The 55,022-nt window shown below is 62.4% G+C and carries 58 protein-coding genes, 2 tRNA genes and 4 pseudogenes (1 of these 64 running past the window's edge); 16 read left to right on the forward strand and 48 right to left on the reverse strand.

Going from position 1 to position 55,022, the window contains the following annotated elements; translation table 11 throughout:
* Positions 1-80 precede the first annotated feature (80 nt).
* Positions 81-437: a hypothetical protein gene (locus tag FYM52_RS18835; protein WP_154162994.1), complete on the forward strand. Its 357-nt coding sequence runs from the start codon at positions 81-83 to the stop codon at positions 435-437.
* 305 nt (positions 438-742) lie between these two features.
* On the opposite strand, the gene FYM52_RS02605 is transcribed toward FYM52_RS18835, so the two are convergent.
* Positions 743-970, reverse strand: a complete 228-nt coding sequence (locus FYM52_RS02605; protein ID WP_043386332.1) for a hypothetical protein — start codon at positions 968-970, stop codon at positions 743-745.
* Positions 970-1,128: a hypothetical protein gene (locus FYM52_RS02610; protein WP_154162995.1), complete on the reverse strand. Its 159-nt coding sequence runs from the start codon at positions 1,126-1,128 to the stop codon at positions 970-972. Before FYM52_RS02610 ends, FYM52_RS02605 begins: the two co-directional genes overlap by 1 nt.
* A gap of 74 nt (positions 1,129-1,202) precedes the next feature.
* Between FYM52_RS02610 and FYM52_RS19160 the strand changes: the two are divergent.
* The 3 genes and pseudogenes from FYM52_RS19160 to FYM52_RS18640 form a co-directional block, all read left to right on the forward strand.
* Positions 1,203-1,286 (forward strand): annotated as a pseudogene (locus FYM52_RS19160) (hypothetical protein); the annotation flags it as partial.
* A gap of 50 nt (positions 1,287-1,336) precedes the next feature.
* Positions 1,337-2,101 carry a hypothetical protein gene (locus tag FYM52_RS18635; protein ID WP_238826085.1) on the forward strand — a complete coding sequence of 255 codons (765 nt, stop codon included), beginning with the start codon at positions 1,337-1,339 and terminating at the stop codon, positions 2,099-2,101.
* Positions 2,098-2,349: a tyrosine-type recombinase/integrase gene (locus tag FYM52_RS18640; RefSeq protein WP_162524633.1), complete on the forward strand. Its 252-nt coding sequence runs from the start codon at positions 2,098-2,100 to the stop codon at positions 2,347-2,349. Before FYM52_RS18635 ends, FYM52_RS18640 begins: the two co-directional genes overlap by 4 nt.
* Positions 2,350-2,419: 70 nt before the next feature.
* On the opposite strand, the gene FYM52_RS02625 is transcribed toward FYM52_RS18640, so the two are convergent.
* The 5 genes from FYM52_RS02625 to tolB all read right to left on the reverse strand — a co-directional run bounded on the left by FYM52_RS02625 (position 2,420) and on the right by tolB (position 6,081).
* Positions 2,420-2,495, reverse strand: a tRNA-Lys gene (locus FYM52_RS02625).
* Between the two features lie 62 nt (positions 2,496-2,557).
* Positions 2,558-3,406: a ThiF family adenylyltransferase gene (locus FYM52_RS02630; protein WP_043386337.1), complete on the reverse strand. Its 849-nt coding sequence runs from the start codon at positions 3,404-3,406 to the stop codon at positions 2,558-2,560.
* Positions 3,406-4,131, reverse strand: coding sequence for a tol-pal system protein YbgF (gene ybgF / locus FYM52_RS02635; protein WP_225890615.1), 726 nt, complete (start codon positions 4,129-4,131; stop codon positions 3,406-3,408). The genes FYM52_RS02630 and ybgF overlap by 1 nt, the downstream gene beginning before the upstream one ends.
* 30 nt (positions 4,132-4,161) lie before the next feature.
* A complete protein-coding gene (gene pal / locus FYM52_RS02640) occupies positions 4,162-4,686 on the reverse strand; it encodes a peptidoglycan-associated lipoprotein Pal (RefSeq protein WP_043386342.1) in 525 nt (174 codons plus the stop codon).
* Between the two features lie 72 nt (positions 4,687-4,758).
* On the reverse strand, positions 4,759-6,081 hold the full coding sequence (tolB, locus tag FYM52_RS02645; RefSeq protein WP_042420025.1) for a Tol-Pal system beta propeller repeat protein TolB: 1,323 nt from the start codon (positions 6,079-6,081) through the stop codon (positions 4,759-4,761).
* 138 nt (positions 6,082-6,219) lie between these two features.
* Between tolB and msbA the strand changes: the two genes are divergently transcribed.
* Entirely contained in the window at positions 6,220-7,992 is a 1,773-nt protein-coding gene (msbA, locus tag FYM52_RS02650; protein ID WP_154162998.1) for a lipid A export permease/ATP-binding protein MsbA, read from the forward strand.
* A gap of 187 nt (positions 7,993-8,179) precedes the next feature.
* Here msbA and FYM52_RS02655 read toward each other — a convergent pair whose 3' ends face one another.
* From FYM52_RS02655 to mltG, 6 genes are all read right to left on the reverse strand, one after another.
* A complete protein-coding gene (locus FYM52_RS02655; protein ID WP_154162999.1) occupies positions 8,180-8,854 on the reverse strand; it encodes an ankyrin repeat domain-containing protein in 675 nt (224 codons plus the stop codon).
* Entirely contained in the window at positions 8,851-9,660 is an 810-nt protein-coding gene (locus FYM52_RS02660) for a TatD family hydrolase (protein ID WP_154163000.1), read from the reverse strand. The genes FYM52_RS02655 and FYM52_RS02660 overlap by 4 nt, the downstream gene beginning before the upstream one ends.
* Positions 9,661-9,735: 75 nt before the next feature.
* Positions 9,736-10,095: a PilZ domain-containing protein gene (locus tag FYM52_RS02665; protein WP_043386360.1), complete on the reverse strand. Its 360-nt coding sequence runs from the start codon at positions 10,093-10,095 to the stop codon at positions 9,736-9,738.
* Positions 10,096-10,114: 19 nt separating this feature from the next.
* On the reverse strand, positions 10,115-11,122 hold the full coding sequence (locus FYM52_RS02670; protein ID WP_239224484.1) for a DNA polymerase III subunit delta': 1,008 nt from the start codon (positions 11,120-11,122) through the stop codon (positions 10,115-10,117).
* Complete coding sequence (tmk, locus tag FYM52_RS02675) at positions 11,119-11,787, reverse strand: dTMP kinase (RefSeq protein ID WP_045266927.1); 669 nt, start codon at positions 11,785-11,787, stop codon at positions 11,119-11,121. The genes FYM52_RS02670 and tmk overlap by 4 nt, the downstream gene beginning before the upstream one ends.
* A 74-nt stretch (positions 11,788-11,861) precedes the next feature.
* Positions 11,862-12,818, reverse strand: coding sequence for an endolytic transglycosylase MltG (gene mltG / locus FYM52_RS02680; RefSeq protein WP_370513790.1), 957 nt, complete (start codon positions 12,816-12,818; stop codon positions 11,862-11,864).
* An 84-nt stretch (positions 12,819-12,902) separates the two neighbouring features.
* Here mltG and FYM52_RS02685 point away from each other — a divergent pair, with 84 nt between their 5' ends.
* The 5 genes from FYM52_RS02685 to FYM52_RS02705 all read left to right on the forward strand — a co-directional run bounded on the left by FYM52_RS02685 (position 12,903) and on the right by FYM52_RS02705 (position 17,337).
* Positions 12,903-13,811, forward strand: a complete 909-nt coding sequence (locus FYM52_RS02685; RefSeq protein WP_154163002.1) for a folate-binding protein YgfZ — start codon at positions 12,903-12,905, stop codon at positions 13,809-13,811.
* 174 nt (positions 13,812-13,985) lie between these two features.
* Positions 13,986-14,062 (forward strand) — tRNA-Pro (locus FYM52_RS02690).
* A 101-nt stretch (positions 14,063-14,163) separates the two neighbouring features.
* Positions 14,164-14,514, forward strand: coding sequence for a single-stranded DNA-binding protein (locus FYM52_RS02695; RefSeq protein ID WP_042420047.1), 351 nt, complete (start codon positions 14,164-14,166; stop codon positions 14,512-14,514).
* A 116-nt stretch (positions 14,515-14,630) separates the two neighbouring features.
* The gene (locus FYM52_RS02700) at positions 14,631-15,422 is read left to right on the forward strand and encodes a MetQ/NlpA family ABC transporter substrate-binding protein (protein ID WP_154163003.1); all 792 of its coding nucleotides are present in this window, start codon (positions 14,631-14,633) and stop codon (positions 15,420-15,422) included.
* Positions 15,423-15,945: 523 nt separating this feature from the next.
* Positions 15,946-17,337, forward strand: coding sequence for an APC family permease (locus FYM52_RS02705; protein ID WP_238826086.1), 1,392 nt, complete (start codon positions 15,946-15,948; stop codon positions 17,335-17,337).
* 185 nt (positions 17,338-17,522) lie between these two features.
* Here the strand turns inward: FYM52_RS02705 and FYM52_RS02710 are convergent, their stop codons facing one another.
* The 13 genes from FYM52_RS02710 to FYM52_RS02770 form a co-directional block, all read right to left on the reverse strand.
* Positions 17,523-17,861, reverse strand: coding sequence for a hypothetical protein (locus FYM52_RS02710; RefSeq protein ID WP_045266931.1), 339 nt, complete (start codon positions 17,859-17,861; stop codon positions 17,523-17,525).
* 312 nt (positions 17,862-18,173) lie between these two features.
* Positions 18,174-18,695: a cupin domain-containing protein gene (locus FYM52_RS02715; RefSeq protein WP_154163004.1), complete on the reverse strand. Its 522-nt coding sequence runs from the start codon at positions 18,693-18,695 to the stop codon at positions 18,174-18,176.
* A 298-nt stretch (positions 18,696-18,993) separates the two neighbouring features.
* Positions 18,994-19,659 (reverse strand): methionine ABC transporter permease, encoded by a 666-nt coding sequence (locus tag FYM52_RS02720; RefSeq protein ID WP_042419617.1) that lies wholly within the window; start codon positions 19,657-19,659, stop codon positions 18,994-18,996.
* A gap of 11 nt (positions 19,660-19,670) precedes the next feature.
* Entirely contained in the window at positions 19,671-20,717 is a 1,047-nt protein-coding gene (locus FYM52_RS02725) for a methionine ABC transporter ATP-binding protein (RefSeq protein ID WP_154163005.1), read from the reverse strand.
* A gap of 325 nt (positions 20,718-21,042) precedes the next feature.
* The gene (locus FYM52_RS02730; RefSeq protein WP_154163006.1) at positions 21,043-21,627 is read right to left on the reverse strand and encodes a hypothetical protein; all 585 of its coding nucleotides are present in this window, start codon (positions 21,625-21,627) and stop codon (positions 21,043-21,045) included.
* 84 nt (positions 21,628-21,711) lie between these two features.
* Entirely contained in the window at positions 21,712-22,704 is a 993-nt protein-coding gene (locus FYM52_RS02735) for an ion transporter (protein WP_154163007.1), read from the reverse strand.
* A 216-nt stretch (positions 22,705-22,920) separates the two neighbouring features.
* Positions 22,921-25,995: a diguanylate cyclase gene (locus FYM52_RS02740; protein ID WP_238826087.1), complete on the reverse strand. Its 3,075-nt coding sequence runs from the start codon at positions 25,993-25,995 to the stop codon at positions 22,921-22,923.
* A 486-nt stretch (positions 25,996-26,481) separates the two neighbouring features.
* Complete coding sequence (locus FYM52_RS02745) at positions 26,482-26,682, reverse strand: hypothetical protein (protein WP_154163008.1); 201 nt, start codon at positions 26,680-26,682, stop codon at positions 26,482-26,484.
* 111 nt (positions 26,683-26,793) lie between these two features.
* Positions 26,794-29,388 (reverse strand): AAA family ATPase, encoded by a 2,595-nt coding sequence (locus FYM52_RS02750; RefSeq protein WP_154163009.1) that lies wholly within the window; start codon positions 29,386-29,388, stop codon positions 26,794-26,796.
* A gap of 64 nt (positions 29,389-29,452) precedes the next feature.
* Entirely contained in the window at positions 29,453-30,655 is a 1,203-nt protein-coding gene (locus FYM52_RS02755; protein WP_154163010.1) for a GIY-YIG nuclease family protein, read from the reverse strand.
* On the reverse strand, positions 30,648-32,702 hold the full coding sequence (locus FYM52_RS02760) for a DEAD/DEAH box helicase (RefSeq protein WP_154163011.1): 2,055 nt from the start codon (positions 32,700-32,702) through the stop codon (positions 30,648-30,650). The genes FYM52_RS02755 and FYM52_RS02760 overlap by 8 nt, the downstream gene beginning before the upstream one ends.
* Positions 32,699-35,485 (reverse strand): DNA methyltransferase, encoded by a 2,787-nt coding sequence (locus FYM52_RS02765; protein WP_154163012.1) that lies wholly within the window; start codon positions 35,483-35,485, stop codon positions 32,699-32,701. The genes FYM52_RS02760 and FYM52_RS02765 overlap by 4 nt, the downstream gene beginning before the upstream one ends.
* Before the next feature lie 58 nt (positions 35,486-35,543).
* A complete protein-coding gene (locus tag FYM52_RS02770; protein ID WP_010378957.1) occupies positions 35,544-35,744 on the reverse strand; it encodes an AlpA family transcriptional regulator in 201 nt (66 codons plus the stop codon).
* Between the two features lie 329 nt (positions 35,745-36,073).
* Here FYM52_RS02770 and FYM52_RS02775 point away from each other — a divergent pair, with 329 nt between their 5' ends.
* Both FYM52_RS02775 and FYM52_RS02780 read left to right on the forward strand, forming a co-directional pair.
* A complete protein-coding gene (locus FYM52_RS02775; protein WP_154163013.1) occupies positions 36,074-36,442 on the forward strand; it encodes an XRE family transcriptional regulator in 369 nt (122 codons plus the stop codon).
* Positions 36,439-36,798 carry a transcriptional regulator gene (locus FYM52_RS02780; RefSeq protein ID WP_154163014.1) on the forward strand — a complete coding sequence of 120 codons (360 nt, stop codon included), beginning with the start codon at positions 36,439-36,441 and terminating at the stop codon, positions 36,796-36,798. Before FYM52_RS02775 ends, FYM52_RS02780 begins: the two co-directional genes overlap by 4 nt.
* A 245-nt stretch (positions 36,799-37,043) precedes the next feature.
* Here FYM52_RS02780 and FYM52_RS02785 read toward each other — a convergent pair whose 3' ends face one another.
* From FYM52_RS02785 to FYM52_RS02845, 13 genes and pseudogenes are all read right to left on the reverse strand, one after another.
* The gene (locus FYM52_RS02785) at positions 37,044-37,274 is read right to left on the reverse strand and encodes a type I toxin-antitoxin system ptaRNA1 family toxin (RefSeq protein WP_154163015.1); all 231 of its coding nucleotides are present in this window, start codon (positions 37,272-37,274) and stop codon (positions 37,044-37,046) included.
* Between the two features lie 62 nt (positions 37,275-37,336).
* On the reverse strand, positions 37,337-37,609 hold the full coding sequence (locus FYM52_RS02790) for a hypothetical protein (protein ID WP_196744659.1): 273 nt from the start codon (positions 37,607-37,609) through the stop codon (positions 37,337-37,339).
* Between the two features lie 2 nt (positions 37,610-37,611).
* Positions 37,612-39,228: a P-type conjugative transfer protein TrbL gene (gene trbL / locus FYM52_RS02795; protein ID WP_154163016.1), complete on the reverse strand. Its 1,617-nt coding sequence runs from the start codon at positions 39,226-39,228 to the stop codon at positions 37,612-37,614.
* Positions 39,225-39,494 carry an entry exclusion lipoprotein TrbK gene (trbK, locus tag FYM52_RS02800; RefSeq protein WP_154163017.1) on the reverse strand — a complete coding sequence of 90 codons (270 nt, stop codon included), beginning with the start codon at positions 39,492-39,494 and terminating at the stop codon, positions 39,225-39,227. Before trbK ends, trbL begins: the two co-directional genes overlap by 4 nt.
* Positions 39,495-39,509: 15 nt before the next feature.
* Positions 39,510-40,295 carry a P-type conjugative transfer protein TrbJ gene (trbJ, locus tag FYM52_RS02805; protein ID WP_154163018.1) on the reverse strand — a complete coding sequence of 262 codons (786 nt, stop codon included), beginning with the start codon at positions 40,293-40,295 and terminating at the stop codon, positions 39,510-39,512.
* 169 nt (positions 40,296-40,464) lie between these two features.
* Positions 40,465-40,884: a type II toxin-antitoxin system VapC family toxin gene (locus tag FYM52_RS02810; protein WP_154163019.1), complete on the reverse strand. Its 420-nt coding sequence runs from the start codon at positions 40,882-40,884 to the stop codon at positions 40,465-40,467.
* On the reverse strand, positions 40,885-41,139 hold the full coding sequence (locus tag FYM52_RS02815) for a plasmid stabilization protein (RefSeq protein ID WP_033945649.1): 255 nt from the start codon (positions 41,137-41,139) through the stop codon (positions 40,885-40,887). It abuts the gene before it with no gap.
* Between the two features lie 67 nt (positions 41,140-41,206).
* Positions 41,207-41,725, reverse strand: a complete 519-nt coding sequence (locus FYM52_RS02820; RefSeq protein WP_370513791.1) for an LPD7 domain-containing protein — start codon at positions 41,723-41,725, stop codon at positions 41,207-41,209.
* 195 nt (positions 41,726-41,920) lie between these two features.
* The gene (locus FYM52_RS02825) at positions 41,921-42,322 is read right to left on the reverse strand and encodes a hypothetical protein (protein WP_202981131.1); all 402 of its coding nucleotides are present in this window, start codon (positions 42,320-42,322) and stop codon (positions 41,921-41,923) included.
* Positions 42,323-42,575: 253 nt separating this feature from the next.
* Complete coding sequence (gene fabV / locus FYM52_RS02830) at positions 42,576-43,769, reverse strand: enoyl-ACP reductase FabV (protein ID WP_154163020.1); 1,194 nt, start codon at positions 43,767-43,769, stop codon at positions 42,576-42,578.
* An 86-nt stretch (positions 43,770-43,855) separates the two neighbouring features.
* Positions 43,856-44,185: a BolA family transcriptional regulator gene (locus FYM52_RS02835; RefSeq protein ID WP_154163021.1), complete on the reverse strand. Its 330-nt coding sequence runs from the start codon at positions 44,183-44,185 to the stop codon at positions 43,856-43,858.
* A 122-nt stretch (positions 44,186-44,307) separates the two neighbouring features.
* Positions 44,308-44,631 carry an alpha-ketoglutarate-dependent dioxygenase AlkB gene (locus FYM52_RS02840; RefSeq protein WP_238826088.1) on the reverse strand — a complete coding sequence of 108 codons (324 nt, stop codon included), beginning with the start codon at positions 44,629-44,631 and terminating at the stop codon, positions 44,308-44,310.
* Positions 44,632-44,796: 165 nt separating this feature from the next.
* A pseudogene (locus FYM52_RS02845) lies at positions 44,797-45,015 on the reverse strand (IS91 family transposase); the annotation flags it as partial.
* On the opposite strand from FYM52_RS02845, the pseudogene FYM52_RS02850 reads away from it, so the two are divergent.
* Positions 45,006-46,024: pseudogene (locus tag FYM52_RS02850) on the forward strand (IS3 family transposase); the annotation flags it as partial. The pseudogenes FYM52_RS02845 and FYM52_RS02850 overlap by 10 nt on opposite strands.
* Before the next feature lie 30 nt (positions 46,025-46,054).
* On the opposite strand, the pseudogene traI reads toward FYM52_RS02850, so the two are convergent.
* The 3 genes and pseudogenes from traI to FYM52_RS02865 form a co-directional block, all read right to left on the reverse strand.
* A pseudogene (gene traI / locus FYM52_RS02855) lies at positions 46,055-46,525 on the reverse strand (TraI/MobA(P) family conjugative relaxase); the annotation flags it as partial.
* 34 nt (positions 46,526-46,559) lie between these two features.
* Positions 46,560-46,931 (reverse strand): conjugal transfer transcriptional regulator TraJ, encoded by a 372-nt coding sequence (gene traJ / locus FYM52_RS02860; RefSeq protein ID WP_127170737.1) that lies wholly within the window; start codon positions 46,929-46,931, stop codon positions 46,560-46,562.
* Between the two features lie 322 nt (positions 46,932-47,253).
* Positions 47,254-47,532, reverse strand: a complete 279-nt coding sequence (locus tag FYM52_RS02865; protein WP_011805735.1) for a TraK family protein — start codon at positions 47,530-47,532, stop codon at positions 47,254-47,256.
* 364 nt (positions 47,533-47,896) lie between these two features.
* Here FYM52_RS02865 and FYM52_RS18840 point away from each other — a divergent pair, with 364 nt between their 5' ends.
* Entirely contained in the window at positions 47,897-48,208 is a 312-nt protein-coding gene (locus FYM52_RS18840) for a hypothetical protein (RefSeq protein WP_154163022.1), read from the forward strand.
* A 51-nt stretch (positions 48,209-48,259) separates the two neighbouring features.
* Here the strand turns inward: FYM52_RS18840 and repC are convergent, their stop codons facing one another.
* Genes repC through FYM52_RS02885 form a run of 3 tightly spaced genes read right to left on the reverse strand, consistent with a single transcriptional unit; the run spans position 48,260 to position 50,234 of the window.
* Complete coding sequence (repC, locus tag FYM52_RS02875; protein WP_154163023.1) at positions 48,260-49,129, reverse strand: replication protein C, IncQ-type; 870 nt, start codon at positions 49,127-49,129, stop codon at positions 48,260-48,262.
* Positions 49,119-49,997, reverse strand: a complete 879-nt coding sequence (locus FYM52_RS02880) for a helicase RepA family protein (protein WP_162524634.1) — start codon at positions 49,995-49,997, stop codon at positions 49,119-49,121. Before FYM52_RS02880 ends, repC begins: the two co-directional genes overlap by 11 nt.
* 3 nt (positions 49,998-50,000) lie before the next feature.
* A complete protein-coding gene (locus FYM52_RS02885; RefSeq protein ID WP_015039729.1) occupies positions 50,001-50,234 on the reverse strand; it encodes a Plasmid-related protein in 234 nt (77 codons plus the stop codon).
* Positions 50,235-50,315: 81 nt separating this feature from the next.
* Here FYM52_RS02885 and FYM52_RS02890 point away from each other — a divergent pair, with 81 nt between their 5' ends.
* Entirely contained in the window at positions 50,316-51,335 is a 1,020-nt protein-coding gene (locus FYM52_RS02890; protein ID WP_179954924.1) for a LuxR family transcriptional regulator, read from the forward strand.
* 103 nt (positions 51,336-51,438) lie between these two features.
* A complete protein-coding gene (locus FYM52_RS02895; protein WP_026437060.1) occupies positions 51,439-51,684 on the forward strand; it encodes an AlpA family transcriptional regulator in 246 nt (81 codons plus the stop codon).
* Between the two features lie 89 nt (positions 51,685-51,773).
* Here FYM52_RS02895 and FYM52_RS02900 read toward each other — a convergent pair whose 3' ends face one another.
* From FYM52_RS02900 to FYM52_RS02910, 3 genes are all read right to left on the reverse strand, one after another.
* Positions 51,774-52,976 carry a site-specific integrase gene (locus FYM52_RS02900; protein WP_101516787.1) on the reverse strand — a complete coding sequence of 401 codons (1,203 nt, stop codon included), beginning with the start codon at positions 52,974-52,976 and terminating at the stop codon, positions 51,774-51,776.
* Positions 52,977-53,283: 307 nt separating this feature from the next.
* Positions 53,284-54,900: a glutamine-hydrolyzing GMP synthase gene (guaA, locus tag FYM52_RS02905; protein WP_154163025.1), complete on the reverse strand. Its 1,617-nt coding sequence runs from the start codon at positions 54,898-54,900 to the stop codon at positions 53,284-53,286.
* Between the two features lie 36 nt (positions 54,901-54,936).
* Positions 54,937-55,022 carry the 3' end of a type II toxin-antitoxin system VapC family toxin gene (locus FYM52_RS02910; protein WP_154163026.1) on the reverse strand. The gene runs 349 nt beyond the window's last position, so 86 of the gene's 435 nt are visible here — the last part of the coding sequence; its start codon lies beyond the right edge, outside the window; its stop codon occupies positions 54,937-54,939.

Genomic DNA, 55,022 nt, shown 5'->3' on the forward strand with positions numbered 1-55,022 from the left:
CCGTATGTAAGGTGAATTTGTTTTTTCAGTGCCCTGTATTGTTCGTACTTGGGATGACGAGGCCCGTCAATCGAACAAACATGCTCACCGCCAAGCATCGGCAATCCCCCAATCACACCACCACGAGTGGTGAAGTGATTGTACCGAGCAATCACTTCTCCTGTATCCAAGTCACTTATGGTGCTCACGCTTCTGCTTATCGGTATTGCAGTCCCACCAACCAGTTCCCGCGCCGAAGACGTCTCGACACCACGCTTCGTGTCCACAACCTTTGGAAAGATTTGCAACCCAGTCTCCTCAGCGCACAACCTCTCAAACTGCCGCATCCCCACTATGTGATCCACAAATGGCACAACCATGAGCAGCATGAACACGGCGACAGTGAGCACCCGTTGCCCTACATGCGTGGCGATGCCGATCCACTTGGGCAAGTGTGACGCCAGAAACCAACTCAGCCATACCCAAAATAGCCCAACCGCTAGGAAAGAAATTCCAATCATTTCTTCGAGTCCCTCGCTTGCTGTGACTTTAATGATGAGCGACGTTGTTGCATAAATCAGCCTGAGGCCAGACGTTCCACCAAACGTGGATATGCCATAGCCACCGTGTGCGGGCAGCCCAGTTCAGTAAACCATTTGATGCCGTGCATCTTGGTCTCCACCAGGTTGCGCCAATCGTATCTGTATCTGTACGCGTGACATCCGTACCAGTCACGCGTGACGCATCCGTGTCGGGTACGGAATCACCCGTGACATCGTTGCTGGGCGCGGCTTTGGCGGCCTTTTCTCGCGCGCGCTGACGCTTTCTTGCGCTCGGCGGCAGTGGTGTCGGTATCGCTGCGCATCTGCAGGCCATCCCACTTCACCGGCTGCAGTGTGGCCTGGTCTACCAAGCCAACCTCAGCCAGGCGGGGCGCCACTTCCTCCAGGGAACGAACGTCCAGGCCCAGCTTGACCGCCACCTTGCGCATCAACAGACCGGGGGCATCCCCCCTCTGTCCAGCAGCCCCTCACCCTTCAGGCACAGCAGCGCCACAAAGTGCCAGCGGTCTTCAAAGGCCAGCAACTTCAGCTTGTCGTCATCGACCATGCGTGTGTACACGCGGAACCATGGCAGTTGCTTGCTCATCGGGCACCCCCTGTTGATTCGGGGCCCGCAAATGGGCCTATGAGCTTCATCAGCGCTTCCGTACGCTTGGCGTCATGGTTCACTTTCTCCAGCACCATCTGAGTGAGCGGACAGTCTACGAACTCGCAAAAACCGGGCGCCTGAACTGCTACAGGTTTGGCGCCGCAGTTCGCTTTGAGCAATCCGATGTTGAGGAGTACAAAAAATCATGCCGATCCGTTTCGACACCCGCAACCAGCGTTGGCGCTTTGAGTTCGACCAGGTTATTGCGGGCCAGCGGCAGCGGGCTAGCCGCCTTCTTCCAAAAGGCTACACCAAAGCCGAAGCGCAAAAGTTCGACCTCGAGGAAACCAAACGACTCCACGCCGTTGCAGCTGGCGTCAACAAACCAGAGCCATTGATCGAAGATGCAGTGCTCCTGTACTTGAAGCACCACGCCCCAGCACTCAAGAGCTTTGACAACATCGTGCGCGAGCTAAAGGCTTGCTACGAAGCCTACGCAGGCAAGCCCTTCACCGCCCTGCCGGCGATTGCACTGAGCTACAAGCCGGTGGACGACAACAAGAAGCCCATGGCTGCGGCCACGGTGCGCAACCGCCTCTCTTACCTGCGGGCAGCCTGCCGCTACGCATGGAAGCACCACGGCCTGGGCGACAGCAACCCCGCAGAGCGTGTGAGCATGCCCAAGGTGCGTAATGAGCGGCACGTCTACCTTGGGCGCCCGGAATTCCTGGCCATCTGCCGCAGAATCAAACCGGGCAAAGCTCGGGCTGCGATCAGGATTGCGTTCTACAGCGGCATGCGTGCAGCAGAAGTGGGACATGCCAAGGTACACGCTGGAAGCGATGTGTTCGAACTGGACGGACAGCACACCAAGAACGGTTGCCGCGCGTGGTGCCAATTCATCACAGAATTGCTCACATTGTGCGCAACCCATCGTTGTGGCCAGTGCAGCCAACCAAGTGGACCGTGAGCAAGGCTTTCAAGGCTGGCGCCAGGGCTGCTGGGTATGGGCATGCTCGGCTGCACGATCTGCGTCACAGCACGGCCAGCGAGATGATCAATGCAGGAGTTGACCTCTACACCGTGGGCGGAGTGCTGGGGCACAAGTCGGCAATCAGCACCAAACGCTACAGCCACCTTGCCACCCAGACGCTGCAAAGCGCAGTCGCGTTGGTTGGCAAAAAAACCCGCACAACGCCCAAACGAAAAGCCCCATAAATGCGGCTTCCACTACAAATATATGAGCAAAGAAAAAGCCCCGTGTATTGCTACACGGGGCTGTGTTCTTTGGTGGGTCCTGCGAGATTCGAACTCGCGACCAACGGATTAAAAGTCCGCTGCTCTACCGACTGAGCTAAAGACCCGACCTGTAGCTTTGCAAAACAAGCTGCTTAGCTAGCGAAGACCTAGATTGTAGCATCGGTTTTCAGACGCTCTGGGAAATTGCACCATTTTTTGAAGAACGCGCGATCTCGTCGAGCACCCAGCCTGCCGCGCACTGCCCGAAGGTGGCCGTCACCGCCACCACCGAGCCATAGCCACTGCAGTTGAGGCTGCTGTCCGCTGCACCCGAAAGCTGGCAGGAGGCATCCGGAGGTGCCACCGATTCGCGGCTGAACACCGTCATCACGCCCATCTTCTTGCCTTCCTTCGGGGCGTTGAACTCCTTGCGCAGGCGGTAACGCATTTGCGCCAGCAAGGGATCGTGCGTGGTCTGGGACAGGTCATCCACCTCGACCTTGTGCGCCAGGCGCTTACCGCCTGCCGCGCCCACGCTGATGAAGCACCGCTTGGCACGGCGCGCCCACTGGGCCATCGCCACTTTGGCCTTGACCTGGTCACAGGCATCAATGACCGCATCGACCCCAGCCGGCAGGATGGCAGGCCAGTTTGCCGGCTCTACGAATTCCTCGATCCCATGCACCACGCACGCCGGGTTGATTTGCGCGATCCGGTCGCACATGGCATCCACCTTGGCCTGCCCCACCGTGCCGGTGAGGGCATGAATCTGGCGATTGATGTTGGACTCCGCCACGTTGTCCAGGTCAATCAGCGTCAAGGTGCCCACACCACTGCGCGCCAATGCCTCGGCCGCCCAGGAGCCCACACCGCCCACACCGATCACGGCGACATGGGACTGCCGGATGCGGGCCGCGCCCTGCACGCCATACAGGCGCTCCAGCCCGGCAAAGCGACGCTGCAGATCTGCAGTACCCAAAAAATCATCGCCGGCAGGGCCGGCGATAGAGTTGTGCACAGGGTTTGATGCCGTCATCACTTCAAACGTTGCAGGCGCTCTTTGGCGGTGCTTGCCGCTTCCGAGGCCGGGTAGTCGCGCACCAAGTCTTGCAGGGTTTTGACCGCCCCCTTGGTATCTTTCAATTCGAGTTGGCAGTTCGCAATGGACAGCGAGGCATCGGCAGCACGGGTGTGCTGCGGCGCGGCCTTGAGCATGGAGCGGAAATTGGCAATCGCTTCCTTGTAGTCACGGCCGGCATATTGGGTGTTGCCCAGCCAGAACCGCGCAGAAGGCATGTACCCGCTGTTGGGGTAGCTGTTCACGAAGTTCGCAAAGGCTTTGCGTGCACCGGCAAAGTCGCCAGCCCGGAACTGCTCCAGCGCGGCATCAAAGTCACGCTTTTCCGCAGGATCCGCCGAGAACTCCAGGCCATCGACCTGCACCTGCACGGGCTCAAACCTGCGCAAGCGATCGTCCAAGCCCTTGGCCAGATCTTTCTGGCGGCTTTGCAGCTCCGCCACCTGGCGTTCCAGCTGCTCATTGGCGCCGGTGAGCTGGGCGATTTCGCGCCGCATGGATTCAATTTGCGACTGCAAGTCCAGCAGGCTGCGACGCATCTGGGCCGTTTCCTGGGTGCTGGTGTCAAAGCGTTGGCGCAATTCCAGAATGGCACGGCGTGCTTCCGCATCTTCCAGGAAGGCGTATGCCGGATGAACCAGGACCGTGCACAGGCCCAGAGCGGCCAGTACACGGACACTCATCCGCAAAGATCCATTGCGAATGCTCATGCTTTAACGGTAGGAGATTTCAGCGCGACGGTTCTGCGAGTACGCAGCTTCGTTGCTGCCAGCGGCAGCAGGCTTTTCTTCACCAAAGCTCACGGCTTCCACTTGGCTGTCGCTCACGCCCAGCAGGTTCAGGGAACGGCGCACAGCTTCTGCACGCTTTTGGCCCAGAGCCAGGTTGTATTCACGACCACCGCGCTCGTCGGTGTGACCTTCAATGGTGACCTTGCGAGCAGCGTCAGCCTTGATGAAGCGCGCGTTGGCGTCCACCAGACCTTGGGCTTCGGACTTCACGACAAAGCTGTCGAAGTCGAAGTACACCACGCGACCCACACCCTTGGGGCCGCCATCGGCAGCGATTTGACCGCCTGTCAGATCCACACCGGCCACACCGCTGGCGGAGCCGGAAGTGTTGGCGCCACCGTTGTTGTTGCCAGCGTTGGCGTTTTCGTCCAGCTTGACGCCGGAAGAGCAGCCAGCCATCAGGGCGGCCACGGACAATGCGATAGAAACTCGCTTAAACGTAATCATCAAAATTCTCCTTGCCTAGGAATTACTAGGTAATTAATAGAACGCAACCCGCTAACAAAGGTTTACGTCAATTCAATATTTTTGATAAGGGCCCCAATCGGGTTCCCGAATCTCACCACCCTGCCCTGCCAGACGTGCCTTGATCTTGCCGTCCAAGGTGGTCGTCATCAAGGCTTCGCGCCCGCCTTGCTTGGTCGCGTACACGATCAGGCGGCTGTTGGGCGCAAAACTCGGGCTTTCATCATCGCTGGTGTCTGTGACAGCGGTGGCAGTGCCACCATCCAAGTCCATCACGTACAGCTTGAAGGCACCGCCGACGCGCGAGATGTAGGCCAACCAGCGACCATCTGGACTGACTGCTGGAGAGATGTTGTAGTTCCCGGTGAAGGTCACACGCTGGGCCGCACCGCCGCCTGCACCAACCTTGTAGATCTGGGGGGAGCCGCCACGGTCGCTGACGAAGTAGATGGTCTTGCCATCGGCCGAGAATGCGGGCTCGGTGTCGATGCCATTGCTCTGCGTCAGGCGGGTGGGCTGACCACCCTGCGAGCTGATGCGGTACAGCTGCGACAAACCATCGCGCGTCAGGGTCACCGCCAGCGAGGCGCCATCGGGCGACCAGGCCGGTGCACTGTTCGAGCCGCGGAAGTTCGCCACCAGGCGACGTCGGCCGCTGGCGACCTCATGCACATACACCACGGGCTTGCGCGCTTCGAACGACACATAAGCCAGCTCGCCACCGTTGGGCGACCAGGCGGGCGAGATGATGGGCTCGGTGCTGGACAGCGCAGACTGGGCGTTCTCGCCATCGGCATCGGCCACCCACAGCACATAGCGCTTGGCGGCCTTGGTCACGTAGGCGATGCGGGTCGAGAAAATGCCGCGCTCGCCGGTCAGCTTTTCATAGATGAAGTCCGAGATGCGGTGCGCCACCAGACGCAGGTCCGCTTGGGTGACGGCAAAGCCCTGGCCACCCAGATCCTGCCCCTTGACCACATCCCACAGGCGAAAGCGCACATCAAAACGGCCATCGGCCATGCGTGTGATGCTACCGGTCACCAGGGCGTCGGCGGCGCGCTGGCGCCATTGCGCCATGTCGGGGCGCGAGGTTTCGTCCAGGCGCTCGCTGCTGGCATCGACGTTGCGGAACTGGCCGCTGCGCTCCAGGTCGGCGCGCACGATTTGCGAAATCTTCTGGGGGGCACCCTCTTCACCGCGAAAGCTCGGCAAAGCAATCGGCAGCTGGGTCAGGCCCACGCCGGTCACTTCGACCCGGAACTGGGCCAGTGCAGGCAGGACAGGGGATGCGGCCAGTGCGGCCAGCAGGGAGCGGCGTGAAGCAAGCGGCGTGAGCGCCTGCAGGGAATGGAGGGGGGATTGGTGTTCAGTATTCATGCGCAGCCATCATGTGCCGGATTAGGCTCCGGGTGCTCCCTAGGATGTTACACACACTTGTGCGGGTCTGGACACATAGTCGCTGTGTCAATGTGTTTAAGAGGGTGGGTACAGCGGGCACGTAGAATCCTGGCCCACATGCAAAACACCGACAAAAACATTCGCATGGCGGCCCCCGCCACCAGCGACCTGACCCTGCGCCAGCGGCTCGTGCGGGTGGCGCCCTATTTTGGTCAGCAGCGCATGGCCTGGGGGATTGCCATCCTGGCCACGCTGGTGGGCGCTGCCACGGAACCCCTGATTCCGGCGCTCTTGCAGCCCTTGCTAGACAGCGGCTTCACCCAAGGCACGCTCAATCTGTGGATGGTGCCCTTATTCATTATCGGGCTGTTCCTGGTGCGTGGCGTGGCGCAGTTCGCGGGCCAGTATGCCCTCTCGCGGATCGCCAACGAAGGCATGCTGCGCCTGCGCAAAGACCTGTTCACCCGCATCCAGGTCGCGCAGATGGACCTGTTTGCCAAGCAATCGGCCAGTGCGCTGTCTAACACCGTGGTGTACGAGGTGCAGACCGGTGCCACGCAGCTGGTCCAGGCCTTTTTGGCCATCTCGCGCGACGGCTTCACCCTGGTGGCGCTGCTGGGCTATCTGCTGTACCTGAACTGGCAGCTGACCCTGGCCGTGGCCTTCATCGTGCCCGCCGTGGGCTGGATCATGAAAACGCTGTCCAAGCGCCTGTACCGCATCACCAAGAGCAGCCAGCAGGCCACCGACGCCCTGGCCTATGTGGTCGAGGAAAACGTGCTGGCCCACCGCATGGTGCGCCTGCACGGCGCCCAGCAGGCCCAGGCCCAGCGCTTTGTGGGCCTGAGCCGCGAGCTGCGCAAGCTCAACATCAAGTCCACGATCGCCTCCGCCGCGATGACGCCCACCACCCAGCTGATGGCGGCCATCGCCCTGTCGGCGGTGATCTGCATCGCCCTGTGGCAGGGCCGCAGCGAGAACGTGAGCGTGGGCAGCTTCGTGGCCTTCATCAGCGCCATGCTGATGCTGATCGCCCCGCTGCGCCGCATGGCCGACGTGGCCAACCCCATCACGCGCGGCGTGGCGGCCCTGGAGCGGGGCCTGGCCCTGATGGAAGACAGCAGCGCCGAGCCCAGCGGCACGCAGCGCCCTGCCGAGGTGCGTGGCGCCATCACCCTGCGGGACATCAGCGTGTCCTTTGGCGATGACAAGGCCCCCGCCCTGCAACAGGTCAGCCTGCAGGTGCAGCCTGGCGAAGTGGTGGCCCTGGTCGGCCCGTCCGGCGCCGGCAAGACCACCCTGGTCAATCTACTACCCCGCTTTCTGGACCCCACAGCCGGCGAGGTGCTGATGGATGGCGTGGCCCTGCCGGACTGGGACCTGCACTACCTGCGCCAGCAGTTCGCCATGGTCAGCCAGGATGTGGTGATGTTCAACGACAGCGTCGCCGCCAACGTGGCCCTGGGCGCCGACGTGGACGAGGCCCGCGTCTGGTCCTGTTTGGAAGCCGCCAACCTGGCCGAGCACGTGCGCCAGATGCCCCAGGGCATCCACACCGAAGTGGGCCACAACGCCACCCAACTGTCCGGCGGCCAGCGCCAGCGCCTGGCCATCGCCCGCGCGCTGTACAAGGACGCGCCGGTGCTGATCCTGGACGAGGCCACCTCGGCGCTGGACACCGAATCCGAGCGCCTGGTGCAGCAAGCCCTGCAGACCCTGATGCAGGGCCGCACCACCCTGGTGATTGCCCACCGCCTGTCCACCATCGAGCACGCCGACCGCGTGGTGGTGATGGAGCGCGGCCGGATTGCCGAACAGGGCACGCACGCCGAACTGCTGGCGCTCAACGGACTGTACGCCCGCCTGCAGGCGCATGTGACGGGCCACTGAGCCCGCAGGCAACGCCGCCCAGCACGGGCCATGCCCTCTGCGCCCGCGCTGCAGGGCGCGGTTCACCGCCCAAAGGCTGCACAAAAAAAAGAGCGCCTGGCGCTTGTCCAGCCTGAGGTTCAATGCCAAAACCATTGAAAACCCAGGTGAAGCAAGCGTCAAGCGCTCTTTTTATTGCTGCATCCAACTACCACGTGGCCTTGGAGCGGCGCGTGGCGTCGTAAGCGGTCTGCAGGATGCGCACCATGTAGTCGCGGTCCGAGCGGCGTGCAAAGTCCACCGCCGTCAGGCCCAGCTGGTTGCGCAGCTGCACGTCGGCACCGGCATTCAGCAGCAGCTCCACCATGGCCTGGGAGCCATATTGCGCCGCCAGCATCAGCGGCGTGCTGCCATTGGGCGACTCAGCATCGATGTAAGCGTGCTCGTCCAGCAGCAGCTGCGCAATCGCCAGGCTGTGCGGCGCGTCGGCGCTGGCGGCGTAGTGCAGCGGTGTCCAACCGGGCTGGTTGATGCGCGCGCCCAGCGACAGCAGTTCGCGCACCAGATCCAGCTGGCCCTTGATGCAGGCCAGCATCAGCGGGGTCTCGCCCTGCGGATTGGCATCGTTGACCCGCAGGCCGGGCGCCTGCAGCAGCACCTGCGCCACGCGCCAGGAATCGTTGCGCATGGCGCGCACCACCCCGGGGTTACCATGGCTGTCCCGCGTGTTCGGGTCCAGCCCGCGCTGCAGCAGCTCGCGCACGCGCACAAAGTCGTCGCGGATGATGGCGGTCTCGAAATCCGCAGCCAAGCTGGCCTGCGCGGGCCAGGCCCACACCAGCGCACTGGCGCCGGCGGCTTGCAACAGGGCGCGGCGCTTCATCCGCCCACCACGCCCGTGAACAGGCGGTCAAAGTTGTCACTGGTCATCTGGGCCACCTCCTCCACACGCAGACCCCGCACCTGCGCCACCTGCTGGGCCACATACGGCATCAGCGCCGGGGTGTTGGTCTTGCCCCGGAAGGGCACAGGCGCCAGGTAAGGGCTGTCGGTTTCGATCAGCAAACGCTCGGCCGGGACATAGGCCGCCACATCGCGCAGGTACTGCGCGCTCTTGAAGGTGACGATGCCCGACAGCGAAATGTAAAAGCCCAGGTCCAGCGCGGCCTTGGCCACCTCCAGGCTTTCGGTGAAGCAATGGAACACCCCACCGGCACTGCCTGCGCGGCCGTCCTCGCCCTCTTCGCGCAGGATGCGCAGCGTGTCCTCCTGCGCCGCACGGGTGTGGATCACCAGGGGCTTGCGGCACTGCTGGGCCGCACGGATGTGGGTGCGGAACCGCGCGCGCTGCCACTCCATGTCGGCGATCGTGCGCCCGCCCTTGCGGTCTTCCATGCCGTAGTAGTCCAGGCCGGTCTCGCCAATGCCCACCACGCGCGGCAGCGCGGCCCGCTCGACCAGGTCCTGCACGCTGGGCTCGGTCATGTGCTCGGTGTCGGGGTGCACACCCACGGTGCACCACAGATTGCCATGGGCCAGCGCCAGCGCATGCACATCGGGAAACTCTTCCATGGTGCAGGAAATGCACAGCGCGCGCGTCACCTGGGCGGCGGACATGGCCTCCAGGAGGGTCGGCAGTTGGGCCGACAGTTCCGGAAAATTCAGGTGGCAGTGGGAATCGGTAAACATCAGCGGGCTATCGTACAAAAAACAATGCCGACCGGGGCACGCCCCAGCCGGCATGGCAGAAAAAGCGGTGCGGCCTTACAGGGTCTGCGTGGGTCGGTCCGAAGCAATCGCCGTGCCCAGCATCTGCTCGATCTTGACCTTGAGCTGGGCCGACTTGTCGTCCTTGGGGAAGCGTACGCCAATGCCTTGCGTGCGGTTGCCGCCGGCGCCCGCGGGCGTCACCCAGCCGACCTTGCCGGCAATCGGGTAGCGCTGGGGGTCTTCGGGCAGGGTCAGCAGCACATAGACATCGTCCCCCAGGCGGAACTCCCGCGGCGTGGCGACGAAGATACCGCCTTCAGCAAACAAGGAGATGTAGGCCGCGTACAAAGCCCCTTTCTCCTTGAGGGCCAGTTGCAACACACTGGGACGGGGTGGTGATGGCTGCATGCTCATATGGCTGAAATAAGTGGCGTCAGGCCTTGGAGTGTAGAACCGTGCGGGCCTGGGCGACAAGCGCCTCGGTCATCAAACCGGCGTTGAACGGGTGCTCGGCGGTGCGCGCCTCCTGGGCCAGGGACTTGGCCCAGCGCGCCAGGATCATGGCCGATGGCGGCGCCGGCAGGTCCTGCGCGGCAAAGTAGCGCGGGGCCGCCCCCTGGGCCACGCACATCAGGTCGTGGCAGAGCTTTTGCAGCCACTGCACCACATCGGGCTGGCTCATGTCCGCAAAAATGGCTGCGTCGCCGGCCGCCACGGCCTTGGGCAGGCGCTGGAACAGCTCCAGCCCCTTGCCCGCCTGGGCCATGGCCAACGCATCCAGCGGGCGGCCGCCGGCGGCACGCAGCCAGGTCTGGGCCGGCCCCTCGGCCAGGCCCTGGGCCTGCAGCCACTGCAGCATCTGCGCCTCGTGCGGCCACAGCATGGTGTGGGTCAGGCAGCGGCTGCGGATGGTGGGCAGCAACTGGTGCGCGGCTTCTGTGGCCAGCACGAAGCGCACATCCCCCGGGGGCTCCTCCAGCGTCTTGAGCAAGGCATTGGCCGTGATGGCGTTCATCTGCTCGGCCGGGTAGACCAGCACCGCCTTGCCACGGCCACGTGCGCTGGTGCGCTGCGTGAACTCCACCGCATCGCGCATGGCGTCGACACGTATTTCCTTGCTGGGCTTGCGCTTCTTGTCGTCGATCTCGGCCTGGGCCTTTTCGCTCAGCGGCCAGCCACGCGCCAGCATGTCGGCCTCGGGCATCAGCACGCACAGGTCGGCATGGGCGTGCACATCAATGCTGTGGCAGCTGGCGCAGTGGCCGCAGGCCCCGTGCGCGCCGGGCTGCTCGCACAGCCAGGCCCGCACCAGGGCCATGCCCAGCTCGAACTGCCCCATGCCCGAAGGGCCCTGCAGCAGCCAGGCGTGGCCGCGCTGGGCCATCAGGGATTGGTGCTGCGCCTGCAGCCAGGGGGCCAGGGGGGTGACGGCGTCGCTCACGCAGCACCTCCCGCCAGCCAGCCGCGCGCCTGCAGCACCGCGGTCACCTGCTGCCACACGGCCTCGCGGCTCTGGTGCGCGTCGATGCGCGCAAACCGCCCCGGGGCCTGGGCACAGCGGCGGGCATAGCCATCCGCCACCGCGGCAAAGAACGCCTGGGGCTGGGCTTCAAAACGGTCGGGCACGCGCGCGGTGGCCAGACGCTCGGCCGCCACAGCGGCGGGCAGGTCGAACCAGATGGTCAGATCGGGTTCACGCATCAAACTGGCCTCCAGCCCGCACCCCGTCTGCGCCATGCGCTCCAAAACCAGGAGCTTTTGCCAGTCGAAGCCCCGCCCTGCACCCTGATAGGCGAAGGTGGCATCGGTGAAACGGTCGCTGATGACCACCTCGCCGCGCGCCAGCGCGGGCTCGATCACCTGGACCAGGTGGTCACGGCGGGCGGCAAACACCACCAGGGCCTCGGTCAGCGGGTCCATGGCATCGTGCAGCAGCAACTGGCGCAGCTTTTCCGCCAGCGGCGTGCCACCGGGCTCGCGCGTCAGGGTCACCGTGCGCCCGGCCTGGCGGAAGGCCTGGGCCAGCGCGTCGATGTGCGAAGACTTGCCGGCGCCGTCGATGCCTTCAAAAGTGATGAAAAGTCCGGAAGGTGCAGCGAGGGTCACAACAAGGTCTCAATACAGATCAAAAGGGTGCGGCGGCCCAGCACGGGCCCCACCGCACAGCGGCACGCCACAGTTTAGGGGGTGCCGCGGATGTAGCGGTTGACGGCACGGTTGTGCTCGTCCAGCGTCGGGCTGAAATGGCTGCTGCCGTCACCACGCGCCACGAAATAGAAGGCCTTGGTGGGCTCGGGCCGCACGGCGGCCATCAGCGAGGCCTTACCCGGCATGGCAATCGGCGTGGGCGGCAGGCCGGCACGGGTATAGGTGTTCCAGGGCGTGTCGGCCTGCAGGTCACGGCGACGCAGGTTGCCATCGAACGCCTCGCCCAGGCCATAGATCACCGTGGGGTCGGTCTGCAGCCGCATGCCGATGCGCAGGCGGTTGGTGAACACGCCGGCCACCAACCCGCGGTCGCTGGCGCGACCGGTTTCCTTTTCCACGATGCTGGCCAGGATCAGCGCCTCGTCCACGCTCTTCAGCGGGGTGTCGGGCGTGCGCTGCTCCCAGGCCTGTTCCAGGTGGCGCTCCATGGAGCGCAGGGCGCGGCGCAGCACCGCCAGCTCGCTGCTGCCCCGGGCGTAGGTGTAGGTGTCGGGGAAGAAGCGCCCTTCGGCAGCCACGCCCGGTCGCTCCAGCGCGGCCATGATCTCGGCCTCGCTCATCTGCGCGGTGTCGTGCTTGAGGAATTCATCCTGGGCGATCGCCGCGCGCATCTGGCGGAAGGTCCAACCCTCTACAAAGGTGATGGCGCGCAAGCTTTCCTCGCCGCGCACCAGCTTCTGCAGCAGGCTACGCGGCGTGGTCCCGGCGGTGATTTCGTAGTTGCCGGCGCGGATCTGGCGATCCTGCTGCGACAGGCGGAACCAGTAATAGAGCAGGCGTGCATCGGTCTGCACACCGGCGCGGACCACCGCCTGCGCCACGCCGCGCGGCGTGGTGCCGGGCTCCACCTCGAGCTCGATGCTCTGGCTGGCCATGCGCAGGGGCTGCCCCAGCCACCAAGCTGCCGCACCGGCCACCACCGCCGCCATACCGGCCAAAAACAACAGCACTATGAGTAAGCGTCGCACAACCTTTTGCGTCCCATGAAAAAGATCGGGGATCATAATTCACCCATGACCCAGACTCTTCAAGGCATAGCCCCCATTTCGCACCTCGGCATCATCCGCGTACAGGGTGAAGACGCTGCCCAGTTTCTGCACAACCAACTGACCAATGACTTTGCGCTGCTGGATCTGCAGCATGCGCGCCTGGCCGCCTTCTGCTCGGCCAAGGGCCGCATGCAGGCCAGCTTCATCGGCTTCAAGCGCGCGGCGGACGACATCCTGCTGGTCTGCAGCCGCGACCTGCTGGCGCCGACCCTCAAGCGCCTGTCCATGTTCGTGCTGCGCGCCAAGGCGAAATTGAGCGATGCCAGCGCCGACTTCCAGCTGCTGGGTCTGGCCGGCGATGCCGTACCGGGCAGCCTGCAGGCGCCCTGGAGCCTGCAGACCACGGCCGACGGCGCCCACATCGTGCAGCTGTATCCCGCCGCCCAGCAACCCCGCGCGCTGTGGGTGGCACCGGTGGCCACCCCGGTCCCCACCGGGGCGGCGCTGAACGCCGAGGCCTGGCTGTGGAGCGAAGTGGCCAGCGGCGTGGCCACCGTCTCGCAGCCGGTGTTCGAGCAGTTCGTGCCCCAGATGCTGAACTATGAGTCCGTCGGCGGCGTGAACTTCAAAAAGGGCTGCTACCCCGGCCAGGAAGTGGTGGCGCGCAGCCAGTTCCGCGGCACGCTCAAGCGCCGCGCCTTCATCGTGCATGCCGCCGGCCCTCTGTCGGCCGGCGCCGAAGTGTTTGCGGCCAGCGATGCCGAGCAAGCCACAGGCACTGTGGTGCAGGCCGCCCCGCGCCCGGACGGTGGCTGGGCCGCCATCGTCAGCATGCAGATCAGCGCCGCCGGCGAAGCCCTGACCGCAGGCAGCGCCAGCGGCGAGGCCCTGCAGCTGCAAGCCCTGCCCTACGCTCTGCTGGACGACATCTGATACGCAATTCCGCGTACGGCACGCGGGTGCAAGTGGACTAAAATTCTCGCTTGGCCTGTGTCCAAGCTCCGCAGTGTTCGCGCTGAGGAACTGGGCTTCTGGCCGTTGGCCAGCATGCGAAAAAATCCAAATTCTCAGGAACCCGGTTTTTTCAGCATATAATCTAAGTCTTGTCGGCGTGTAGCGCAGCCTGGTAGCGCACTTGCATGGGGTGCAAGGGGTCGCGAGTTCGAATCCCGCCACGCCGACCATTGATATAGGAAAAGGGCTAACAGCATGCTGTTAGCCCTTTTTTGATGCCGAATTCATTTCTATTTTTCGCCCAGCACCTGGGCATCGACCGAGCAAAAAAATGATCGAAGGTTTGATTACCGGACGCCTGACCACCGACCCCAGCGAACGCACCGACCGCTTTGGCAAGACCTTCATGGTGGCGCGCATGCGTGCCACCGTGGGCGACGGCGGCCTGCGCGCCAACACGGGTGACGGCCCCAGCAGCCTGTTCGTGAACGTGGTGGCGTTCGACCCCGTGCCCTGCAACCAGCTGCGCGAGTTGCAGGAAGGCGATGTGGTGTCGCTGGTCGGCCCCCTGACCCCCAAGGTCTGGACCGACCGCCAGGACATCAGCTACCCCGCCCTGGACGTGGTGGCCTACCGGGTGATGGCCTTGCCCCGCCCCGCCACGCCGGATTACCAGGGCTGATGTACCCACCGGGCGATGCCTGTCATCTCAAAAAGTCATATAAAAATAATAATTAATTCTCACAAAGAATATGGATGCCATATTACAGTGCTGCATCAATTCTTTGAGAGTGTGAGATGGTGAACAAACGCCTATTTATCCAAGCTGCACTGGCGGTTGCAACTGCCGGTGCCTTCAGCGTGCACGCCCAGGACGCCATCAAGGTGGGCGTCACCGCCGGCCCCCACGCCCAGATCATGGAGCACGTCAAGCAGGTCGCCGAGAAAGACGGCCTGAAGATCCAGATCGTCGAATTCAGCGACTACGTGCAGCCGAATGCCGCCCTGGCCGCAGGCGACCTGCAGGCCAACAGCTACCAGCACAGCCCCTACCTGGATGCCCAGGTCAAGGACCGCGGCTACAAGCTGGTGAAGCTGGCCAACACCGTCAACTTCCCCATCGGCCTGTACTCCAAGAAGGTCAAGAAGCTGGACGAACTCAAGACCGGCGCCAAGTTCGGCATCCCCAACGATCCCACCAACGGCGGCCGCGTGCTGCTGCTGCTGCAGGACCAGGGCCTGATCAAGCTCAAGCCCAACGCCGGTCTGAAGGCCACACCACTGGACGTGATCGAGAACCCCAAGAAGCTGCGCTTCGTGGAACTGGACGCCGCCCAGCTGCCGCGTTCGCTGGATGACCTGGACGCCTCGGCGATCAACACCAACTTCGCCATGTCGGCAGGCCTGAACCCCAAGAAGGACGCGATCGCACTGGAGCGTGCCGATGGCCCCTACGTCAACATCCTGGTCGTGCGCGCCGGCGACGAAAAGCAGGCCTGGGCCAGCAAGCTGGTGAAGGCCTACCAGTCGCCGTCGACCCGCGAATTTGTGGAAAAGCAATTCCAGGGCTCGGTGCTGCTGGGCTTCTAGTCCTGCGCCCCACTGCCGCCCTCCAGCCCCTGGCCTTGGTCAGGGGTTTTTTCATGTGGGGTGCAGCAAATTCCATAGCTTGCAGCGCTTGCCATACCTGGATTTCAGCCCCTTTGCGGTGCAACTTGCAGCAAACGCAGGCGCCAACCGCTATCAAATTAGCCAACCCGGCCCAGACAACACCGCCCCAGCCGCCACGTTACGAATGTAACCCGGGGTGCTAGAATGCGCCCCCGTCACCCTTGCCCACGCCCTGGCGGCGGGCGCCAGGTGGCCCCACGGCCCCGCTATGCCCCACATAGCGGGGCTTTTACATCGTGATTTCACTGCGTCATCGCACGATGGCGCATCGGCATCCCGATCTTGACGAAGCAAACCGGCCCGCAGAGGCCCATTTTTTATGCCCGATGACAGTCCACACCGTTTTTCCAACCACGCGCTGCTGCTGACCCAGCGGCCTGCACGTCCCCAGGCCAAGCCGCCCGAGTTCACCACCCCTTGATTTCCTGTAGAGGTAGATAAATTGACCACCCATCATGATTCGCATGGAGTCGCCAAACTCCAAAAGACACTTGTCCTGTGGCAAGTCATCATCATCGGCCTGGCCTACATCCAGCCCATGACGCTGCTGGATACGTTCGGCATGGTGTCGCGAGACAGCCTGCAGCACGTGCCCACGTCTTACATGATTGCGTTGATCGCCGTGCTGCTGACCTCGCTCAGCTACGGTCACATGATCCGCAAGTACCCCTCCTCGGGGTCTGCGTACACCTATGTGCAAAAGTCCATCCACCCGAACGCGGGCTTCATGGTGGGCTGGTCCTCCTTGCTGGACTACCTGTTGTCCCCCATGGTCAACATCCTGCTGGCAAACATCTACCTCACCGAGCTCTTCCCCAACGTCAACCACTGGGTCTGGATCATCAGCCTGTCGCTGATCATGGTGGGCGTGAACCTGCGCGGCGTGCGCTTCGTCGCCAACTTCAACAGCCTGATCGTGCTGCTGCAGGTGCTGATCATCGGCTTCTTCACCGTGCTGATCTACCAGAAGCTGTCCGCCGGCCAGAACGCCCTGGGCGACATTGCCCAGCACGGCCACGACGCACTGTGGAGTTTCAACCCCTTCTGGAGCGCCAGCACCGAAATCGGCGCCCTGATCACCGGCGCCACCATCCTGTGCTTCTCGTTCACCGGCTTCGACTCGCTGAGCTCGCTGGCCGAAGAGACCAAGGACGTGAAGAAGACCCTGCCGCGCGCCATCTTCCTGACCGCACTGATCTCGGGCGTGATCTTCGTGGCCGCCACCTACTTCATGCAGCTGTACTTCCCCGGCAACCCGGAACAGTACTTCGAGCTGGTCGACGAAACCCAGCCTGAAATCCTGCTGCTGGTCGGCGGCGCCTTCTTCCAGTCCGTGGTGCTGAGCTTCGCCATCGTGACCGTGATGGCCTCGGGCATTTCCGCCCACGCCGGCGTGTCGCGCCTGATGTACGTGATGGGCCGCGACGGCGTGCTGCCCAAGAAGTACTTTGGCTTCATCAGCCCCAAGAGCTTCACCCCCGCCTTCAACATCTGGCTGGCAGGCGTGATCTGCCTGACCGCCGGCTTCCTGAGCCTGGAGTTCGTGGTGGCGCTGATCAGCTTTGGCGCACTGACGGCCTTCAGCTTCGTGAACCTGTCGGTGATCTGCAGCTACGGCTTCCGCGACGGCCGCCTGAAGACGCCCAAGGACATCCTGAACTTCTTCGTCGTGCCGCTGCTGGGCTTCATCTCCATCGGCGCGCTGTGGCTGGAGGTGGAAGACACCTCGCTCAAGGCCGGCATCAGCTGGGCCGCCGTGGGCATCATCTACCTGGCCTGGCTGACCAAGGGCTTCCGCAAGGCGGCCCCCCAGCTGCACGAGGAAAAGCTCTGAGCCAGCCCCGCCGCGCATACGGCTGACGGCATGTGCGGTACACGGTCATAGGTATTCACAGCCCGGGCAAGACCCGGGCTTTTTTTGCCTGCGCCCGCACGGGCCCAGGCCGCAGTCAGCAGTCGCGGCTGGTGTGGCCTTGCCTTGCCGCCGCCCTGCGGCACCAGCCACGCCCAAGCCACGACTCAGTAGTGCAGAAACACGTGGTCGCCTTCCTGCTGCACGCGCACCCCCGCGGCCATGGCACTGAGTGCGCCCAGCACGCTGCCCGCCACCCCGCCCAGCACCACGCCCACCCCGCCGGCCATCAACGCGCCCAGGGCGCAGCCCAGCACGGCCCCGGCGATCATGCCGCCCCCGGTCAGTGCCGAACGCACCTCGCGCGCCATCTCGGCGTCATCCAGGCCCACCTGGGCCGCAGGGTCCGGGTCCTGCGATGGCACACCGCAGCCTGGGCGGGCCTGCTCCAGCAGATCCGGATCGGTGGAACGGGCCGTGACGCCCTGGGATGGATGGTCTTTCATGGGGGCACCTCCTGGCTGGCGTGCAGACATGCCATGCACAACCCCGGTTGTACGCCCCTGCCCCACCACCGCCTGCAAGCCAAGACGGTCTGCCTCTGTCAGCCAGCACAGCACGACCCTCAGCTTTGGCGCGCTGGTGGCGCACCCGCCACGGGCGCACTGCCGCCCTTTCACCTCACGCACCCCATGTTTGGCCGATGCAGCACCCGGGGTGGGCATCCCCACACGTTGATCAAACTGACGAGGCAGCGGATGGGGCCAGATGGGGCGCATGCCGGTGCCCAGTGCACCCGCGCTGCCCCCACGGCAGGTTCACGCCTTCGTCACCAGGGGGCCCACGGTCCGCCGGGTGTAGTGCGCGGCCCAGCCGGCGGTGTCGGTAAACAGGCGCAGGGCCTTGATACGGCGTACTGCGGTCAGTGTGAAGCGGTGCTCCACCCCCTCAGGCACGCGCAGGTAGTCGCCAGCCCGCACGCAGACCACGCGCTCCTCGCCCTGCGCGTCCAGAAAGCCGAAGATCCCCTCGCCTTCCAGGATGTAGCGCACCTCATCGTCGGCATGGGTGTGGGGCTGGTCAAAGCGCTGCAGTGCGGCCTCCAGCCCCGGCGTGGCCGGGTGCAGCACCACCAGGTCCATGCTGTGGTAGCCATGGGTGGCACAGGCATCGGCCACGCTGGCACCCACGGCCTGCACCACCGCGGCCTGTTCCTCGGCATTCAGCGCATCCTGGGCGAGCAATGCGGCCAGGCCAGGCGTAGTGGGCACCGGGCGGCGCAACCATTGCACCCCCAGGTCTGCAACAAATTCAAGATCGGACAATATCGGGCGGTTCATGGCATTTCCTTGGGAAGTCAGGCCCCCACGCTCCATCACACAGGAGGTGCTGGCGCTCTGCAGCGCCCGTGCATGCCCCCGGTGCTTGTGCCCTGCTGCGCCTGGCAGCAGGTGTGCGCACAAAATTAGCGCAAATCCACCCCAGGGTAAACACGCATATGCTTATGCTGTGCGCGTCCGCAAAGACCGGGCGCCGAACGGTGACCAGGCCACTGGAAGCCCCCACCCCGCAGGCTGCACCCGCCATGAAAAAAGCCGTGCACAGGGCACGGCTTGCTCGTGGTAGCACAGCAGCGGCTTACTTGTGGCTGATGCGGCGCACGATCCAGTCACCAAAGCTCTGGATGGCCTGCACGAAGAAGATCAGCAGGATCACCACGGCCAGCATGATGTCCGGCAGGAAGCGTTGGTAACCGTAGCGAATGCCCAGGTCACCCAGACCGCCGCCGCCGATGGCCCCGGCCATGGCCGAGTAACCCGTCAGGCTGACGAAGCTGATAGTCAGGCCGGCCACGATGCCCGGCAGGGCCTCGGGCAGCAGCACCTTCCAAACGATCTGGCTGGTGGTGGCGCCCATGGACTGGGCGGCTTCCACCAGGCCGTTGTCCACTTCACGCAGCGAGGTTTCGACCAGGCGCGCGATGAAGGGCGCTGCGGCAATCGTCAGCGGCACCACAGCCGCCCAGGTGCCGATGGACGAGCCGGTCACCAAGCGTGTGAACGGGATGATGGCCACCAGCAAGATGATGAAGGGTGTGGAGCGGATGGCGTTGACGATCCAGCCCACGGTGTTGTTCAGCGGGGCGTTTTCCAGCACCCCACCCTTGTCGGTCAGGCGCAGGAACACGCCCAGCGGGATGCCGATCAGGCCGCCCAGCAGACCCGAGATGCCGACCATGATCAGCGTCTCCCAGAACGAGTCGATGAACAACTCGATCATCATTTCCGAAAAATTCTCGAACATCGCTTCGCCCCTTACGCCTTCACTTCCACCACCTGCACCACCACACCGCTGTCACGCAGGTGGGCGATGGCCGATTCAATCCTGGCCGCATCGCCGCTGGCATACACCGCCAGCGAGCCGAACGTCTGCTCCTGGATCTCGTCGATCTGACCATGCAGGATGGACAGGTCCAACCCCAGCTCGCGGATCAGGTGCGACAGGATGGGCTCGTAGGCGCTCTCGCCGGCATACGACAGGCGCAGCAGCTTGCCGCTTTGCCCGGCAGGCAACTTGGCAGCCAAAGACTGCACGCGCGCCAGCACGCTGTCGGGCAGCTCCTGGGGCACGATCTCGTCGATCAGGCTCTTGGTGATGGCCTGCTGGGGACGGGTGAACACATCGATGACCGAGCCCATCTCGGCGATTTCGCCGGCATCGATCACGGCCACGCGGTCGGCAATCTGCTTGATCACCTGCATCTGGTGCGTGATCAGCACCACGGTCACGCCGAGTTCGCGGTTGACCTTGCGCAGCAGGTCCAGGATGGAGCGTGTGGTCTCGGGGTCCAGGGCCGAGGTGGCCTCGTCCGACAGCAGCACCTTGGGGTTGGACGCCAGCGCGCGCGCAATGCCCACGCGCTGCTTCTGGCCGCCGGAGATCTGCGCGGGGTAGCGGTCCGCCAGGTGCGACAGGCCCACCAGCTCCAGCAGCGGGTCGATGCGTTCCTGGATCTGCGCCTTGCTCATGCCGGCCAACTCCAGCGGCAGCGCGGCGTTGTCGTACACGGTGCGCGAGGACAGCAGGTTGAAGTGCTGGAACACCATGCCGATTTCATGGCGCGCAGCGCGCAACTGCGCATCGCCGAGCGTCATCAAATCGCGGCCGTCGACAATCATCTGCCCCGAGGTGGGACGGTTGAGCAGGTTGATGCAGCGCACCAGCGAGCTCTTGCCCGCGCCAGAGCGCCCGATGATGCCGAAGATTTCGCCCTGCTCGATGTGCAGGTTGATGTGCTTGAGCGCTTCGACAGGCCCCTTGGGGCCTTGGTAAGTCAGGGTCAGATCCCGAATGTCGATCATGTAGTCAGCCACGGCACGCGCCCGCTCATGGCCTGCGGCATGCCCGAAAAAATTGGAATGGTGGAATGTAACGTGCCGATATAAAACAGCAAAAGAATCAATGCTCCAGTAATAAGATGCATTGGTTATATCGGCGAGCCTGGGGCTAACCCGCAATGATGCCTGAAATGCGGCCGCCCAGGCGCAAGCCGAGGGTGAAAACCATGGCGCCAGCGCATGTCGGCACGGCGATGCGCTACACAAATCGATGCAGCCAGCGCGCGATCTTCCTACTTTTCAGATGCGTTGGCACCTGAAACACAGACAGCATCAGCGCCAGCTGCTCTTATTTGTAGTAATTGGGCTCGTAGGGCTTGTCGGTGAAGACACCGATCAGGCCCAGGGACAGTTCCTTGTCCGTGCCCTTGTAGGCTTCGTACATCAGGCGCTTGAGCGCATCGGCGGCGCGGCTGGAACGTTCGCCGGTGTACAGGTTCTCCTCGATCACCGCGCCCGTGGTGGTGAGCCGCACCCAGGCGGCCGAGCCCAGCGCCACGCGCTCCAGCGTGTCCATGGGCACGTCGAAGGCGGTCACGCCGGGCAGGCCCGACGCATCCTTGGCCTTGGAGCGCACCCGCAACGGCGCATGTGGCCGTGCATTGAACTCGATCGCCTCGATCTGGGCCTGTCCGCCCCAGGTGCCCACCAGCAAGGTGGCACGGTTCGGCGTGGTGCTGCTCCAGCGCACGCCCAGCGTCGGGCAGTGCGCCACGCGCCCACAGTCCATGGGCAGCGGGGCGAAGGCCACGGTTTTCACCTGCGTGGCCTTGTCTTCCTGCACCTGCACCACCGCCTCGGTGCCGCCTTTGCCACTGCTGGCACAACCGGCCAGCACCAAGGCCCCCAAGGCCACCCCCATCCACTGTTTCATACGCACCTTCTTAATTCAAAATTTGCCTGCCGGCAGTTGTGCCGGCAACCACACCACATGTTGCCATGAAGCGCGCCTGCCCATTCACGCTTGTGCCTCGGCACGGTCCACGCCAGACGCTGCCGCGTCATCCTTGGGCCGGGCGGCCGCCGCGGCCGCGCCCATGAAACGCGGCGCACTGCCCGGCAGTACCAGCCGCGTGCCGCAACGGCGGCAATAGCGCGAATCGTCCTCGTGCCGCTCCAGCCCGCAGGCCTCGCAGTCCACGCCCTTGAGGCTGGCCTTGGTGCCCACATTGCGCGACAGCTCAGCCCCCACAATGCCGGTGGGCACGGCCAGCACGCCCCAGCCCAGCAGCATCATGATGGAGGCAAAGATCCGCCCCAGCGGCGTGGACGGTGTCACATCGCCGTAGCCCACGGTGGTGACGGTCGAGATCGCCCAGTAAATGCCCATGGGCACGCTGGTGAAGCCATGCTCCGGCCCCTCGATCACGAAGATCAGCGCCCCCATCACGAAGACGATCAGGGCCACCACGCTCAGGAAGACGAAAATCTTGCGCCCGCTGGCCCGCAGCGCCTGCCCCAGCATCAGGTACTCGTTCAGGAAGTTGCGGAAGATGGGGAAAATGTGGAAGGTGCGCACCAGGCGCAGCGCCCGCACCGCCGCCAGGAAGTGCGCCTCCGGGTAGAAGATGGCCAGGTAGGTGGGCACGATGGACAGCAGGTCGACCAGCCCGTAAAAGCTCAGCGCATAGCGCCAGGGCCGGCGCACCGAGATCAGGCGCAGCGCGTATTCCACCGTGAAGCCGATGGTGAACAGCCACTCCAGCCCCCGCAGCAGGTAGTACATGCGCCAGTCCTGCGCAATCGCCGGAATGCTGTGCGCAATCACCACGCACAGGCTCAGCACGATGGCCAGGGTCAGCCGGCGCTCGAAGCGCTTGCCCATCTCGGTGTTGCTCTCGAACACCGTGCGGTAGATGCTCTGCCGCCAGCGCGCCACCGGCACGCCCAGCCGGTCGGCAGAAGGGTAGTTGTCGCGGAAAAATTCGGAAATCGAAGCAAACAAACGCATGAAAACAGGTTGGCCAGCCACGGCATGGCCGCAAGACTGGCAAGTGCACCACAAGAAAAAGGGCCACGCCTGTGCATCCACTTGGCGTAGCCCCGCTGGCCCGTATTGTAGAAAACCGCTGCGCCCGGGCGGACCCCAAAGGCCCCGCACCTGCGCACGTCTTGCCACCCAACGGTGGCAGGACCCCAGGCAGGGACACATCGCCCCACCCGGCCCTCAGGCGGCATCGAGCTCCGACAGGCTCGGCGACCAGCAGGTCACGCGGTTGCGGCCATGGCGCTTGGCGTGGTACATCGCGGCATCGGCACGCTCCAGGCACAGCGCCACGGACACATCGCTGTGCGCCACCACGCACACCCCCAGGCTGACGGTGAAACGGATGGGCGCCTGCCCCGGCACCTCGACCCGCAGGCGCTCCACGGTTTGGCGCAGACTTTCGGCACGCTTGAGGGCCACGTCCTGGTCCAGCCCCGCCAGCAAGACGGCGAACTCTTCCCCGCCCAGGCGCCCCAGCATGTCCTCCTTGCGCAGCTCCTTGGTGACGGCCACCACCAGGTGCTTGAGCACCTCATCCCCCACGGCGTGGCCATAGGTGTCGTTCACGCGCTTGAAGTGGTCCACATCCAGCATGATCAAGGCGAACGAGCGCCCCATGCCCAGGCGCAGCCGCTCCAGCTTCATGTCCATCTGTGCCAGGAAGGCTCGGCGGTTGCGCGCCCCAGTCAACGGATCGGAGGTCGCCAGCGCTTCCAGCTGCGATTCGCGCTGTTTGTAGTCCGTCACGTCATGGAACACCCAGCACCAGCCCAGGTCGCGCTGGTCCTTGCGCAGCGGCCAGCGGTCGACTTCCAGATGCCGGCCACCGGGCAATGCGTACAGCATGCGGCCGGGCTCGCCATCCGGGCCCCCACTGCCCTGCGCGTCGGCGTTGAAAACCACCGCCACGGCGGCCGGCAGATGGTCCACCAGGCGCTGCAGATTCTGGCCCACCAGGTCCAACACCGACAGTGGCACATCCAGCATGGAGACCAGCATGTCGTTGGCCGCCAGGATCGTCTGCCCCCTGCTGTCGCTCACCAGAATGCCGGAAGGGAAGCGATCAATGACGGCCTCCATGCGCAAACGGGTCTGCGCCAATTCGGCCTCCGCGCAGTGGCGCGCATCCACATCGAACAAGGTCCAGATGACATTGCCCTCGGGATCCGAGGGGTCCAGTAACGTTCCCTGCATGTCGAACCAGCACAGGCGACCATCGCCGCCGCGCAGCTCCCATTCAGCGCGCACCACGCCCTCGGTCTTCAGCCGCTGGTACAGGGGACCAAAGCGCTCAAAGCTCTCCTGCGAACCATGCATCACCCTGAACGACAGAGGCTCGGGCGGTCGGTGGGGGTTCAGCCCGAAGTACTCCGCCGCCCGCTGGTTGGCATAGACCATCTGGCGTTCATGGCTGGCCACCAGCACCAGCGCACTGCCCCTGTCCAGCAAGGCGCTGACCAGGTGCGTCTGGTCCACGCGCTCCTGGATGTCGCTGTGCATGCCCAGCATGTGCAACGCGCGGCCCTGTGGATCCCGCAACGTGACCTCCCCTCGCGATTCCACCCAGCGCCAGCCGCCATCCTGCTGGCGCAAGCGCATCTCCACCCGAAACGGCTCACCCTCCGCCAGGTGCTGCTCCAGCCGCGCGCACACCCTGACACGATCGGCAGTATGCAACTGCTCCACAAAGTCGCTGAGTCCAAAGGTCCCCAGCGACTGATCGGGACGCCCCACGATTTCGTAGCAACGCGCATCCCACACCACCGTGTCCTTCTCGCAATCCCATTGCCACAGGCCATCGCGCACCGCGCCAATCGTCAGGCGCAGGCGCTCCTCGCTTTGGCGCAAGGCATTCTGCAAGGCCTCGTCCTGGGTCACATCCAGAATGTAGCCGTGCCACAGCAAGGAGCCATCCTGTTCTGGCTGGGGCTGTGCATGGCCATGAAGCCAGCGGACCCCGCCATCGGGACAGCCCACGCGGTACTTGTGCACCCAGGTCTTGCGCCCCTCGATGGCCTGTGCGATCGAGGCCCTCAAACCTCGCACATCGGCTGGATGCACCCTGCGCACCAAGGCCTGCAAATCACCGTGCGCCGCCGTGGCATCGATGCAGTGCACGGCATAAAAGCCGGGGTTGGAGAACAGCAGCACGCCATTACCCTGTGCATCCAGGCCATACTGGAACAGGCCGCCAGGCACCTCCTGGGACAGCCGTGCGAAGCGCTGTTCGCTTTGCAAGCGCTGACCCTCTTCGCGCCAGCGCAGAAAGGCCAACCAAGCCGTCAGCATCGCCCCCAGGAAGATCAGCGCCGTCCCCAAACCATTGCGCCACAAGCTTTGTGCAATCGCCTGGTTCAGCGGATCATGGACGGCTTGGCTGTCCAGGCCGGTGCTGACCAGGATCGGGTAGTCATGGACACAGCTCCAGGCGTACAGGCGCTGGATGCCATCCGGCCCCGTGACCGGCCCATAGCTGCCTTGCACCTCCGCTGCCGCACTGAGCATCACTTGCCGATCTGCGGACACTCGACGCCCCAGCACCTCTTCCTGGCGCTGCGAGCGCGCGAGGTAGGTGCCGTCATCGCGCAGCAGCAAGATCACATCGCGCGGGTTGTCGTAAATGCTTTGCAGCTGCTGCGACAGAAACTGCGGCGACAGCGAAAGCACCAATACCCCCGCGAACTGTCCTCGGCGATCGTGCAGGGCGCGGCTGAGCTGGATGCTCCAACGCTGAGACACCCGGCCCTGCACTGGCGGCCCGATATACATACCGGAAGGTGGTGATGCCTTCAGGTGCACCTGGAAATGCTCGCGATCGTCGATGGAGACCACTTCAGGCGGCTGTTCCGACGTATTCAGGCTGGAATACACCACCCGCCCCTGTGCATCCGCTACGGCCACCTGCACGACCGTGCCCGAAGGATAGGTGGTCTGCAGCGCCTGCACCCCACGCAAGAAGGTGCTTCGCTCTCCCGTCTCATAATCCCGGGCCAGATCGCGCAAGGTGTAGTCCAGCCCGGAAAACATGGACCCCACATGCGCGGCAATGGCCCGCGACATTTGGGTCACCCGCACCCATGCCTGATCCTGCGTGTATGACCGCAGATAGCTGTGGCTGTTCAGCAAGGCCACCCAGTACACCGCGGCCGCAAACACCATCACGCAGGCGCCCACCAGGATGGCCACAGCGGTGCGCGCGCGGGAGCGTGAAAAAGCGGCGGAAGATTGAGACAGGCCCAGGGGGGGCAACAGCATGTGCACCACGGAACGAACAGACTATCCAATCAGCCTCCACCACCACAAGCCTCGCTTGCCGACGCAGGAAGCCACGACACTCACCAGCAGAGTTTCTGTCTTTGAGTCATTTAGCTATCGTACTCGTCTTGTCATAAGATTTTTTCAATAACCAATCTCGGCGTTTGCTCCTGGGCAATTGTTTTGAATCTGATGGACAGTGGCAGCACCCCACGCTACTGAACTCCCAAGCCTTGATACGCCAAGTCCATCACAAGACCAAGGGCCTGGTGTGCCACACCGCTTGGGGCAAAAAAAAGCCCACCGGACGGTGGGCTGGGTGGATGCATGCGGCCTGCATCACTGGGCAGGCATCATTCCCACTCGATTGTTATTTGGAAGAAAATATCCTTGTATATCAATATGTTATTGAATCATCATCGGTTGATGCCATGAAAAGTACCATGCAGCGCCAAGGGAGTTGGTGCTAGCACCGTCGGATGGTGCTCAACCTCCGGTCTGGCGCCGCTTCTCCCGCTCGACATCGGCGATGTCACCAGGCCACCTCGCCAACTCGTCATCGGGCAGGCTCGCAAGGATTTGCGGCAGGTTCATCGTTCGATACGGAGGGATTGGCAGGTCGCTGGACGGCGGTCCGTCGGTTATGAAACACGGCTCGGTTTGGTCGTCCAGGTGCAGCTTCTTCATGCTCTTTCCTCTTGACGTTCATCCTGGCCCACGACCAGGGCAAATCATGCGTTTGAACCATTCTTCACCTTCTACCATCAATGCGCCATGGCTTTGGCGAGGTCGTCCGTCTCAACCACGGCGCTTGTTGATGGCTTTCACCCAGCTTTCGAGCGCTTCGATGTCGGCCTTCAGTTCGTTCGGCCCCGGAACCGGCGCGCGAGCGGCAGCGGCCTGGTCGTGACCGCGCAGCCATCGGGAGCACTTAGTCATGGCCGCATCAACCTGTCGGCAGTCCTCTTCGGTGACATCTGCAAGTTTCGCAATCTGCTGGGTCTGTACGCCAGGCCGATACCGCTCGACGATCTTGCACAAGAGCACTTCTTCAAGAGCGCGCTCCCACGCCTCGCGCAAAAGGCCATAGATGTTCTTTGCCTCTTTTTCGTATGCGTCTTGATGCCCATCACGGGACAGCTTGGCAGCGGCTTGATGCTCGTTGTTGAGGTGCCCGATCTTCTTCTTGATGGGCATTGCAACCCACGGAAGCTCCTCGGCGCAGACCCCCGCGCCTGCCGAAAGCTGTCTGATGTGTTGGTCAAGTTGCTCGACCTGCTGCTCCTCAGCAAATTGCTTCAGCCAGAGAAGAAAGACGACATCGTGCGTAAATACGATGACTTGCCTTGTCTTGGCGGCTTCCACTAGACGGAGGGCCACGCCTTCGCGCCAGCGGTAGTCGAGTGAGGACACTGGATCGTCAAAGACAATCCCCGATGGGTCATCAGCCGTACTCAGCTCGGCGAAAAACGCAGCAATGGATAGGCAGCGCTGCTCACCCTCGCTTACAACCTTCGGCAGCTCAACACCTGGCGCACGCGTTAACGCCAGCTTGTGATAGAGAACGCCCTCCGCGCCACCGGCTTCCTGCAACTCGACTTCAATATGCCGGAACGCGAGGCCCTGCAATTCCTCCTGGAAGGTGTTCTTGAGCTTCTGCGTGACGACAGCACGCGTCACTTCACTACTCTTTCTTGTGATGACCTGCGTGGTGGTGTCGCTCTTGCACTGCTCGTAGGCAGCGAGCCGCTTCTTGCGGTCGATCTCCTGCAACACAGTAGCCTCATGCTTGGCGAGTAGGACTCTTGCACGCAGTTCTTCCACCTCGGCATTGAGTTGCTTTCGCTTCTCGGCAGTAGCGTCTCCGCTCAACGCCTTCACGCGCTCATCAAGTTGTGCCGAGAGTGTGGCGATGTCAGCGAGGACGGGTACGAGTGCTGGAGTGTCCTCCGGCAAGTCTGAATCCGCCTCCAACGCCGCCGTTACGGCCTGGCGGCGCGAGTCAGCGATGGCAAGCGCCGCATCGATTCGGTCAGCGAGGTCTTCATTTTCTATGCGGAGGTCTTTGATGGTGTCTTGGACAGCTTCAGGGCACACGACGAGCGCAGCGATGGCCTTTCGTTGCCGCTCAAGAAGTTCGCGCGCGTCGCGCAGTTCGCGCTCCGTCGTGGAGGCGATAAAGGCAGCGAATTTCCCCAGCCTATGACTTGCATCGTGGTCCAGGCCCTGCTGGCACAGGACACACTGTGCGGCCTCATCAACAACCGGGAACGGTTGGCCGGGATATGCCGTTTCCTGCGAGAAGTGGCTTGCCGCTTGCCACAGGGCCTTCCAAGCATCGGAGCCAGTGCCCGGCAGAAGCCCGGCAGGAAACGTCGCTGCGCGCAGACGATCAGCCTCTTCCTTCTTGCGTTGCCACGCCGTTCGGGCATCGAAGACGGCGGACACGGACTCGCCAGAAAGCGCAGCTTCAACACGCCCGACATGCTGGGCGAGGGCTTGGAGGCGCGACCCGCGCAGCTTGAGCTGCTGGAGCAATTTCGCAGGGTCAGCCGCCTGCAAATCCAGAAGAGACTTCTCCAGCAACGCGAGCTTGGCGGCCTCGTCGTCCGTCAATGTTGCGAGAGTCTTGACGCGCTCAGTACTTGTGAGAACGCTCAAGCCGTTTAGGAGCTTCGCTACAGCAGTGCCCACCGGCACCAATGGGAGCAGGCTGGATATGGCGCTTGCGCCAAGCGTCCGCTGTTCTGCTTCGAGCCGTATGCGAACGGCTTTAGCTGCTTGAACCAGCTTGTCGAAGAGATCCAGGCCGAAGGGCCGGAAGGCAACATCTGTCTTTTCCTTGAGATAGACCGATGCGCTCTGCGTGTCGAAGACGCTCACGCGCGCAATGAAGTTGTCGTCTGCCTGACCGGCCCATTCCCGCGCGTCCGGTTCGCCTTGAACGCGGTACTTTATGGCGACGACTTGACGGGGTGGCGCCGCCCCAGCCACGACATTGCCAAGAATCTGCTCTCTGCCACGTGCCCGGCAAGCCGTCTTAAGAATGCGGGTGTAACCAGTCTTGCCCGCCCCGTTGTCGCCATAGACAACGGTAAGACGAGGGCCGAACTTTAGGGTCTGGTCCTGGGCGAGGGCATTGACGCCCTCGTGGTGAAAGATGGACTCAAGGGCGACAGCGCCTTGCGCTGCATTTTTGTTCGGGAGGTGCTCTGTATCCAGCGGTACGCCGCCTTGCGCCTCGGCTAACCCATGAGCGGCCTTGCAAATTTCCGTCAAGGCGTCGATGTCGCCCTCGGCAAGCTCCCCCTTCTCGACAAGCCGCCGCAGGGCATCCCGCTGCCATGCGGGTCGATCCCGCGACCAATTCAGGATTTCATCGAGGACAGTCACGGTTGGGGCCTCGTCATCAAGATTCGCTCGTCAAGCTGCAAGAGGCCGTAGATGGATCGGATACTCATGCTCTGCCCGCCTCCGCCGCCTTCACCAGCTTCGCGGCCTTGGGATCGTAGACGTAGCCAGTGATGCTGCCATCCTTGATGCGCGCGACGGCCTCGTCGATCACGAACAACGGAACGAGAAACCATTCCTCGGGCTGCACGGGGTGACCGAAGCGGTCGTGGATGGTGATATTCAACCGTGCGGGTGCGAACAGCCTGTGGAACAGGTTCTCCATCCGGGTGCGGTTGATGCCCGCGAGCTTGTAGGTCGCTACCACTTCGACCTTCGCCAGCAGGTAGGTGGAGTCGTGTTCGGCGTTGGCGATGCGCGTCTCCACCCTGCCGCCGGTCACGCCCATCTTGTGGATGATGTCGCGGTGCTGCGCGACATAGGGATGATCGGAGAGGGAGCGCAGGACGTAGATGGTGCCGCTTTCGACATCATCGGCCTCAAGCTCGCCACCGAAGGAAAGTTGCCCGCTCTCAGGAGAGGCCAGCCGTCGCGCGGCGGGGTCGTCGTAGAACGCGCGCTGGAGCGAGCGCAGCAGCAGATTGCTTTCGGTGCCGTTGGAGAAGATGAGGCGCAGGCGGCGGTCCACTTCCCCGGCGGTGGTTTTCAACGGCTCGCCGACCTCGGCGACGTAGAGAGTAAGGCCGTCGAGAACGAAAAAGTCCCCGACTTCAATCGCACGGCGGCCCGCTTCGATGGGCTGGGACTGGCGCATACCGGTTTTGACTTCCGCTTGCACGCGCTCGAACAAGGGCCGGAAGGTCTCGAAGTCCTCGCAGGGCTTGCGATCCGCGATCTCCTCGGCGGCGCGCTTTTCGGCGCTGGTACGGACATGGCGCAAGACCGTGATGTCGTCCGCGCCGGGAACATCCGCCAGTTCGGCAGCCAGGTCGTCGATGTCGATAGTTTCGTCCGCCGAAGCGGCAACGGTCGGTGCCCCAGCAAGCAAGCCCTGATGGTCTAGCGGCTCAAGCAAGGCGCGGCAATCCGGGAGCGCGCGTAGACGGTCGAGTCGTACGGCATATAGGCGCTCGAATATGTCGCGGTCTTCGCCATGCTGCGGCGCACGCCCGTGCTGCTCTGTGAAGCGTTGGATTTCCTCGAAGCCTGCAATGACACGCTCCTCGCTGGCTGGGCGGCCATTTTTCTTCTCAGGCGGAGCGAACTCGGCCAGCTCTGCCGCCAGGTCGTCAAGATCGGAGTTACTCATAGCGTCCCTCCGCCCTGAAACGCATGAAGGCGGCCGCGCCTTCGGCAAGGTGCTTTTCCCAGGCGTCCTGCGAGGTAACCGATGGAGCCCTCCCACGCTCGCGTTTGAACTCAACCGCGCGCTTGGCGATCACTTTGGCATCCTCAGGCGTGATCGAGGTGCGCTTGGCCGAGATGGCCGCCGCGACCTGCTTCAAGCTGTCCTCGCTCATGGTCTTGGCGAGGATGGCGTAGGCTTCGCCAAAGGGGTTGATGCGATCGATGAGGTCAATGTCCAGCTCGCGCACGTCCATCGCGAAGCGGCGCACGCCGTCGATCAGGGCGGTGTTGGGCGACCCGTCGCTCTCGCCTTCGGTGACAAGCCGCTTGGCCTGCTGCGTTAGGTTGAGGGCGGCGATGGCGTGCTGGCGCACGGCCTCCTGATCTTCAGCGTCAAGCTCGGGATACTTGTCCTTGATGATCTTGCCCATGCGAACCTGCGTCAGCTCCTCGGGCACCAACTCCTCATCAAACAGGCCACGCTCGATGGTGGGCTTGTCCTGCACGAAAGCCGCGATGACTTCGTTCAAGTCTTCCTGGCAGATTCGCGCCGCCTCCTTGCTCTTGGGCTCGGCGAGGCCCTTGATCTCGATTTGGTACGCCCCTGTCTGCTCATTGACACCGACATTGCAGCGGTCCGAGTCGTAGCCACCCTCGCCGTAGTTAAAACCCGGCGTCGGGCCGCTGTCGGGGTTCTTGGGCTTGAACTCAAAGCGTGGAGCAAGAACCTGCTCCATCAGCAGGCTTGCCGCGATGGCCTTCAACGTATCGTTGACGGCCTCGGTGACAGCTTCCTCGGCTGCATCCGGCTCGGCGATCAGGTTGGTGAACCTCGCGCGGGTCTTGCCGGGCGCGTCGCGGGTAGCTCGGCCGATGATCTGCACGATCTCGGTCAGGCTGGCGCGGTAGCCCACGGTCAGCGCATGTTCGCACCAAATCCAATCGAAGCCTTCCTTCGCCATGCCCAGCGCGATGATGATGTCCACATGGTCGCGGTTGTTCTTCTGCGCCGGGTCTTTGAGCGAGGCGGACACGCGGTCGCGCTTGGCGGCATCGTCATCGACGAGATCGGCGATCCGCAGCACGCGGCCATCGGGGCGCTTGACACGTTGGAAGCCGGTCGCAGGGTCGATGCCTTGCCATTCACCCAGCGCTTCGATGATGTGCTCCACTTCGCGCATCTTGTCCTTCGTACTTTCACGCGAATTGACGTTGGGGATGTGGATGATCGTCTTCTCGGCGGGATCGAGGACATTGAGGATGTCATCGACGTAAGGCCCGCTGTAGAAGAAGTAGCCGATGTCAAGTTTCTTGAGGTACTCGTAGCCGTTGAGCTGCTCGTAGTAGGTGTAGGTGACGGTATCGAACTTCGACTCATCCTGCGGTGCGAGCACGGCCTCCGCGTCGCCACGGAAGTAGGAGCCGGTCATGGCAACGATGTGCGTCTTGCCCCGCGCGAAGAACTGCCCCAGGTGCAAGCCGAGCTTGTTATCCGGGTTGGCCGAAACGTGGTGGAACTCATCGACCGCAATCAGTCGGTCGTCGAACGCCTCCACGCCGTAGGCATCGACCGCGAAGCGGAATGTCGCATGGGTGCAGACCAGCACCTTGTCGTCGCCTTCGAGGAACGCGCCGAGTGACTTGACCTTGCCGCCGTTGTCGTTGCCTGGCGCGTTGCACAGGTTCCACTTGGGTTCGACCTGCCAATCGGACCAGAAGCCGTACTTCGACAGCGGCTCGTCGTTGAAGCTGGCACCGATGGACTTCTCCGGTACAACGATGATGGCCTGCTTCAAGCCCTGATTCTTGAGCTTGTCGAGTGCCACGAACATCAGCGCACGGCTCTTGCCCGATGCGGGCGGCGACTTGATGAGCAGGTATTGCTCGCCCCGCTTCTCGTAGGCCCGCTCCTGCATGGGCCGCATCCCAAGCGCATTGGCCTTGGTCGATGCGCCGTTGCGGGCATAGGTGACGGAAACGGACGGTACGGACTTGATTTTGTCGCTCATGCATTGGCTCCCGCTTTGCTCTTCTTGCCCTTGGCCGGTGCAGCCGCAGCGGTCATCTTGGCGTAGAGGTCGAACAGCTTTTCCAGCCGCTCGGTGTCGTTCTTGAAGCGACGGCCGATGTAGATACGCTCCAGCACTTCGTCGTTGCGATCATGAGCTGCCCGCAGGTCGGCGGGCATCTTCTCGGGGTCGTAGAGGTCGGCGATGGTGGCCGGGAAATGGTGCTCGCGTGCCAGCAGAATGTCCTCGGCGCAGCGTGTGAGGTCCATCGTGTTCTTCTCCGTCAGCGTTGGCGCGGGGAAGGTGTTCCAGCCGAGGGTGTTAGAGTAGCGGTAGCGCGTTTCCAGCTTGCCGCAGACGGTGGCAATCCATACTAGGTGAAGGCGTGAGGCAATCAACGCCATGCTCCAAAGAGGGGCGTCGTACAAACCGAACGCGGCGTTAGAAACAACGGCCCCGCGCTCCAAGCCGCCGACTGGCAGGTATTCCCTATTCTCACTGGTATGAATGGGAACGATCAGCGGCATCGCTCCCCCCGAGTCGCGCCCGTGCCTGATTTCAGCGAAGGCATGAGCGCAAGCAGCCTGCTCTCGTGTCTTGTCTTTCTTGCTTTGGGCACGGAAATTCCGGACCGCTTCTATGCGGGCCTTGATATACGGGAAGGTCAGCGCGTGCGACAACTGACTATTGGTAATCCACAGACACCAACGACTCTTGCCGTCGATGTATTCGTCACTGCCGAGATACTGCTTGGTGTAATTCTTTATTCCAGGGTCGGTGATCTCTTGATAGTCCTGCGCCTTGATGACAAGCCCTCCACCGTCAGCCGGCTTGCTGCCGTAATCCATCGGAGGCAAGCCGTTCAGCGGTCGGTTAGCCTTTTCTACGACCGTATAAGTATCAGGAACGAGGTAAGGGCCAATGAAATTGACCCGACGCTCTTGCGGGATGCCATCGGCTCCTTCTTCGTAGAGGCGTCCGCCGTTCACATCTGCAGCAAGGCCGACCACTACCACCGTGACAGTGGCGTTGTTCTTGGCAAGGTTCTTCCACGAGAACGACGTCCTAGCAAAATGGATGCGCAGCCCATCAGCCAGGGCGAATGACCAGAACGCTGGGACCTGTTGGCCCTGACAGATCGAATTGGTCGAAACAAAAGCACACCGCGTTTTGTGAGACAGGCACATCTGTCTCGCCTTCCAGAACCAACCCAACACGTAATCCAACGACTTCCATTGGATTCCCGTATTGGCGAAGACTGCCGACAAGTCGTCTTTCTCCTTATCGCTCATCTCGGACTGCCCTTTGTACGGCGGATTTCCGCAGATGTAAGTCTCGCCCTCTTCATTCTCAAACTTGATCTCTGCTTGATCGAGCGGTGTTTGCAAGAGGTCGTCTGAGACCAGTCGCACACCTGAGCCGCCAACACCCATCAAGCTAATCCAATCAAGCCACAGTGCGTTGCCACAAGTAATCCAGTTCTCGTTACGCAAGGGCAGGAACTCGGCCAGGGCGAGTTTTTGCCCCCGGTACAACACGTCGCACTGGTACTCGGCGATGACCAGTGCGAGGCGAGCAATCTCCGCCGGGAAATCGCGCACCTCGATTCCGCGAAAGTTGGTGAGTGGGATTTCTGATGCGCGATCCGGCTCGCCGCGCCGCCGGTTGATCTCGGCTTCGATGGCGCGCATTTCCTTGTAGGCGATAACCAGGAAATTTCCCGAGCCGCAGGCCGGGTCGAAGACCCTGATCCTGGCGATGCGCTTACGCAGGTTCAGCAACATGCGGGGGTTGTCGCCCGCCTCTTCCAGCCTGGAACGCAGGTCGTCGAGGAACAGTGGGTTCAACACCTTCAGAATGTTGGGAACGCTCGTGTAGTGCATCCCCAACTCTCCGCGCTCCTCGTCCTCAGCAACGGCCTGGATCATCGAACCGAAGATGTCCGGGTTGATCTTGGTCCAGTCGAGGCCACCGACGTGCAGCAGGTAGGACCGGGCAATCTTGCTGAATCGCGGCACCTCGTCGCCACCAGAGAACAACTGCCCGTTGACGTATGGGAAGTCTTCGGCCCATCGGGGAATCCTGGCGGCGGCCCGGCCCTCGCGCTTGGTGTTCATGGTGCGAAACAGCGTGGCGAGGACCTCGTGCGTGTTGGAGGAGTCCTTGGCGCTCATCTGCGCGACGGTTTCGGTGAAGCGCCCTTTGCCGATGAAGATGTCGGTGTCCTCGGCGAAGAAGCAGAAGATCAGCCGCGCCATGAACTTGTTCATGTCGTGGCGACGATCTGCCGCGCCCCATTCGGGGTTGTCTTTCAACAGTTCGACATACAGGCGGTTCAGGCGGCTGGTGGCCCGGATGTCGAAGGCGTTTTCGCTGATCTGGCGGACGGTGCTGATGCCCGCCAACGGAAGGAAGAAGCCGAAGTGATCCGGGAAGTCCTTGAAGGCACAGGCGACGGTCTCGCCGCTGGTCAGGTCTTCGGCCTCGAAGTCCACGCCGTCCGTGGCGAGGATGAACTTCGCCTTGGCCTTTGCCGTCGCCGGGCTGGCCTTGAGAGCGGCCAGCGTCTGCGTCACCCGCCCAGCTTCGCAGGTCAGGATATGGATGTTGCTGGTCTGGAGGACACCGCCCAGATCGGATTTGTTCGACGCTCCGGCGCGCAGGCGCTTGATGGTCGTCGCCTTGTTGCCGAAGGCTTCAAGAAAGGCATAGGGGAACTCTGCGTGGTCAAAGGACTGCTCCGCAAGGTCCGTGATGGCTTGTTCGATTTCTACGGGGTTCATGGGCGTGCTGCCCCCTCTCTGAACGAGGCCGCCTGGTTGCTATCGTTTTTCGGGGCGCTCATGTCTTGTCCTGCGTTTTCTCGGCTATCTGCGCGGCAATCCAGCGATCCAACTCGCTGCGACGAAACCGCCAGGTGCCGCCCAGCTTGAATCCCGGTATCTCCCCCTGCTGGGCCAGCCGGTAAACGGTCTTCTTCCCTGCCTTGAGGTAGACCGCCACTTCATCCAGCGTGAGAATTTCGCTATCAGGTTGGTTCATGTCAGGCGACTCGCTTGGTGTCGCACGGCGAAGTCTTCCAAAGTTTGGTCAAGTTTACCATCTGATCCACCCAGATGAACCCCGAATCTCATGTGCGCGAAGCCATAGATTCGGCCGGCGCTATGCGTTGCGGCGGGCTCGCGGCACCGGCTCGATGGCAAGGCCATGTGCTTTAGCCACCAGGTTGTAGATGGTTTACGCCAAGAAGGTGGTTGGCGTGTCTTCTTCCGGGGAAAACACGCAACGTAGTACTCTTTGGCCTTCACAGCCGCGCTCTCTGTGGCCTCATCTGGATGAGACGGGCTAGGCAAATCAGCGTGAGGTGTGCGATGGGCAGGAAGGAAACCGAGGAAGCAATTGCAGACAGCCGCGCCGGCCGTGTCTCGGGGCGGTTCGCCACAGTCGCCGAGCTGCTGGCCGACCTGAACGCTGACGACACCACGAACATTCAGCAGGGCAGCGCCAACGTCTATGCCGACCTGGGCTATCCCGACGCCGGCGAAATGCTGGTCAAGACCCGACTCGTCACCAAGATCGGCGAGGCCATCAAGGCGCAACAGTTGTCGACCGAGCAAGCGGCTACGCTTCTCGGATTGACGCCGGCCGCGCTGCACGAGCTGCTGACCTGCCGCTTTCGCTCGCAATCGGTCAATGACCTGGAGCGCCTGGCATCCATGCTTGATGAGGCCAGCCGATGACAGGCTCGAAGAACCTGGAAAACTGGCTGCATGAGAAGGTCGGCCCGGCCTATGACGCCTTGAAGGCCGACCCGGCCCGCGCCGTCACGCCTGGCCAGGTGCGCTACACCCTGGCCGAGCTGCTGGCCGAGGCCGAAGCCGCCGGCGGGTATCCACTGCAGCCGGAACAACGCGAATGGGTAGATGCGCCGGCCGTTGGCCGTGAGCTGACGCCTTTCGACCCGGCCGAGACGCTGACCTCGGCCGAGGCGATCAGCACCTTCCTGGCCGAAGCCGAGGCCACAGCCGACCCGGCCTATATCGAACACGCACAGGCCGTCGCAGCGCGGGCGAAGGCCATGCACGGCATCGAGTAGGAGAGCTGGCCAGCATCGCCATTCCTGGCGGTGCTGCAGCTCGACGTGCGCCGTTCTGGTGCGCTGGATCTCATCGCTAGAAACGACGATGCGAGATCCACGCCAAGGGAGAAGGCCAGAGCGGCCGTCATCGTCCGATCTGGCGATGCTCGAGCACGCCAGCGCGCATCGTCACCTTTGACGATGCAGGCCCGGAAATGACAAGGGCGGCGAATGGCCGCCCTTGCTGCTCCTGGTGCGCGTGCCTACGCGGCGCGGAGTGACTGCCGCACCGCGTCCAGGGCCTCGCGAAAGTCGGCAGGCGTCGCCCGGCCCGTCTCGGCCTGATAGAACACGACCATAAAAGCGTTTGCCACGGCCTCGGCGAGCGGCCCGAGCTGCCGCGCTGCGTCCTGGTCGAGCCAGTCGAGCGCGGCAAGCTGCACGGCTGCATGATGAACGGCCTGCGTTGCATTGGTAGGATTCAGGGTTGCCATGATTCACCTCTCTAACAGGTGGGTTGTGGAAGTGTCGGCCGGCCCCACGCCGGCCGGCGCGCTTATCGGCTGCCGGTGCCGTAGAAGCCGGCGGCCTCGGCCAGCGGCGTGCTTCTCGCGCTGCTGCCGTAGCTGCTGGCGTTGCCGCCCGACCTGGCCGCCAGCTTGGTGGCCTCAATGACGGGCGGAGCAGGTCGATCAACAAAGGCCGCAACTTCTGCCGCCGGGTCTGCATCAGTCGATTGATCGTCGACCGGCTCAGCCTCAACCGCCTGCGCCTGGCGCTGCTCGGCAGCGGCAACGTCCAGGCAGTCGAAAAATCCTCTCGGCGTCATCGTCATACCTCCTTGTCGCGGTTGGCGAACGCGGCCACTTCATCATCAGGATCCGCAGCAGCCGAATCGGCCCCTGCCAGGCTGTTGCCGCCGAAGCTGGGCACATCCTCGACCGCCCGGTCTGTCTGGCTGCTCGCCCGGATCGCGGCGGCGATCTTCCCGCCGGTGGTGTCGGCGATGCGTTCGGCGGCGGCGTCGCGGATGCTGGCCGCCTTGGCCTTCGCAACGTCGCCAATGCCTTGCACCAGGTTCGCAGCCGTCGCAGCGACAAGGCCTCCCGCACCTCGGCCGGCTTGGCCGCCAGCGTCGCTGCCGCCGCCAGCGTCGCTGCCGCCGCCGGCCTTCGAGCCGCCGCCATCGCCGCTACCCTTCGAGCTGGAGCCAGCTTTGTCGCCGCCCCTCGATTCGCCGCCGCTGCTGCCCGAACTGCTGGAGCTTCCAGAGCTGTAAAAGCCGGCCGCCTGGCCAAGCGGCGTACTTGTGCCGGCACTGGAACCGCCGCCACCAAAGCCCGCCGCCTGCGCGAACGATCCAGCATCGGAATCACCGCCAGCACCACCACCAAACATGGGTACTCCGCCCGATTCGCCACCGGCGCTAGCCCCTGCTTTCTCGACCGCCGCCTTAATCGCCGACATGCCGCCGGCGGCCGAGGCCGCACCGCCCATCACGGCCGCGCCAGCCACGCTGGCCGCTCCGGCGGCCATACTCGCCGCGCCCATAGCCGCACCGATGGCGGCACCTGCACCGAAGTTGCCAATGCCGCCAGCGCCACCGATCCCCGAGCCGGTGATGATGCCGGCGACAAGCGGGGGCACACGATTGACCAGCATGAGCAACGCCACGCAGAAAACCAGCATCACGCCCAGCTCTTCAAAGTTCAGCGTACCGGTGTTCATCCTGGCGTAGAAGCTGGAAAGCAGGTCGTTCCCGATGCCGACCAGGAGCACCATCGTCATGATCTGCACGGCCACGCCCAGCACGGTCTTGTAGTAGTTGATCGCCATGTCGGAAGTCCAACGGCTTCCACCGAAGCCGAGGAAGAAGATTCCGGCGTACATCAGTAACCAGCCCGAGACGAGCAGCAGCAACATATTCACGGCGACAACAGCCAGCAGGATCAGGATGCCGACGCTCAAGGCCACACCGATGAAGCTATCCACGGGCGACCAGATCGACGAGTTCCTGAATGCCTGCTTCAAGATCATGAAGCCGATATCCACAATGCCCGAGGGTGTCACCGACGCCACCCCGGACGCCTGCTCGCCGATCCGGGCCAGTGACTGGATGATCGAGTTGGCGAAGGCCGGGCCGTTGCGCAGCAGCCAGAGGAAGAAGCCGAAGAACAGGATGAACCTGATGAACTCGGCGAAGAACTCGCCAATGTCAGCCTTGCGCAGCGCCATGAAGCCGAAGGTGAAAACCAGCGAGATCGTGCCCAGCGTCCAGAGCAGGAACATCGCGGCATTCATCACCACCGTCTGCCAGGACGTGGCTCGCGTGGCGAACTCCGTCACCACCTGGTCAAGCATCCCCTGATTGGTGAGCTGGGCCGATGCGGCGCTGGAGTAGAGCGCGATGGCGACGCCGATCAGCGCCGCCTTGGACAGTGCTTTCATGGCTTCGCCTCCTTCTGGTCTTTCGGGTCGGCCAGTTCGAGCCAGTTCATGGGCTTCTCGGTCGGCGCGATGCCGCCGGCAGCCGGAGACCGACGCGAGCACAGCCCGGCGAATTTCTCGCGCGTGGCCCTATCCTCGATCTTCTTGATCGCCTCGATCTGGCAATTGGTGTCATTGACCTCTGGCGTGGGCGGGATGACCGGCTTGTTGTCGCAGCCGGCCACCAGCACCACCACGAGGCCGGCAAGCAGCATCGTTTTCTTCATGGTGCAGGGCCTCCGTCAGCGGGTCAGTTCGAGCCAGTTTCTCGGGCTGGCCGTTCGCTCGATCCTGGATTCCCTAGAAGTCGCGCCGGCGGCCTGCTGTTGCGCCTCAAGGTCGGCCTGCGCCTGCATCCTGGCGGTCGCGGCGTTCTGCTGCGCGATCAGCAAGCCACGGATTTGCAGGAGCTGGTTTGCCTGGTTGGCGGCGAGCTGGTTGGCGAAGCCGATGGCCTGCATCTGACCGGTCGCACCCTGCGCCGCTGACTGGAGCCGTTCGAGCTGGCGAGCGTCGGCGGTAAGGTTGCGCTGCTGTTGCTCCAGACCCTTGAAAAGCGCGTCGTTCGCCTTCTTCTGGCTCTCGCTCGCCAGGCGGCGGTTTTGCTCCATCGCGGCGCGCTCGGCATCCGAGCACCCGGCGGCCGAGAAGCACGGCGAGCTGCGGTAGTAGCTCACGTCCTGGAACTTGCCCAGGTAGGCGTCGAGACTGCCGAGCTGGTTCCTGTAGTAGTCCAGCGTGTTGACGGCGTTCATCAGCCCGTTGATCGTGGACTGCGCCTGATCCCAGATGTAGGCCGCCGGGGCCATCGTGTTTTGCAGCATGTTCTCGTACTGCTGCAATTGGGTCTGGTACTGCTCGATCTGCTTGAGCGTCTGCGCCACCGACTCGATGGCCGTCATGACGTTCTGCACCAGGTTGCCGCCGTCGATGACGGGGATGCCGGCCTGCGCCGGGGTGATGATGATGCTGCCGGCCAGGACGGCAGCGAGCGCGGTTTTAGCCGCTAAAAAACGGACGTGCTTCATGGTCGCAATCTCCATTCGATGAAAGAAAGGCAATGCCTTGACCAAGCTCGCGCTTGCCCACGGCAAGGTTTCATCGAAGAGCTACGCCACTAGCTAATCGGTATCGCCCTTGGCACTGAGGCCCGGACTTCGGTGATTCTGTTCTCGGCCCTTACGGGTGTCCCTGGCCCTATACATCCTCCCAAGGGTTGATGACAGTCACGCCAGCCGCTTCATAGGGCGATGTGTCGCGCGATGCCACGATGAAGCCCCGCGAGGCTGCAACGGCCGCGATGTAGCCGTCTGGCGTCGGGAAGCCGCGCCCGCCGTTCTTGGCCGTCACGGCCAGGTCGGCATAGTGGCGCGCTGCATCCGTATCGAACGGCAAGACCCGATCCTTGAACAGCTCCAGCAGCTCAGCCAGAGCGCGGTCGAGCATGTTCTTGCGCTTGCCCGCCGGCAGCGCCCGGATGCCAAACAGCAACTCGGCCAGCGTGACGCTGGACAGGTACAAGGTTTCCGCCGCTTGGTCGTTCAGCCAGGCCCTCACGGCCGCGTCCGGCTCCGGCTTCATCGCCTCTGAAACGACGTTGGTATCCAGGACGATCATTCAGTCGAAGCTCAACGGTTTGGCCGGTGTCTTGTCGCGCACGCTCTCGAACACGGCGAAATCCTCATTGGTCAGCCCGATCTTGCGGCCGATGGCGGCTAGGGCTTCACCCACACGCACGCGCTTCTCCGGCTTGACCACGGCCGCCAGAATCTCGCGCACCTCCGCTTCCGTGCTGCGGCCATGTTGGGCCGCCCGCACGCGCAAAGCGCGATGCACGTCATCCGGCACATTCCTTACAGTCAGAATTGCCATAATTCAAAACCTCTCACTTGCTTTCCATGACTGCAATCATAGAACTATGCAGTCACCCATGCAAGTATCAAACGCCGCGCCCCTTCCTACCCTGGCGTTTCGCCTTCTTGGCTTCCATCTGCGCCCGTAGCCGCGCCTCGCGCTTCTCCAGCTCAGACGGTGCCAACTTCTGCATCTTGGCCGCTGGCGGAGTCGGGATATGGGTGGCCTGAGTCGGCCGCTGGGCCCTACCCTCGATGTGCAGGCTGTCGAGCTGGCCGAGCGTGCACAGGCCGTGCCGGCGATGTGGCGGCGGTTCCTGGCCGACTGCCGGCACACTCGGCCGGCGCTTGACCTGTGCCTTGGTGACCTCGGCCTGCCGCCGGCTCTCCAGGGCCGGATCGGCGAACGTGATGGGAAGCTGAGCATCCACGGCCGCCCGGATCACGGCGGCCTTGAACTCCACGCTGCCGCTGACGGTGATGCGCTCGCCGTAGCGTTCCATCGCTAGGCGCAGCGCTGTCACGACGCCGGCGCGGTCGGCCTGGCTGGATACGGCCAAGCGCTCGCCGTCATCGCGCACGGCCGAGCTGCCGGCGCGGTAGATGGGGTCTCCTCGTTTTCAGTGCAATAAGTGACGGTACGAAAAGCTAGCACTGGCGCGGAGGTGGTGTTGGTAGATCGTTGATTTCATTGACTTTCCTGTTCACTTTCAAATCTGCGATTCGTGGCGTCAAACCGTGGTCGGTTTCATCCATTGGTGCCAGTTATCGATGCATTTGGCCGCGAAGGCAGGATTTGGTCAGCAACGGAAGGCAACCCATAAACCTGAATCAACCAGGTTTTGTTTTACCTGTTCTGCACTCAGGGTAGCCAGTTGCTCGGCCGGATACTGCGTGAAAGTCTCAGCCGCATCGCCAGACACCGCAATCACTACCGATTGCAGTACCCGTTTGGCGCCACGATTGATTTCCTTCACCGTACCAGCTGCCGGAGCTGTGAATTTCACGCCAGGGTTTTTCTTATCTTCGAAAAGCACCTGACCTTTTTTCACGCTGTCACCCACTTCGACCGCCATGGTCGGGCGCATACCTACATACTCTTCGCCGAGTACGGCGACAGTAGTAATGGCATTGCCCGTAGTGATCTCTTGTTTAGGACTGCCTGCAAGGGGAATGTCCAAGCCTTTTTTGAGTTTTATCATACGTACTTGCACTACTATTTTGGGAAGAAACAGGGCCTAGTTTTTCAGCTGCGCCAGCGCAGCACACCTGGTTTGCGTTTTGCACCACCTGCAATTGTACAAAAGTTAACCAGATACACGTATTAAAGTCGCGAATTTTAGCACTAATACCGTCTTCTATCCATGGTATTACCAAAAATTCTGTGCCAATTACCACCTGTCGGGGGTAGAGAAAAACCGCCCTCGGGCGGTTTTTGCGGCTTTGTCAATACGACTAATTGACCAGATGCTGTAATGGACTCAGCGGTGACACATCCGCCTCATAATCCACATGCTGGTAGCCAAAGCCGAACAAACGTAAAAACTCATTATGGTAGCCGACATAATCGGTCAGACTATCGATGGTGTCTGTCGTGACCTGGCCCCATAAGTCTTTCACCGCCTGCTGCACATGATCGCTTAGTTCTTTGCCGTCCATCCGTAACCGGCCGGCATCGTCCAGTTGCGGGGCTGTCGCATATAAGCCCTGGCGGAACAAACCATTAATCTGTTCAATACAGCCTTCATGGGTACCCTCAGCTTTCATCACCCGATACAACAGCGAGATATACAGTGGCATAATTGGAATAGCCGAACTGGCTTGAGTCACCAGGGCTTTTAATGACGCAACATAGGCTTTACCCTGCTGCGCACTGAGCTTAGCGGTAATGGCAGCGGCAGCACGATCCAGATCTTCTTTTGCCTTGCCGATTGTCGCCTTGCCGTAGATTGGCCAGGTGAGTTCCTTACCAATATAGGTATAAGCCACCGTCTGACAGTTGTCTGCTAACACACCGGCGGCATGCAGTTGATCCAGCCAGCGCTCCCAATCTTCGCCACCCATCACCTTAACGGTATTAAAGATTTCTTCGTCATTAGCCGGCTCTACCGACACCTCTTCAATTTCACGCTTCGACGTATTCAGATTCTTGGCGGTGTAAGCCTGACCAATAGGTTTGAGTACCGAGCTGTAAACCTCACCGCTCACCGGATCCTTACGCCGTGGAGCGGCCAGACTGTAGACTACCAGATCAATTTTACCCATTTCGCGACGGATCAAATCAATCGCTTTGGCTTTTAACTCATCGGTAAAGGCATCGCCGTTTAAGTGCTTGTTCCATAAACCTTCAGCATCAGCAGCAGCTTCAAAGGCGGCAGTGTTATACCAACCAGCAGAACCGGTTTTACCCTCTGTCGGTTCTTTTTCAAAGAAAATCCCCAGGGTTGCGGCACCTGAACCAAAGGCAGCGGTAATGCGTGAGGCCAGGCCATAACCGGTAGAGGCACCGATCACCAGCACATTCTTCGGACCACCGCTTACCGGCCCTTGCTGCTTAACATAAGCAATTTGCTCTTTTACATGCTCCGCACAGCCAACCGGGTGTGCGTTAGTACAGATAAAACCACGAATCTTTGGTTGAATAACCATAGCCAATCCTGTTGTTGTCTTTATGAAAAGTGTCGCTAGTGTAAAACTTTACCGCTAAAAACAGGTCGGATCAGCAAAAATCGTGCTTAGGATGCTTTTTCGGCTTTGCTGCCACCCAAGCACTTCGGCGACACCGGCGGCTTTTCCGCATAATATTCATACCATTCCGACGGCGTGTAGGTATGTAAGGCCAAAGCATGGATTTTCTCAGCCAGCTCTTCCGCGACAATGGCATTTACGGCACGGTGGCGCTGTAATAAGCGCATGCCCTCAAACTGCGGGGTCACAATCACCACCTTAAAATGCGACTCCGAACCTGGCGGCACATTATGGTTGGCACTCTCATTGACGACGTCCAGATGAATCGGGTTAAAAGCATCCAGTAATTTTTGCTCTATTGCAGTATGGATTAACATCTTGTCCAGCTCCTGTTGGCGTCCTGAACTTAATTTTAGTCAAAGCCGGCCGCTTTGTCCCCAGTCGATCAAGCTGCAGCAGCTTGATCTTGGCTAAGCTGATAACGGCATTATAAAAATAATTATTTTGGTGCTATGTATCTAAAGGTCAGATTGATCCGCTCCGTATTCGCCGCCGCCTGCTTCGGTAAGCGATGCAGCCAGTAGTGCTGACATTCGCCCGCCATCAACAGCAAGCTGCCATGCGGCAGCATCAGCTGCAGCTGACAGCCCAGCTCGCGATGCTTTAAATCAAAGCGGCGTGGATAGCCCAAACTGACCGACGCAATTTGCGGCGCGACACCCAGTTCCGGCTCATCATCAGCATGCCAGCCCATATGATCCTGACCATCGGCGTATTGATTTAACAACACACAATTAAACACGGATAGGAAATTCAACCGCATGAGGCCAAGTATGGCACGAGTTTTGGGCCTCGAAACACGTTCGGCCAAGGAAGGTTGAGCGCTCGCTTGCCGCTCAATGGCAAGAGCTTGGGAGGCAGTATGCATTTGGGCCTGGCGCGCGCGCAGCTGCTTCCCCGCAGCGATGGATACCGCCGCTTCACTGGGTCACCAATTGACGCGCTGGTCTACCTCGTCGGGTTGAGCTGCCAGATCCCAATCCGGCTCGCCTTGCGCACCATCATCCACCGGCGCGTCGCAGCCCTCCCACAGCGGTGGCCCGCGTGCCGGGGTGATGTGCGGGGGGGCAGACTCCACCCCGATGTGGTTCAGGATGTGGCGGATTTCGGCGCTGTGGGTGATGAAGGCAATGATGCGCATCTGCCCGCGCGGAAATCGCCAAGCTGCAGCGCGTGCTCGGCAAGAAGACCATGGAGAACGAAATCCTCAAGGAAGCCGTGGAGTACGCCGCAGAAAAAAAGTGGATTGCGCGCTCGCCCTTGTTGCCCGGGGACGACCAGTGAAAACGGTCTGCCGGACGATGGGGCTGGCGCGCTCGCATGTGCGCGACCTGCTCGGGCGCGAGGAGGACTGGAACGATGGTCGTCGCCACCGCACACCCACTGGCGATGCCGGGCTGCTTGCTGAGCTGCGCCAGGAAATTGCGCAGCTGCCCAGCTATGGCTATCGACGTGCCTGTGCCTTGGTCAACCGTCAGCGCGCTGCTCAGGGTGCACCGAAGGTCAATGCCAAGCGCGTCTATCGCGTGATGGCGGCAGCCGACCTCCTGCTGCCCAAAGCACCACGCCGGCGCCAGTCCGCACGCACCCATGAGGGCCGTGTGGCGGTCTCGCGCAGCGACCTGCGTTGGTGCTCCGATGGCCTGGAAATCAAGTGCGACTCGGGCCAGACCGTGACTGCCACGTTCATGAAGGATTGCTGTGACCGCGAGGTGATGGCCTGGCGGGCCTGGGAGGGCAAGGGGCTGCCAGGGGAGCCGGTACGCGAGATGCTCATCGAAGCCGTCGAGCGTCGCTTCGGTTCGGTCGAGGCGGTGCCGGCAGACCAGGAACTGGAGTTCCTGAGCGACAACGGTGGGGCCTACATCGCAGCTGACACCAGGGCGCTGGCGCGTGCGCTGGGCCTCAAGCCCATCAACACGCCCGTCTGTAGCCCGCAGAGCAACGGCATGGCCGAGAGCTTCGTAAACACCTTCAAGCGCGACTACGTGGCGCGCATGGACCTGCGTGACGCGCGCACGGTGCTGGCCCAGCTGCCGGCGGCCTTCGAGCACTTCAACGAGGTGCATCCGCACTCGTCGCTGAAAATGCGTTCGCCTCGGGAGTTCAGGCGGCAGCAGGCCGCAGGGTCTGACCGGGCGCTTTATTGCGAATAGGGCGGGACCGGGAATACAGGGGCAACATCAGTCGCGCTCCAGGCCGTAGTCGCGCTCCAAGGCCGTGCAAAGCTCGGCCAGCGCCCGATGCGAGTAGTACGGCTCGTGCATCGTGCGCCGCGTCGGGTGAATCTTGTTGATGGCGATGTGGATGTGCAGGTTGTCGGTGTCGTTGTGAACGGCACTGACGCGCTGGTGTTCGCCGTAGCCCAGCCCGGCGCAGATACGTTCCTCAATCGCGCGCAGGGTGTCGGCGCTGGGCTGCTCGCCGGCCCGGAAGCTGACGATCAAGTGATAGGTCTTGTCGCCCTTGGCCCGCGTGTTCGTGTGCTGGGTCGCCAGAACCTCCGTGATGGCGTCCTGCGCCGACACGGCATCGCAGTTCGTGATCTGCACCTGGCCCAGCCGGTGATCCTTGCTCTGCGCGTCGGTGACGTAGTTCACCAGGCCGGCGAAGTCGGACTTGCCCAGCGAACGCATGGGCACGTGCTTGGCGATCATCGGCCGGCCTCCGGCTTTTTAGCCGCTAAAACGCTCAAGGCTCGGCCCTCGGCTGCACCACGGACTTCATGAGTCGGCTCATTTCGTCCTGGGTGGCTTCGATCCGGCCCAGCAGGGCAAGGATCGTGGCGTCACCGAAGCGAGCCGTGCGCGGGTCGTCGGTCAGCCATAGCTTGAGCAAGCCGCCCAGCCGGCCAAGGTCGCCATTCACGCGCACCAGCTCGCGCACGTATTCGTAATCCATGACGCCCTTGATCTGGTAGCCCTGGCCCACGTCGCGCAGATAGCGCGCCACGCTGACCCCGGCCCTCTTGGCGTTCGCCTCGATCAGTTCGCGCTCTTCAGGAAGGCAGTACACCTTGATGGGCGGGCTGCTCTTCCGCGTGACTCTCTTCTCGTCGTCCATTCGCTCTCCAGCCGGCGGTAGCCGGCAGCCTCGCAGAGCAGGATGCCCCGTTGAGCGCCCCCGGCGCGAATAAGGGGAAGTGAAGAAGGACAACCCGCTTGCGGGTGGGCCTACTTCACACATCCTGCCCGCCTTACGGCGTTGTTTTTGCCTCGTATGACTCATCGAATTTCGCGCTGTAACCGCACCGTTGCTTCGCAACAGCGCGCCAGCAGCGGGAAAACCAACGGAAATTGCCAATGTCCGCGTGCTTGCAGCGATCCAAGAGGCCGGTAACAGCGTTTCAGCCATGCGCTTGCCGCGATTGAGCATGGAACTTTGCTTACTTCGTACCCTGCCCCATGGAGCCAGGCCGCGCATTGGTGATGTGCTGGCGAACGTACTTCAGGAACGTCTCATACCGGAAAGGGATGCGCCCGACCTCGCGCAGGTGCTCCCAGATGATCTTGAGCGCGTAGCCGGCCTCCATCGCTTCCTTCACGTCCGAGCGCACCGCCATGAAAGCGGCCAGGTAGTCCCTGCGCTTTGTTTGCGAGGTCTTCTGCTGAAGAGCCAGCCGTGCGGCCAGCTCCTCGGGGTAGCTGCTTTCTGTCGTCGCCATGTCCGTAAACCTCCGTTATCAACTGAACTACTCCGAAGGTTACGGAGTGCTGGCCTACACAACATTCCAATAATTGGCCGAAATGGTTGACATGGAGCCGATGACACAGGCACGCCCATCGAAACAGGGATGGCAGTTCATTCAGCACGGAAAATTGAACGCCAAGAGGGGAGTAGGCCGGGAGATTCCCCGCCGCTCGGCCCCTCAAGTGTCAAAGAGAGGATCGCATCGTCAGAAGTGGCGATGCGAGCTCCAGCGCCGGCGGCCGTCATCGTCAGAACTGGCGATGGGGCCCTCGGTGCATCGTCGGACGTGGCGATGGTCGACCATGGCCCGGACATGGCCAGCCTCGCCGGAGATGACGATGCTGCAGCTCGACGTAGCGCGCGAAAGAAAGGCCGATCTCATGACGTGGCCAGGGCATCGAATTGAACTGTTGTATGTTGTAGCGCGCTACAACATACAACATACAACATACAACACCTGCCTATTGACACTTGAGGGGCGCAGCGTTTTAGCCGCTAAAAAGAACCGGCCGGAGCTGACCGCCCTTCTGGCGTACAACTCGGCCGCAGGCCGACCATCGGCAAGGACTTGGCGTCGCCCTAAAGGGCGGCGGCAAGTGCCGCGCCTAGTGGATGATCTTGGAAGATCATGGATGGAATTTGCGGACTAGCCGCAAGCCCGCGCCGTTGCTCTGTTTTCCGGTTTGAGGCGGGGAACGTTGCTACGGGTGAAGGGGAACGTTGCTACGGGGCTTGGGGAACGTTACTACGGGCTTCGGCCTGCCAATTTCCCACTTCCCTGCCGCATACTCGCTGACCTTCCATCCCACGGTGGCAAGCTCGGCCAGAGCCTTGCGGGCCTTCTGGCGGCGCTTCTTCATGGCCTCGGCGTTCGCCTGGTCCGGCCAGACATAACCGGAAAGGGTATCCAGTTCCACACGCCCGGCTTTGCCCGGATCGATCCAGCCGCATAGCCGCTGGTGAATCAGACGGGCCGGGTCAGTCTGTAGCGCCCGCACCTCGGCCATCTCGATGCGGGTATACGGGCGACGCCCAAGAATCGCCTCTGCAATCTGAGGATTCAGCGCGACGAATAGCCGTCCGTCCTCCTCGTCGAAGGCGTAGCTCATCAGATGAAAAGACCTTTGCCTGCTCCCCTTGGTGACGACCACCGTCACGTTTGCCATGCGCAGCAAGCTCGCCTTGATCGCCCTGATATTGTCGCCGCCATCGGTCAAGCCGATTTCGCCTAGCAGGCTGGTCATACTCTCTCTCACGACCAGCGCATCCTGCCCTACCGCGTCGAACTTCGGCTCAAGGAATAGACGGAGTTGCTTCGGCAAGTCCGCTGTTGGCTCTGGCGTCAGGATGATGCCCTTCGGCCCTCCAAGAGCCACAAGACCTTGCAGCAGCCGCATGTCATCAGCACCAAGAGGCTCGAATCCGACGAACCGCGCTAGTTCATTTTCGGCGTAGTGATACGTCACATCGAGCTTGAGCTTCTTCCGTTCGCCGCGCTTGAGACTGCGGAACAAGCCGGGGACCAAGCAGTGCATTGGATCGTGCCTGGCATGGGTGAGGTCAAAAGCCATCGCCTCGCCTCCGACCGTCACGTCCCTTTTCCTCATTCCGGCTGGCCTCATACAGCTCCACCGGCACCAGCACGCCGCCGGCGTGCCGCATGTACCAGCGATCAAGCGGCGTGGCGTCGTAGTTCTGCTTGCTGACGCCGAAACGCACGAAGAAGCCGCGCCGCTCATCGCCGATGGGTTGCCGGTCATGGGCGCGGTCGCTGAGGCGCTTCGCCTCGTCCTCAGTCATGCGGGCGACGTAACCGCACCACCTGGCGTTGTCGATCAGCGCGGACGCGCCACGCGCGGCCTGCTGCTGGTCGGTCTGCCCTTCGCGGGCGCTTCCTTTGCTGACGTGGTGCAGGTAGAGCACGGATGCGCCCGTGGTAGCCGCGACCTGCTCCAGCACGGCCACGAGGTGGGCCATGTTGCCGTTGCTGTTCTCATCGAGGGCGTGGATGCGGCTCAGGGTGTCCAGCACGATCAGCCTCGCCCCGGCGCTGTACTCGATGACGCGGCGCAAGTGAGCCTCGTCCATGACGTTCAGGCGCTTGCCCATGATCGGCTCAAGCACGAGGTTCTCGGCGATGGCTTGGCGGGCTGTATGCCCGAGGTGCTGGCCGATGGCGTGAATGCGCCGGACAAGCGCGGGCGGCGGGTCTTCCCCGGCCAGATAGACCACGCGCCCGGTGTGTGCGGGGGCCAGGCCCACGAGGTCGCCGCCGGCAACGCTGCATGCGATGCTCATGGCCGCTTCCAGCGCCCAGAAGCTCTTACCCGTGGCTCCTGGAGCAACGAGCGCACCGACGGTTCCCGCAAGGAAGCCCGGCCATATGAAATCCAGAACCGGCGGTTCGCACTCGAACGCCGCCAGGACATCAATCGCCACGACTCAGTTCCCCGTTCCGTACAGGGACTCGTCGCTCAGCACCTCGGCGATCTGCGAGGTTCGGAAGTAGACCCGCCGGCCGATCTTCAAGCGGGCCTTGTTGATCCGCTGCGTCCATTCGTTCGTCGCACGCAAGCTGATCCGCAACCCATCAGGCGAACGATCCAGGACAGTGGCGAGCTGCGCGATGCTCAGCAGCGGGCCGAAGCGTTGCAGCAGCGTGTCTTCCATCGTCATTGCGTAAACCTCCGTTATCAACTGAATTGCAACGAAGGTTACGCAGCGCCAGGCTTGATGGCAGCTTATTAGTTGGCAATAATGGTTGACATGGAAAACGAAGAGCACGCTAAGAAGCGCCTTGGTCGCTACTACATCCCCATCTGGGAAGGATGCGACCCCACCGTTTCTCAGTCCATCAAAGATTTCCGCGAACGTTGGAAGCCATACTCCACGTCTTCGCGACGCTACCCCATCGGGCGACTGATCCAGGAAGTGATCGATCCTGCTGTAGCCGCCTACATGGCAACCCTTCCAGTACGTTACTCTGGCTATGTCCCCGGCGCCGGCACGGGTGTGGGCTTCAGCGCGATCATTGGACTGGTAGGACTTGACGCGATGGTTCGCGTGCAGCGCCAGTTGCTACGCCAGTTCATCAAAACGGAAGACCGACAGACGCCAAGGGATCATCGCTTTACCGCGACCCTCGAAGCCTTGATCGAACTGGTTTGCTGCTGTGCCAGCAAACGCCCGCAAACGTCTGCCCCCGCTCAGGGCGTCAGTCTCAATGCGCAACGGAAACACGGCTTCTGCGACTTCTGCGGAGAGCTGTCGGAGTTTTCCGCGTTCATGGCCAAGGTTGCGGAACAGCAGGTCAACGATGCGGAGCTTGAGAATCGCAAGAAGCTTGAACTTAGTCACCAGTATTGCGAGGGGCATCGACCCAAGCTAACGAATGGCGAATGGAACCCCGCATACAGACAGGCGAAGCGATCACTCGCACAGTTTGAACTTGAGCTAGCCAGGCTCAGCCAGCAATGCGCGAAGCCGGCAACGCCGCAAGTGAAATCGGGCGATCAACTCGTTGACGGCTACTTCTTCCACTATGTCATGCGCCAGACGTTGCAACCGGCAGACAAGGCGGAACTGCGCAACCAGGCGCGGCTGATGGTGGACTCGAAGCTATCCGATCGCAAGAAGCAGATCTTGATGCTCCAGTGGTCTGGACTCAATCAGTCGGAGATTGCGCGAAGGTTGGGCATCGCGCGCCAAGCGGTATCGAAGGCGCTGGCATCAATCCCCGCAATGTTTCACTTGAAGAAGAAGCGCCCCATCCGCTGATTTCTTTTGGCGTCAACCAAAAGGGTCAATCATTAGGCCGAATCGATCCGCATTGACAGGCACCATCAGGCACATATTCGCAAGTGACTGAAGAGGCCAGGGGATGCAGGCAACCACAAGTAAGACACTCATCAACCGGAAGAAGCTACTGGCGATGATCCCGCTGTCTGAGCGAACGATCTTCAACATGGAACAGCGCGGGGAGTTCCCGCGCCGGATCGCACTCACCAGCCGAAACGTCGCCTGGGACTTGGCAGAAATCGAGGAATGGATCGAGGCACGCAAGTCATCGGGCACGCAGGCCATGCGACCCGGCTTCACCCCGTCGGTCGCAGCCACCGCTTTTTAGCCGCTAAAACGCCGCGCCCCTCAAGTGTCAATGACAGCCGAGGCCAAGGTCGCTGTTCTGGAGGCGCTGCCTACCTGCCCTCCTCTGACTTAAGCCTTCGGCCGCTTGAGCGTCCATTCGTCGATCATGTCCGCCCAGTCCTGCAACATCGCCGTCCGCTGCTCGCGGTACTCGGCCTTGTTGTAGACGGCCCTGACGCCTCTCTGTTCGTGCGCCAGGCACTTCTCGATCCAGTCCGTGTTGTAGCCAGCCTCGTGCAATAACGTGCTGGCCGTGCGCCGCAAGTCATGCGGCCCGAACTTGGCGAGCGGCTTTCCTTCCTTCTGCGCCAGCCGATACGTCAGCGTCAGCACCTGGTTGAGCGTGGCGCTGCTCATGGGTAGGTCCGAGTCGTACCGCGACGGCAGCACGTAGTCCGATCCACCGGCGAAGGTTTTCAGGGCAATGAAGATGTCCAGCGCCTGGCGGGACAGAAACACCAGGTGCGGATTGCGCCGCTTCATCCGCTCCTTCGGGATCGTCCAAAGCGCGTCGCTGAAATTGATCTCGCTCCAGGTCGCGTTGGTCAGCTCGCTCTTGCGCACCATCGTCAACAGCAGCAGCTTGGCCGCCGCCCGAATGGATGGCGCTGTGCCAATGCGCTCCATGTACTGGTACATCAGGCCGATCTCGTCGGGCGTCAGCGCACGGTCGCGCGGCTCGAATTTGGCGATGGACGTTGGACGCACCAGCTCCGCCGGGTTCTCGACCTTCTGGCCACGCTCGATGGCCCAGCGATAGACCTGCATCACCACCTCGCGGACATGCACTGCCGTTGCCGGCGCGCCGCGCTCCACGATGGCATCGGTCAGTGCCCGCAAGTCCTCGTGGGTAATCTCGACCAGCTTCTGATTGCCGAATTTCGGCTTCAAGTCGCGCTCGTAGACTGAGCGGCGCATGTCGCGGGTGGAGTCGGCCATCTGGTAGCCGCGCAGCCACTTCTCCGCCCAGGCCCCGAATGTCTCCGCGTCCTTGACGCGGGCCTTATCCCGCGCCTTCTCCTTGGCCGGTGACTTCCCGGCCGCGACCATCTTCTTGGCCTCGCCCAACCGCTCGCGGGCTTCCGCCAGGGTGATGCCGCCGACACCGTAGCGGCCGAAGGTGATGGTCTCCTGCCTACCGTGGATCGAGTAGTTGTAGCGGAATGAGATCGCTCCGGCGGCCGTCACGGCTACATAGAGGCCGTCACGGTCATTCACCTTGTAGAGCTTGTCCTTCGGCTTGAGGTTGCGCAGCTTGGTATCGGTCAACATGGTTCTCGCCCTGATTCAGCTCAAATACCATGATCCGAAGACCGGCCCGCCCTGGCGTAAAACATCCATTAAATCATCGTGTTACGCAAATTCGATACCATGAACATTCGCAAGGTGGTTGCATGGTATCGGCGACTTCTCATGGCATAGAAGCATTCAATGCCATCCATCATGCCATGAAAAAACGGTGCTTGGCGATGCCAAATGTTGCCAGGCGGTGCCGAACGAGATCACAAAAAAGCCCGCAATGACGCGGGCTTAGGTGTGCTTTCGTGCTACTAGATGCCAACCGGTGCCAGACGCCGAATCACTCCCACTCGATGGTCGCTGGTGGCTTGGTGCTGACGTCGTAGGTCACACGGTTGATGCCGCGCACCTCGTTGATGATGCGGCCGGACACTTTCTTCAGCAGGCCATAGGGCAGCTCCGCCCATTCGGCGGTCATGAAGTCGCTGGTGACCACGGCACGCAGGGCCACGACGTAGTCGTAGGTGCGACCGTCACCCATCACGCCCACGCTCTTGACGGGCAGGAACACGGTGAAGGCCTGGCTGGTCAGGTCGTACCAGCTCTTGCCGGTCGCTTCGTCGATCCAGTTGTTCAGCTCTTCGATGAAGATGGCGTCGGCACGGCGCAGCAGGTCGGCGTATTCCTTCTTCACTTCACCCAGGATGCGCACGCCCAGGCCAGGACCGGGGAAGGGGTGGCGGTAGACCATGCCACGGGGCAGGCCCAGGGCCACACCCAGTTCGCGCACTTCGTCCTTGAACAGGTCGCGCAGGGGCTCCAGCAGCTTCAGGCCCAGTTGCTCGGGCAGGCCACCGACGTTGTGGTGGCTCTTGATGGTGACCGCCTTCTTGGACTTGGCGCCACCCGACTCGATCACGTCGGGGTAGATGGTGCCCTGGGCCAGGAAGGTCGCGCCCTTGGCGCCGGCGTTGGCCGCCTTGAGCTTTTCGGCTTCAGCCTTGAACACGTCCACAAACAGGCCGCCGATGATCTTGCGCTTGGCTTCCGGCTCGCTCACGCCGGCCAGCTTGCCCAGGAACAGCTCGGAAGCATCCACGCGAATCACCTTGGCGTGCAGCTTGCCGGCGAACATGTCCATGACCATGTCGCCTTCGTTCAGGCGCAGCAGGCCGTGGTCCACGAACACGCAGGTCAGCTGGTCGCCGATGGCGCGGTGGATCAGTGCAGCCGCCACGGAGGAATCCACGCCACCGGACAGGCCCAGAATGACTTCTTCGTCACCAACTTGTTCGCGAATCTTGGCCACGGCTTCTTCGATGTAGTCGCCCATGATCCAGTCCGCCTGCGTGCCACAGATGTCCAGCACGAAACGGTTCAGCATGGCCTGGCCCTGCACGGTGTGCGTGACTTCGGGGTGGAACTGCACGGCGTAGAAACGGCGGGCTTCATCGGCCATGCCGGCGATGGGGCAGGATGGGGTCGAGGCCATCACCTTGAAGCCTTCGGGCAGCTGGGTGACCTTGTCGCCGTGGCTCATCCAGACCTTGAGCATGCCGTGGCCTTCGGCGGTCACGAAGTCTTCGATGCCTTGCAGCAGCTGGGTGTGGCCATGGGCACGCACTTCGGCGTAGCCGAATTCGCGGCTGTCCGAGCCTTCGACCTTGCCGCCCAGTTGGGTGGCCATGGTCTGCATGCCGTAGCAGATGCCCAGCACGGGAATGCCCAGCTCGAACACGGCATCCGGGGCACGGTCGTCCACTTCGTAGACCGACGCGTGGCTGCCCGACAGGATCACGCCCTTGAGGCGGCCATCGGCGGCAAATTCGCGCACCCACTCGCTGCTGACGTCGCAGGGGTGGACTTCGCAGTACACATGGGCTTCGCGCACGCGGCGGGCAATCAGCTGCGTGACCTGGGAGCCGAAGTCAAGGATGAGGATCTTGTCGTGTTGCATGGTGTTATCCAAGGGCAAGAGGAAGGGGATTCGGGGTCAGAAATCTTCGGCCGCCCACAGCGCGATTCCGCGTTGGCGGGCGGCAGCGATCTGGGCGGTATCGAACGTGGCCAGCGGCAGTC

Origin of the sequence: Comamonas sp. CAH-2, assembly GCF_009668305.1 — a bacterium.
GTDB classification, from domain to species: Bacteria; Pseudomonadota; Gammaproteobacteria; order Burkholderiales; family Burkholderiaceae_C; genus Comamonas; species Comamonas aquatica.

Bases quoted from the DNA above. Each gene is read 5' to 3' on its own strand.
- FYM52_RS18835 (WP_154162994.1), top strand. From the start codon at position 81: ATGCTCACCGCCAAGCATCGGCAATCCCCCAATCACACCACCACGAGT.
- FYM52_RS02605 (WP_043386332.1), bottom strand. From the start codon at position 970: ATGCGCAAGGTGGCGGTCAAGCTGGGCCTGGACGTTCGTTCCCTGGAG.
- FYM52_RS02610 (WP_154162995.1), bottom strand. From the start codon at position 1,128: ATGAGCAAGCAACTGCCATGGTTCCGCGTGTACACACGCATGGTCGAT.
- FYM52_RS18635 (WP_238826085.1), top strand. From the start codon at position 1,337: ATGCCGATCCGTTTCGACACCCGCAACCAGCGTTGGCGCTTTGAGTTC.
- FYM52_RS02630 (WP_043386337.1), bottom strand. From the start codon at position 3,406: ATGACGGCATCAAACCCTGTGCACAACTCTATCGCCGGCCCTGCCGGC.
- ybgF (WP_225890615.1), bottom strand. From the start codon at position 4,131: ATGAGTGTCCGTGTACTGGCCGCTCTGGGCCTGTGCACGGTCCTGGTT.
- pal (WP_043386342.1), bottom strand. From the start codon at position 4,686: ATGATTACGTTTAAGCGAGTTTCTATCGCATTGTCCGTGGCCGCCCTG.
- tolB (WP_042420025.1), bottom strand. From the start codon at position 6,081: ATGAATACTGAACACCAATCCCCCCTCCATTCCCTGCAGGCGCTCACG.
- msbA (WP_154162998.1), top strand. From the start codon at position 6,220: ATGCAAAACACCGACAAAAACATTCGCATGGCGGCCCCCGCCACCAGC.
- FYM52_RS02655 (WP_154162999.1), bottom strand. From the start codon at position 8,854: ATGAAGCGCCGCGCCCTGTTGCAAGCCGCCGGCGCCAGTGCGCTGGTG.
- FYM52_RS02660 (WP_154163000.1), bottom strand. From the start codon at position 9,660: ATGTTTACCGATTCCCACTGCCACCTGAATTTTCCGGAACTGTCGGCC.
- FYM52_RS02665 (WP_043386360.1), bottom strand. From the start codon at position 10,095: ATGAGCATGCAGCCATCACCACCCCGTCCCAGTGTGTTGCAACTGGCC.
- mltG (WP_370513790.1), bottom strand. From the start codon at position 12,818: ATGGCGGCGGTGGTGGCCGGTGCGGCAGCTTGGTGGCTGGGGCAGCCC.
- FYM52_RS02685 (WP_154163002.1), top strand. From the start codon at position 12,903: ATGACCCAGACTCTTCAAGGCATAGCCCCCATTTCGCACCTCGGCATC.
- FYM52_RS02695 (WP_042420047.1), top strand. From the start codon at position 14,164: ATGATCGAAGGTTTGATTACCGGACGCCTGACCACCGACCCCAGCGAA.
- FYM52_RS02700 (WP_154163003.1), top strand. From the start codon at position 14,631: ATGGTGAACAAACGCCTATTTATCCAAGCTGCACTGGCGGTTGCAACT.
- FYM52_RS02710 (WP_045266931.1), bottom strand. From the start codon at position 17,861: ATGAAAGACCATCCATCCCAGGGCGTCACGGCCCGTTCCACCGATCCG.
- FYM52_RS02715 (WP_154163004.1), bottom strand. From the start codon at position 18,695: ATGAACCGCCCGATATTGTCCGATCTTGAATTTGTTGCAGACCTGGGG.
- FYM52_RS02720 (WP_042419617.1), bottom strand. From the start codon at position 19,659: ATGTTCGAGAATTTTTCGGAAATGATGATCGAGTTGTTCATCGACTCG.
- FYM52_RS02725 (WP_154163005.1), bottom strand. From the start codon at position 20,717: ATGATCGACATTCGGGATCTGACCCTGACTTACCAAGGCCCCAAGGGG.
- FYM52_RS02730 (WP_154163006.1), bottom strand. From the start codon at position 21,627: ATGAAACAGTGGATGGGGGTGGCCTTGGGGGCCTTGGTGCTGGCCGGT.
- FYM52_RS02735 (WP_154163007.1), bottom strand. From the start codon at position 22,704: ATGCGTTTGTTTGCTTCGATTTCCGAATTTTTCCGCGACAACTACCCT.
- FYM52_RS02740 (WP_238826087.1), bottom strand. From the start codon at position 25,995: ATGCTGTTGCCCCCCCTGGGCCTGTCTCAATCTTCCGCCGCTTTTTCA.
- FYM52_RS02745 (WP_154163008.1), bottom strand. From the start codon at position 26,682: ATGAAGAAGCTGCACCTGGACGACCAAACCGAGCCGTGTTTCATAACC.
- FYM52_RS02755 (WP_154163010.1), bottom strand. From the start codon at position 30,655: ATGAGTAACTCCGATCTTGACGACCTGGCGGCAGAGCTGGCCGAGTTC.
- FYM52_RS02760 (WP_154163011.1), bottom strand. From the start codon at position 32,702: ATGAGCGACAAAATCAAGTCCGTACCGTCCGTTTCCGTCACCTATGCC.
- FYM52_RS02765 (WP_154163012.1), bottom strand. From the start codon at position 35,485: ATGAACCCCGTAGAAATCGAACAAGCCATCACGGACCTTGCGGAGCAG.
- FYM52_RS02770 (WP_010378957.1), bottom strand. From the start codon at position 35,744: ATGAACCAACCTGATAGCGAAATTCTCACGCTGGATGAAGTGGCGGTC.
- FYM52_RS02775 (WP_154163013.1), top strand. From the start codon at position 36,074: ATGGGCAGGAAGGAAACCGAGGAAGCAATTGCAGACAGCCGCGCCGGC.
- FYM52_RS02780 (WP_154163014.1), top strand. From the start codon at position 36,439: ATGACAGGCTCGAAGAACCTGGAAAACTGGCTGCATGAGAAGGTCGGC.
- FYM52_RS02785 (WP_154163015.1), bottom strand. From the start codon at position 37,274: ATGGCAACCCTGAATCCTACCAATGCAACGCAGGCCGTTCATCATGCA.
- FYM52_RS02790 (WP_196744659.1), bottom strand. From the start codon at position 37,609: ATGACGCCGAGAGGATTTTTCGACTGCCTGGACGTTGCCGCTGCCGAG.
- trbL (WP_154163016.1), bottom strand. From the start codon at position 39,228: ATGAAAGCACTGTCCAAGGCGGCGCTGATCGGCGTCGCCATCGCGCTC.
- trbK (WP_154163017.1), bottom strand. From the start codon at position 39,494: ATGAAGAAAACGATGCTGCTTGCCGGCCTCGTGGTGGTGCTGGTGGCC.
- trbJ (WP_154163018.1), bottom strand. From the start codon at position 40,295: ATGAAGCACGTCCGTTTTTTAGCGGCTAAAACCGCGCTCGCTGCCGTC.
- FYM52_RS02810 (WP_154163019.1), bottom strand. From the start codon at position 40,884: ATGATCGTCCTGGATACCAACGTCGTTTCAGAGGCGATGAAGCCGGAG.
- FYM52_RS02815 (WP_033945649.1), bottom strand. From the start codon at position 41,139: ATGGCAATTCTGACTGTAAGGAATGTGCCGGATGACGTGCATCGCGCT.
- FYM52_RS02825 (WP_202981131.1), bottom strand. From the start codon at position 42,322: ATGATAAAACTCAAAAAAGGCTTGGACATTCCCCTTGCAGGCAGTCCT.
- fabV (WP_154163020.1), bottom strand. From the start codon at position 43,769: ATGGTTATTCAACCAAAGATTCGTGGTTTTATCTGTACTAACGCACAC.
- FYM52_RS02835 (WP_154163021.1), bottom strand. From the start codon at position 44,185: ATGTTAATCCATACTGCAATAGAGCAAAAATTACTGGATGCTTTTAAC.
- FYM52_RS02840 (WP_238826088.1), bottom strand. From the start codon at position 44,631: ATGCGGTTGAATTTCCTATCCGTGTTTAATTGTGTGTTGTTAAATCAA.
- traJ (WP_127170737.1), bottom strand. From the start codon at position 46,931: ATGGACGACGAGAAGAGAGTCACGCGGAAGAGCAGCCCGCCCATCAAG.
- FYM52_RS02865 (WP_011805735.1), bottom strand. From the start codon at position 47,532: ATGGCGACGACAGAAAGCAGCTACCCCGAGGAGCTGGCCGCACGGCTG.
- FYM52_RS18840 (WP_154163022.1), top strand. From the start codon at position 47,897: ATGCTGCAGCTCGACGTAGCGCGCGAAAGAAAGGCCGATCTCATGACG.
- repC (WP_154163023.1), bottom strand. From the start codon at position 49,129: ATGGCTTTTGACCTCACCCATGCCAGGCACGATCCAATGCACTGCTTG.
- FYM52_RS02885 (WP_015039729.1), bottom strand. From the start codon at position 50,234: ATGACGATGGAAGACACGCTGCTGCAACGCTTCGGCCCGCTGCTGAGC.
- FYM52_RS02890 (WP_179954924.1), top strand. From the start codon at position 50,316: ATGGTTGACATGGAAAACGAAGAGCACGCTAAGAAGCGCCTTGGTCGC.
- FYM52_RS02895 (WP_026437060.1), top strand. From the start codon at position 51,439: ATGCAGGCAACCACAAGTAAGACACTCATCAACCGGAAGAAGCTACTG.
- FYM52_RS02900 (WP_101516787.1), bottom strand. From the start codon at position 52,976: ATGTTGACCGATACCAAGCTGCGCAACCTCAAGCCGAAGGACAAGCTC.
- guaA (WP_154163025.1), bottom strand. From the start codon at position 54,900: ATGCAACACGACAAGATCCTCATCCTTGACTTCGGCTCCCAGGTCACG.